The 57,671-nt window shown below is 47.2% G+C and carries 53 protein-coding genes and 2 tRNA genes (1 of these 55 running past the window's edge); 44 read left to right on the forward strand and 11 right to left on the reverse strand.

Annotated elements, in window-relative coordinates:
* Positions 1-214 precede the first annotated feature (214 nt).
* From OB236_RS00830 to OB236_RS00855, 6 genes are all read left to right on the forward strand, one after another.
* Complete coding sequence (locus OB236_RS00830; protein WP_317259305.1) at positions 215-712, forward strand: GNAT family N-acetyltransferase; 498 nt, start codon at positions 215-217, stop codon at positions 710-712.
* A gap of 56 nt (positions 713-768) precedes the next feature.
* Positions 769-1,557, forward strand: coding sequence for an SDR family oxidoreductase (locus OB236_RS00835; protein ID WP_262682238.1), 789 nt, complete (start codon positions 769-771; stop codon positions 1,555-1,557).
* Between the two features lie 259 nt (positions 1,558-1,816).
* Positions 1,817-2,386 carry a GNAT family N-acetyltransferase gene (locus tag OB236_RS00840; RefSeq protein ID WP_262682159.1) on the forward strand — a complete coding sequence of 190 codons (570 nt, stop codon included), beginning with the start codon at positions 1,817-1,819 and terminating at the stop codon, positions 2,384-2,386.
* A 47-nt stretch (positions 2,387-2,433) separates the two neighbouring features.
* The gene (locus OB236_RS00845; RefSeq protein WP_262682160.1) at positions 2,434-2,901 is read left to right on the forward strand and encodes a GNAT family N-acetyltransferase; all 468 of its coding nucleotides are present in this window, start codon (positions 2,434-2,436) and stop codon (positions 2,899-2,901) included.
* 172 nt (positions 2,902-3,073) lie between these two features.
* Positions 3,074-3,150 (forward strand) — tRNA-Arg (locus OB236_RS00850).
* Between the two features lie 7 nt (positions 3,151-3,157).
* A tRNA-Leu gene (locus OB236_RS00855) sits at positions 3,158-3,240 on the forward strand.
* A 143-nt stretch (positions 3,241-3,383) separates the two neighbouring features.
* Here OB236_RS00855 and OB236_RS00860 read toward each other — a convergent pair.
* A complete protein-coding gene (locus tag OB236_RS00860; protein WP_262682162.1) occupies positions 3,384-4,445 on the reverse strand; it encodes a Gfo/Idh/MocA family protein in 1,062 nt (353 codons plus the stop codon).
* Position 4,446: 1 nt separating this feature from the next.
* A complete protein-coding gene (locus tag OB236_RS00865; RefSeq protein ID WP_262682164.1) occupies positions 4,447-5,178 on the reverse strand; it encodes a ThuA domain-containing protein in 732 nt (243 codons plus the stop codon).
* Between the two features lie 216 nt (positions 5,179-5,394).
* On the opposite strand from OB236_RS00865, the gene OB236_RS00870 reads away from it, so the two are divergent.
* The 3 genes from OB236_RS00870 to OB236_RS00880 all read left to right on the forward strand — a co-directional run bounded on the left by OB236_RS00870 (position 5,395) and on the right by OB236_RS00880 (position 10,499).
* Positions 5,395-6,312 (forward strand): helix-turn-helix domain-containing protein, encoded by a 918-nt coding sequence (locus tag OB236_RS00870; protein ID WP_262682166.1) that lies wholly within the window; start codon positions 5,395-5,397, stop codon positions 6,310-6,312.
* Between the two features lie 263 nt (positions 6,313-6,575).
* Positions 6,576-8,132 carry a type 2 periplasmic-binding domain-containing protein gene (locus OB236_RS00875; protein ID WP_262682167.1) on the forward strand — a complete coding sequence of 519 codons (1,557 nt, stop codon included), beginning with the start codon at positions 6,576-6,578 and terminating at the stop codon, positions 8,130-8,132.
* Between the two features lie 27 nt (positions 8,133-8,159).
* The gene (locus OB236_RS00880) at positions 8,160-10,499 is read left to right on the forward strand and encodes a helix-turn-helix domain-containing protein (protein WP_262682168.1); all 2,340 of its coding nucleotides are present in this window, start codon (positions 8,160-8,162) and stop codon (positions 10,497-10,499) included.
* A gap of 132 nt (positions 10,500-10,631) precedes the next feature.
* On the opposite strand, the gene cyoD is transcribed toward OB236_RS00880, so the two are convergent.
* The 5 genes from cyoD to OB236_RS00905 all read right to left on the reverse strand — a co-directional run bounded on the left by cyoD (position 10,632) and on the right by OB236_RS00905 (position 15,129).
* Positions 10,632-10,955, reverse strand: a complete 324-nt coding sequence (cyoD, locus tag OB236_RS00885) for a cytochrome o ubiquinol oxidase subunit IV (protein ID WP_083689773.1) — start codon at positions 10,953-10,955, stop codon at positions 10,632-10,634.
* A complete protein-coding gene (gene cyoC, locus OB236_RS00890; protein WP_262682171.1) occupies positions 10,956-11,606 on the reverse strand; it encodes a cytochrome o ubiquinol oxidase subunit III in 651 nt (216 codons plus the stop codon).
* Positions 11,606-13,573 carry a cbb3-type cytochrome c oxidase subunit I gene (locus OB236_RS00895; RefSeq protein WP_262682172.1) on the reverse strand — a complete coding sequence of 656 codons (1,968 nt, stop codon included), beginning with the start codon at positions 13,571-13,573 and terminating at the stop codon, positions 11,606-11,608. Before OB236_RS00895 ends, cyoC begins: the two co-directional genes overlap by 1 nt.
* A gap of 24 nt (positions 13,574-13,597) precedes the next feature.
* The gene (gene cyoA / locus OB236_RS00900; protein WP_408638394.1) at positions 13,598-14,536 is read right to left on the reverse strand and encodes a ubiquinol oxidase subunit II; all 939 of its coding nucleotides are present in this window, start codon (positions 14,534-14,536) and stop codon (positions 13,598-13,600) included.
* 311 nt (positions 14,537-14,847) lie between these two features.
* Positions 14,848-15,129 carry a hypothetical protein gene (locus OB236_RS00905; RefSeq protein WP_076236254.1) on the reverse strand — a complete coding sequence of 94 codons (282 nt, stop codon included), beginning with the start codon at positions 15,127-15,129 and terminating at the stop codon, positions 14,848-14,850.
* A 263-nt stretch (positions 15,130-15,392) separates the two neighbouring features.
* On the opposite strand from OB236_RS00905, the gene OB236_RS00910 reads away from it, so the two are divergent.
* Positions 15,393-16,268 carry an SDR family oxidoreductase gene (locus OB236_RS00910; protein ID WP_262682174.1) on the forward strand — a complete coding sequence of 292 codons (876 nt, stop codon included), beginning with the start codon at positions 15,393-15,395 and terminating at the stop codon, positions 16,266-16,268.
* Positions 16,269-16,421: 153 nt separating this feature from the next.
* Complete coding sequence (locus tag OB236_RS00915) at positions 16,422-17,096, forward strand: TIGR00266 family protein (protein WP_262682175.1); 675 nt, start codon at positions 16,422-16,424, stop codon at positions 17,094-17,096.
* An 85-nt stretch (positions 17,097-17,181) separates the two neighbouring features.
* On the opposite strand, the gene OB236_RS00920 is transcribed toward OB236_RS00915, so the two are convergent.
* Together OB236_RS00920 and glpX are read right to left on the reverse strand one after the other, a co-directional pair.
* Positions 17,182-17,994 carry a sulfite exporter TauE/SafE family protein gene (locus OB236_RS00920; RefSeq protein ID WP_262682176.1) on the reverse strand — a complete coding sequence of 271 codons (813 nt, stop codon included), beginning with the start codon at positions 17,992-17,994 and terminating at the stop codon, positions 17,182-17,184.
* A 91-nt stretch (positions 17,995-18,085) separates the two neighbouring features.
* Positions 18,086-19,063, reverse strand: a complete 978-nt coding sequence (glpX, locus tag OB236_RS00925) for a class II fructose-bisphosphatase (protein WP_076236258.1) — start codon at positions 19,061-19,063, stop codon at positions 18,086-18,088.
* A 251-nt stretch (positions 19,064-19,314) separates the two neighbouring features.
* Here glpX and OB236_RS00930 point away from each other — a divergent pair, with 251 nt between their 5' ends.
* The 13 genes from OB236_RS00930 (at position 19,315) to OB236_RS00990 (ending at position 33,155) form a co-directional block, all read left to right on the forward strand.
* Complete coding sequence (locus OB236_RS00930) at positions 19,315-19,968, forward strand: helix-turn-helix transcriptional regulator (protein ID WP_262682178.1); 654 nt, start codon at positions 19,315-19,317, stop codon at positions 19,966-19,968.
* Between the two features lie 70 nt (positions 19,969-20,038).
* Positions 20,039-20,845, forward strand: coding sequence for a pyruvate, water dikinase regulatory protein (locus OB236_RS00935; RefSeq protein ID WP_076236260.1), 807 nt, complete (start codon positions 20,039-20,041; stop codon positions 20,843-20,845).
* 48 nt (positions 20,846-20,893) lie between these two features.
* Positions 20,894-21,508 (forward strand): PH domain-containing protein, encoded by a 615-nt coding sequence (locus OB236_RS00940; RefSeq protein ID WP_076236261.1) that lies wholly within the window; start codon positions 20,894-20,896, stop codon positions 21,506-21,508.
* 282 nt (positions 21,509-21,790) lie between these two features.
* Positions 21,791-22,522, forward strand: coding sequence for a response regulator transcription factor (locus OB236_RS00945; protein ID WP_262682180.1), 732 nt, complete (start codon positions 21,791-21,793; stop codon positions 22,520-22,522).
* Positions 22,519-23,580, forward strand: a complete 1,062-nt coding sequence (locus OB236_RS00950; RefSeq protein ID WP_262682181.1) for a sensor histidine kinase — start codon at positions 22,519-22,521, stop codon at positions 23,578-23,580. Before OB236_RS00945 ends, OB236_RS00950 begins: the two co-directional genes overlap by 4 nt.
* A gap of 143 nt (positions 23,581-23,723) precedes the next feature.
* Positions 23,724-25,061, forward strand: coding sequence for a molybdopterin-dependent oxidoreductase (locus OB236_RS00955; protein WP_262682183.1), 1,338 nt, complete (start codon positions 23,724-23,726; stop codon positions 25,059-25,061).
* Between the two features lie 153 nt (positions 25,062-25,214).
* Positions 25,215-25,862 carry an MOSC domain-containing protein gene (locus tag OB236_RS00960; RefSeq protein ID WP_262682184.1) on the forward strand — a complete coding sequence of 216 codons (648 nt, stop codon included), beginning with the start codon at positions 25,215-25,217 and terminating at the stop codon, positions 25,860-25,862.
* A 248-nt stretch (positions 25,863-26,110) separates the two neighbouring features.
* Positions 26,111-26,728 (forward strand): molybdenum cofactor guanylyltransferase, encoded by a 618-nt coding sequence (gene mobA, locus OB236_RS00965; RefSeq protein WP_262682240.1) that lies wholly within the window; start codon positions 26,111-26,113, stop codon positions 26,726-26,728.
* A 143-nt stretch (positions 26,729-26,871) separates the two neighbouring features.
* On the forward strand, positions 26,872-27,876 hold the full coding sequence (gene moaA / locus OB236_RS00970; RefSeq protein WP_262682185.1) for a GTP 3',8-cyclase MoaA: 1,005 nt from the start codon (positions 26,872-26,874) through the stop codon (positions 27,874-27,876).
* Positions 27,877-27,884: 8 nt separating this feature from the next.
* Positions 27,885-29,135 carry a molybdopterin molybdotransferase MoeA gene (locus tag OB236_RS00975; RefSeq protein ID WP_262682186.1) on the forward strand — a complete coding sequence of 417 codons (1,251 nt, stop codon included), beginning with the start codon at positions 27,885-27,887 and terminating at the stop codon, positions 29,133-29,135.
* A gap of 255 nt (positions 29,136-29,390) precedes the next feature.
* Positions 29,391-31,949 carry a LuxR C-terminal-related transcriptional regulator gene (locus OB236_RS00980; protein ID WP_262682188.1) on the forward strand — a complete coding sequence of 853 codons (2,559 nt, stop codon included), beginning with the start codon at positions 29,391-29,393 and terminating at the stop codon, positions 31,947-31,949.
* A gap of 202 nt (positions 31,950-32,151) precedes the next feature.
* A complete protein-coding gene (locus tag OB236_RS00985; protein ID WP_262682189.1) occupies positions 32,152-32,382 on the forward strand; it encodes a hypothetical protein in 231 nt (76 codons plus the stop codon).
* A 212-nt stretch (positions 32,383-32,594) separates the two neighbouring features.
* Complete coding sequence (locus OB236_RS00990) at positions 32,595-33,155, forward strand: S-layer homology domain-containing protein (protein ID WP_262682191.1); 561 nt, start codon at positions 32,595-32,597, stop codon at positions 33,153-33,155.
* 88 nt (positions 33,156-33,243) lie between these two features.
* On the opposite strand, the gene OB236_RS00995 is transcribed toward OB236_RS00990, so the two are convergent.
* A complete protein-coding gene (locus OB236_RS00995) occupies positions 33,244-34,401 on the reverse strand; it encodes an MFS transporter (protein ID WP_262682193.1) in 1,158 nt (385 codons plus the stop codon).
* A gap of 373 nt (positions 34,402-34,774) precedes the next feature.
* Between OB236_RS00995 and helD the strand changes: the two genes are divergently transcribed.
* The 16 genes from helD (at position 34,775) to OB236_RS01075 (ending at position 51,894) form a co-directional block, all read left to right on the forward strand.
* Positions 34,775-37,129, forward strand: a complete 2,355-nt coding sequence (helD, locus tag OB236_RS01000) for an RNA polymerase recycling motor HelD (protein WP_262682194.1) — start codon at positions 34,775-34,777, stop codon at positions 37,127-37,129.
* Positions 37,130-37,518: 389 nt separating this feature from the next.
* The gene (locus OB236_RS01005; RefSeq protein ID WP_076236269.1) at positions 37,519-38,100 is read left to right on the forward strand and encodes an RNA polymerase sigma factor; all 582 of its coding nucleotides are present in this window, start codon (positions 37,519-37,521) and stop codon (positions 38,098-38,100) included.
* Complete coding sequence (locus OB236_RS01010) at positions 38,093-39,058, forward strand: anti-sigma factor (protein WP_262682195.1); 966 nt, start codon at positions 38,093-38,095, stop codon at positions 39,056-39,058. Before OB236_RS01005 ends, OB236_RS01010 begins: the two co-directional genes overlap by 8 nt.
* Before the next feature lie 49 nt (positions 39,059-39,107).
* Positions 39,108-40,319 (forward strand): GNAT family N-acetyltransferase, encoded by a 1,212-nt coding sequence (locus OB236_RS01015; RefSeq protein WP_262682196.1) that lies wholly within the window; start codon positions 39,108-39,110, stop codon positions 40,317-40,319.
* 32 nt (positions 40,320-40,351) lie between these two features.
* A complete protein-coding gene (locus OB236_RS01020) occupies positions 40,352-41,053 on the forward strand; it encodes an adenosylcobinamide amidohydrolase (protein ID WP_262682197.1) in 702 nt (233 codons plus the stop codon).
* Between the two features lie 357 nt (positions 41,054-41,410).
* Complete coding sequence (locus tag OB236_RS01025; RefSeq protein WP_076236273.1) at positions 41,411-41,710, forward strand: LiaF transmembrane domain-containing protein; 300 nt, start codon at positions 41,411-41,413, stop codon at positions 41,708-41,710.
* Between the two features lie 39 nt (positions 41,711-41,749).
* On the forward strand, positions 41,750-42,439 hold the full coding sequence (locus tag OB236_RS01030; RefSeq protein ID WP_262682199.1) for a PspA/IM30 family protein: 690 nt from the start codon (positions 41,750-41,752) through the stop codon (positions 42,437-42,439).
* Positions 42,436-42,978, forward strand: a complete 543-nt coding sequence (locus OB236_RS01035) for a PspC domain-containing protein (protein WP_262682201.1) — start codon at positions 42,436-42,438, stop codon at positions 42,976-42,978. Before OB236_RS01030 ends, OB236_RS01035 begins: the two co-directional genes overlap by 4 nt.
* A 3-nt stretch (positions 42,979-42,981) precedes the next feature.
* Positions 42,982-43,686, forward strand: a complete 705-nt coding sequence (locus OB236_RS01040) for a PspA/IM30 family protein (protein ID WP_076236276.1) — start codon at positions 42,982-42,984, stop codon at positions 43,684-43,686.
* 183 nt (positions 43,687-43,869) lie between these two features.
* Positions 43,870-44,580 (forward strand): cell wall-active antibiotics response protein LiaF, encoded by a 711-nt coding sequence (gene liaF, locus OB236_RS01045; RefSeq protein ID WP_083689777.1) that lies wholly within the window; start codon positions 43,870-43,872, stop codon positions 44,578-44,580.
* A gap of 33 nt (positions 44,581-44,613) precedes the next feature.
* Positions 44,614-45,681: a sensor histidine kinase gene (locus OB236_RS01050; RefSeq protein ID WP_262682203.1), complete on the forward strand. Its 1,068-nt coding sequence runs from the start codon at positions 44,614-44,616 to the stop codon at positions 45,679-45,681.
* Complete coding sequence (locus OB236_RS01055; RefSeq protein WP_262682204.1) at positions 45,671-46,324, forward strand: response regulator transcription factor; 654 nt, start codon at positions 45,671-45,673, stop codon at positions 46,322-46,324. Before OB236_RS01050 ends, OB236_RS01055 begins: the two co-directional genes overlap by 11 nt.
* A 220-nt stretch (positions 46,325-46,544) precedes the next feature.
* Entirely contained in the window at positions 46,545-49,040 is a 2,496-nt protein-coding gene (locus OB236_RS01060; protein ID WP_262682205.1) for a WG repeat-containing protein, read from the forward strand.
* 137 nt (positions 49,041-49,177) lie between these two features.
* The gene (locus tag OB236_RS01065; protein ID WP_262682207.1) at positions 49,178-49,747 is read left to right on the forward strand and encodes an RNA polymerase sigma factor; all 570 of its coding nucleotides are present in this window, start codon (positions 49,178-49,180) and stop codon (positions 49,745-49,747) included.
* Positions 49,728-51,608 carry a DUF4179 domain-containing protein gene (locus OB236_RS01070; protein ID WP_262682209.1) on the forward strand — a complete coding sequence of 627 codons (1,881 nt, stop codon included), beginning with the start codon at positions 49,728-49,730 and terminating at the stop codon, positions 51,606-51,608. The genes OB236_RS01065 and OB236_RS01070 overlap by 20 nt, the downstream gene beginning before the upstream one ends.
* Complete coding sequence (locus OB236_RS01075; protein ID WP_262682211.1) at positions 51,598-51,894, forward strand: hypothetical protein; 297 nt, start codon at positions 51,598-51,600, stop codon at positions 51,892-51,894. Before OB236_RS01070 ends, OB236_RS01075 begins: the two co-directional genes overlap by 11 nt.
* Positions 51,895-52,007: 113 nt before the next feature.
* On the opposite strand, the gene fliD is transcribed toward OB236_RS01075, so the two are convergent.
* Complete coding sequence (gene fliD, locus OB236_RS01080) at positions 52,008-53,291, reverse strand: flagellar filament capping protein FliD (protein ID WP_262682213.1); 1,284 nt, start codon at positions 53,289-53,291, stop codon at positions 52,008-52,010.
* A 360-nt stretch (positions 53,292-53,651) separates the two neighbouring features.
* On the opposite strand from fliD, the gene OB236_RS01085 reads away from it, so the two are divergent.
* From OB236_RS01085 to OB236_RS01100, 4 genes are all read left to right on the forward strand, one after another.
* The gene (locus tag OB236_RS01085) at positions 53,652-54,131 is read left to right on the forward strand and encodes a GNAT family N-acetyltransferase (protein ID WP_262682214.1); all 480 of its coding nucleotides are present in this window, start codon (positions 53,652-53,654) and stop codon (positions 54,129-54,131) included.
* Positions 54,132-54,416: 285 nt separating this feature from the next.
* The gene (gene zwf, locus OB236_RS01090) at positions 54,417-55,940 is read left to right on the forward strand and encodes a glucose-6-phosphate dehydrogenase (protein ID WP_076236285.1); all 1,524 of its coding nucleotides are present in this window, start codon (positions 54,417-54,419) and stop codon (positions 55,938-55,940) included.
* A 160-nt stretch (positions 55,941-56,100) separates the two neighbouring features.
* Positions 56,101-57,168: a metallophosphoesterase family protein gene (locus tag OB236_RS01095; RefSeq protein WP_262682215.1), complete on the forward strand. Its 1,068-nt coding sequence runs from the start codon at positions 56,101-56,103 to the stop codon at positions 57,166-57,168.
* A gap of 46 nt (positions 57,169-57,214) precedes the next feature.
* Positions 57,215-57,671: the start of a peptide chain release factor 3 gene (locus OB236_RS01100; protein ID WP_408638395.1), read on the forward strand. It continues 1,121 nt past the right edge of the window; the window shows 457 of its 1,578 coding nt (coding positions 1-457); the start codon lies at positions 57,215-57,217; its stop codon lies off the right edge, out of view.

Below are 57,671 nucleotides of genomic sequence, written 5' to 3' on the forward strand. Positions count from 1 at the left end.
TTAAATTAAATGCTAATTACATACAGTGATAACCGATAAACCTTGTCTATCAAGGTTTTTTTTGTTTTTTGGACAAGCTCAGAAATAAGAAAACTATTATAATAGTAGAAACACGGATAGGAATTCTTAATTACATACAAAAAATCCATATTCAAGTACCCTTTCAATATGGATAATAATAGGAAGAAATAGCGGATAGCGAGGAGTTATGAAAATGATATTAGAAAAAGTGGCTTATGGACAAAAATCAGTACTGAGACAGCTAATGGAGCTGTATAAATATGATTTTAGCGAGTATGAGCTTGATGATGTTAACGAGCAGGGATATTACGATTATCCATATTTGGATCATTACTGGACTGAGGACGGCAGGTATGCTTTTTTTATACGAGTTGATGGGAAGTTGGCTGGTTTCGCTTTGGTAAGAGCACTTAGAGTGGATACAGAAGGGAATACGATCTATTCGATAGCAGAGTTCTTTGTGATGAAGAAATTTAGAAGAATGGGAATAGGAAGCGAGGTGGCGATCAGCTTGTTTGACATGTTTCCGGGGATATGGAGGGTGGGGCAAATAGAAAATAATGCTTCATCGCAGCTATTTTGGCGAAAGGTTATTTCCGAGTATACAGATTATAATTACGAAGAAGGCAGACGTGATGATGGCGAAGGTCCTTTGCAGACCTTTAAATCAAATAGGTCGAACGGAGCTTGAGGCTGCTTAAAGAATAAGGTATTCGGATGTGAAGGATGGAGGTTTCTATGGCCAATATGAATCAATTGAACAATTCACTTGATACAATAGCTGTCGTTACAGGAGCGACACGTTTGCAAGGAATAGGTGCTGCAATTTGCAGCGCACTGGCGCAGGCGGGAATAGATATCTTTTTTACAACGTGGCCAGGCTATGATCGTACAATGCCTTGGGGAGTCCATGAAAATGAAGCATTTCAAATCCAGCAGCAAGTAAAGAGCTATGGAGTTCGCTGCAAATTTATAGAAATTGATCTATCTGAAGCAGACTCGTTCAGCCAAGTTCTGAATACGGTGGAGCAGGAGCTTGGAGCGCCATCGATTCTTGTTAATAATGCAGCATATTCGACTCGTGATGGCTACGAGCAGCTGACTCCCTCGATACTGGATGCACACTATTTTGTGAATATGCGAACAGCCTCCTTATTAAGTGTGGAGTTCGCACGCAGATTTGACAAAGGTACAGGCGGGAGAATCATAAACCTGACCTCAGGACAATCTCTTGGAGCTATGGAACAGGAGCTTGCCTACGCGATGACAAAAGGTGCAATAGAGGTACTAACCAAGACGCTAGCTGCTGAAGTAGCGGATAAAGGAATCACAGTTAATGCAGTCAACCCTGGGCCAACCGATACCGGCTGGATGACAGACTCTATCAAAGCTGAACTGCTGTCTCGATTCCCGAGAGGACGAATCGGAACACCTGTGGATGTTGCACGGCTTATCGCCTTCTTGGCAAGTAATGAAGCAGAATGGATTACCGGGCAGGTTATGCACTCGGAGGGTGGATACAAGCGTGGAGGCTGACTGGAAGCGCTGAGAGGTGGATACGGGCGCCAGAGGCAAGCTATTGAGTACTACGGCGTAATACGTGGTGGTTACAAGAGCACGAGGCTAGCTGCAGCCCGTTTGGATTGTTATAAGTTGTTGATAGCCTTAACACAGTTTTAATTCCAAATTTATGAATAATATCCTATAATCGTATTAAGGGTGTATTGGAATGCTGCTTGATGAGACGCATTCCTTTTTGCGCTATAAACACTTTGGAGCGAAGGGAGATGTGTGCATGCAATTAGTTACAGAGCGATTGATAATAAGAGAATTTAAGCAAGAAGACTGGGAAGCCGTGCATCTGTACGCCTCAAGTCCTCTGGTTGCCACACATATGATCTGGGGGCCCAATACAGAGGAGGATACCAAGGAGTTTGTGAGCAGAGTCATTGAGCAGCAGCAGGTGCAGCTGAGAAAAGATTTTGAAATGGCTGTCGTCCTGAAGGCGACGAATCAGATTATTGGGGGATGCGGTATTCACCTATCTGAACCGAAGCAGGGCGAGATTGGTTATTGCTTCAATCCGGAATTTTGGCGACAAGGCTTCGCAGCTGAAGCTGCTACGGCTATGCTAGACTTTGGATTTCAAGTTCATGGGTTACACCGAATCTACGCGACTTGTCGTCCTGACAACATCGGTTCAGCCAAGGTCATGCAGAAAATCGGAATGACTTATGAAGGGCGTCTGCGAGAACATATGCAGCATAAAGGTAAATGGCACGATTCCTTACTTCACTCCATATTGGAGCAAGAATTTAATCGTGAGGACAGTTCGCCAGAACAGGATGATCCCGATTTGTCTTGAAAAACGGTTGTAGCTGTAAGTGAACTTATATGACGGAGTGATCATTCATGAACATTGAGGTAAAAGAAGCGGATATCGATCAAGCTGATCTGATCCTGAGCACGATGCAGCAAGCTTTTCAGGAGTACGCAGGTAAGTTGAATCCGCCATCAGGGGCGCTTTCCGAAACAGCGGACGATATTATTAAAATCATACAGCAGGGTGGCGGTGCGGTGATAGCCTGGTCGGGTCAGACCGCTGTTGGATCGGCCCGTTATAAATTTAAAGATTCACACATGTACATAGGAAGAGTGTCCGTCTCACCTGCCTACAGAGGGAATGGGATTTGTAAAAAGCTGCTGAGCTTTATAGAGGAACAGGCTAGAGCCAAAGGTATATTGGAAACCAGGGTGGAGGTACGCTTATCGATACCAGGGAATATTGAATTGTATCAGAAGCTGAAATATGAAATAATCGATCACAAGTATTACCCGGAGCAAACGGATAGCTGGTATGTGATGAGTAAAAGGGAATAGACATGTTCTTTTTCTGTGCTTTAGAACAGGGGATAATGGATGATATTTTAGAAAAAAAATAATATTTTAATATTTTGCTTGCATTCGTATTTTATTCGTGATATTATACTTCTTGCGCACATGAAGCAGCGCAGAAATAACTGCTGGAATGCAGAATATAATTATATACCGCGCGCCCTTAGCTCAGCTGGATAGAGCGTTTGACTACGAATCAAAAGGCCGGGAGTTCGAATCTCTCAGGGCGCGCCACACACTTGCCGGTGTGGCGGAATGGCAGACGCGACGGACTCAAAATCCGTTTCTTGAGAGGGAGTGGGGGTTCGAGTCCCTTCACCGGCATCACAAAGAAGCTAAGAATCAATTTCAATTGATTCTTAGCTTCTTCTCTGTTCACCGACATATAGGCATAGGATATCGTAATCAAGCATCAATCAAGACCATTCGAGTAATGGTCTTGATTGGCTATGTTCGATTTCATAAACCTACATTTTTTCAATTATGGAGCTGATCTGTACTTTTTCCCCACGCTTCGCGCTTTCGATCGCACCGAACACCATTGCCATACTGTTCAGGTTATCCGAGCAATCCGTCTCTGCCTTGCGACCTTCGATGAGCGAGGTGAACATTTCCTCGAAGCAGCCCTCATGCCCCTCACGGCCTTCCCAGACTGCGGAAGGGTGAACTTGCATGTGTTCGTTCATAAAGGCTCCTTGAGCCGGTTCTACGGGTACGACTTCGGCATAGGGCCTATTTGTACCATCCCATATCAAGGTTCCTTTGGAGCCGACAATTCGCCACGCACTTTCCCAGGAGGTTGGGGCGCCTTCAGCACTCCATGAGCCATTATAGGAAAACACAGTGCCGTCCGACATTTCAAATATGCAAACTGCCGAAGCATTGCCTTTGTACCAGGAATAAGGCGGATTAAATTCATGGCAGTACACGGATACCGGGTTGGCACCGAGCAGAAAGCGAGCCTGGTCAAAGGTATGGATTGCCATATCGAGAATGAGCGGGTTGTCCATCGCTTCGCGAAAGCCGCCAAAGTGCGGTCCAAGGAAAAAGTCGGCTTTCATAAAGCCGGGTTGTCCGATGACGTTCTGCTCGATCATTCCACGCGCCTCGCGGATTTGTTTATTGTACCTGCGGTTCTGCATAACGATGTAGTTTTTATTATGTTGATTCACGAAGTTCTTCATCTCAACTGCATCCTGCATGGAGGCGGCCATCGGCTTCTCTCCGATCACATTGCAGCCGAGCGCTGTTGCTGTCATAACGACGCTTTTGTGAACCTCGGGTATCGTAACGTCCATCACCAGATTGGCTCCGGTGGAGCGAATGGCTTCCTCAAGACTGGTAAATCTTCCGCAGGTAAGACCGAGCTCATTCGCCATCGCTTCCGCGGCAGCTGGATAAATATCGACCAAAGCGACAATTTCAACGTCTTCTCTCGAGAGCGCATATTTGACCCAACGTTTGCCCATGTTGCCACAGCCGACCTGGACGGCCCTGAAGGGCTTATTAGCTTGGACAGCTTCCGACATATTACTTACCTCCTTGGATCGTCTCCAGCGGCTTGCTGTTGCCATAGACAGGCACTGGACGAGTGGTTGGCGCTGCCCACGATACGGCGTTGCGGATGACGCGGCGAATTTGTTCGTTATAATAAGTAGGATAGGTTTCGTGACCGGGACGGAAATAAAAGATTTTGCCTTGTCCACGATGGAACGTGCAGCCGCTGCGGAATACTTCCCCGCCCTCGAACCAGCTTGTAAAGATCAACTCGTCCGGCTGTGGAATGTCAAAGTGCTCGCCGTACATTTCCTCCTGCTCAAGCTCAATGTATTCACCAATGCCTTCAACAATCGGATGTCCGGGGGATACGACCCACAGCCGTTCCTTCTCGTCAGCCTCTCGCCACTTCAAATTGCATGAGGTACCCATCAGCTTCATGAAAATTTTGGAGAAATGTCCGGAGTGCAGCACGATTAAACCCATACCTTCACGTACACGTTTATGAACGCGGTCGACGATGACGTCAGCCACTTCACGGTGCGCTTTATGCCCCCACCAGATCAGAACGTCTGTACCGTTCAGCTTCTCTTCGGTTAACCCATGCTCTTCTTCATCCAAGGTAGCATAGCTGATCTCAAAAGCATCGCCGAGGCCTTCACCGATCGCGTGATGGATGCCTTGGGGGTAGACAGCCCGCACCTTTTCGTTATTTTGTTCATGACGGAATTCATTCCAGACGGTAACGCGCAGCTTTGCACTCATATTGAATACCTCCATTATATAATCAGGATATGTGCTTTCTTCTCAGATTATAGGCAAACGCTTACACAAAAGATAGACTGAAAACTGCCCGTTCCTTCTCCAAAAATGACCTTTTTGATTTTATCGAAAGATCCTGTGCTATACTCGACATATATAGATCTCAATCTATAAGAGGAAACAATCTTCTTAAGTGAAACCGATGAGGTGCATTCGTTTATGACTATCACAATGGATACGCGGCATGATCCCGTCAGGGAGGAACTCGTTATATATCAAAATCCATCCCTTTTTTTGAAGGTATGGGAGGTACAATCCGACAATCAGACAGTGGGGATTCCCGAGGTATGGCCTTGGCATTATCACAAAGAGGTTGAATTTCTAGCCATAACAGAAGGCCGTGCAGGTATACAAACGAAGGATGATTATCGTATCCAGGACTATGGTGATATTATGCTGTTCGGCTCCTCACAGCTGCACCGAATTCATAAAGCACTGCCAACCCCGCTAAGGTTCATTGTGCTTCAGGTCGACTTGCTGCAGCATTTTGACCAAAGCTCGCTGCCTTACTTGCACTGCTTTTCTGAGCTGACCCAGCCGCTGAGTACATTGAATTATATATTCAGAGAGCATCCTGAGGCTTGTGAAGAGGCTTTCTCACTTGTGAACGAGATATATAGGGAATCCCAATCGCAGCAGCGTGGCTACGAGCTGGCAATCGGTGCTGCGATTAAAAAGCTGCTGCTGCTTTTGCTGCGCTATGACTCCCGGATGCTGCTGCAGGGTGATACGGAGTTGGAGGTGGTCCGTTTGCGGCCTGCACTTGATTATGTGGAGCGGAATTTAGGTGAAAAAATTACAGTCGAAGAGGTTTGCAGCCTGCTTAATTTGAGCTACGCCTATTTTATCCGCTATTTTCGCACAACGATGGGACTGTCTTTTATCGAATTCGTTAACTACAAACGCGTCAAAAAAGCCGAACGGCTGCTGGCGACCCGTGATCTGAGCATTACGGAAATTGCCTGTGAGGTAGGGATCCCGAGCACGGCTCAATTTTATAAACTATTCAAACGGCACAATCATTGCTCACCTGGCGAATTCAAGGCACGAATGAGTGGTAAAACAGTCGGGAGCTAGAGCAATCCCATGAATGAGTCAGATTCTGCTCGAAAGCAGTGTTGAAGTGGATGGAATATACCGGACTTTTCTTTCGTTAGCAGCAACTATCCCCGCTTTTCCTTATTAAGTACGGCGGTAGAGCAGGACATTTCTTTTTGAGAAGCGATGTAAAAGTATTGTCCGTATTCTGCCTTTCCGAAGCCGTATATAATTCGACTTGAGCGCTCTGGTAGCATGTAGGAGCTGCGCATCGATAATCACAATGGGGAGGATTTTAACGGATGAAGCACAAGAATAAAAGGATGTATATGACGTTGACACTGATGTTAGCGCTTGCGACAGCTGCGGGTTGTTCGGGTCAGACGGAGACGAATAAGGTGGCCGGGACGGACAAAGGTTCAGCGCCATCAGGACAAAGCAAGGATGCAGATAAACCGTTATCTATCAAAATGTTTGCTGGATTGTATAATGAAGTACCGAATATGAATGATGATTATTGGTCGGAATGGCAAAAACGGACCAACTCCAAGCTCAACGTGGAATGGGTACCCTCTGGTGATTTGAACACAAAGCTCGATTTGCTGCTCGCTTCTGGTGATCTGCCCGAGGTCGTTGCTGTTCCCGATTTCAAGAAGGCAACCCTGCTCAGTGCGATCAAAAATGGCGCGTTTTGGGACCTCACCCCGTTTCTCGGTGATTTAAGTAAATACCCGAATATGAAAAACAATCTGGTTAAGGATGCTTTTAAATACAGAACGATAGATGGCAAAATTTACTCGCTGCCGGGATCACGTTCAAGAGTAGACCCAGGAATCAAAATCCGTAAGGACTGGCTCGATCAGTTGAAAATTCCGGTACCTACTACACTGGATGAATATGCGGACGCATTGAAAAAAATCATCGATGCCGACATTGACGGCAACGGCAAGAAGGACACACTTGGCCTGATCGGCCATGGAGTGATCGTGAGTGATGGGGATGCCTCGTTTGCTGCTGGATTTGGCGCATCGCAGCCTACCTACGATGCTGCTGGAGGCTTGATCTATACCAGCTTGAATCCGCAGTACACGGAGATGATCGCGTGGTTTCAGAAGCTCTACAAGGAGGGCATATTGTCCAAGGAATTTGCCGTCATGAAAACGACCCAAGCCGAGGAACTATTCCAGACGGGCCGCGCCGCTTCCTATCCAAGAAGTATTTGGTGGGATAAGCAGTGGGAAACCGCAATGGAAAAAGCCGGACAAAAAAATCCGCAGATTTTGAATTTGGCGCTTAAAGGTCCTAAAGGCATGGCGGTTGATCTATCTATAGGCGGCGGTGGAGGCTTCTTGATATCCAAGCAGGTACCGGAAGCCAAGGTATGGCAGCTTCTTGATTATTTTGAGAAGACGGCATCAGAAAGTATCACCGATTTTGCCTATTACGGTACAGAGGGTGTACATTATACGGTAGTCGATGGACAAAAGGTATTGAACGAGAAGGGGATTAAGGAAGTCAATACAACAAGTAAAGGAGTCGGAGTGCTTACCTATCAGAAATGGGGTAAGGTCATCAGCGCATCCGGAAGCAAGGCCTACAATGACGCCAAGATCAAGGAAGTAGCCAACTTTGATGAAATTGGTCAAGTGGACCCGTTCCGATTCCTGGTGTCCGATTCCTGGATCAATGTGTGGTCCAAATATGAGAGCGAGTGGAAATCGATGGTAACCAAGGTGATTGTCGGCCAGATTAGTATGGATGAATACAAGCAGTATGTCGATAAAATTAATAATCTTCCAGAAACGAAGCAAGCGTATCAGGAATTCGCCAAAAATTATAAAAGCTATTTAGGCAAGTAACAACCTCTGTTTGCCGGGGAGGCGTCTATGAAATACTGGATACAAAGGGGGCTTGCGCTGCTTGGCACCATGCTCCCCGGAACAAACTATTTAAGTCGTCTGGTCTGGTTGGGATGTATTTCGGTTTCGCTGCCCATTTTCCTGCTGGGCAGCGCTTATTTGCACGTGTCCGAGAACAAGCTGACCCAGCAGTTTCAGGAGGACAGCTACGCCTCGCTATTGCAGCTGAAGGAACGTATGGAAAATGTATTAACGCAAATCGAATATCAATCGCTGCAGCTATCGATTCAGCCCTCGATCAAAGCTGTTCTCGGTCAGCCTGACTTTGCCGAACATTATGTAGAGCAGTCAGAGATACTGGAAACACTGCTGGTGCAAAAGAATTCCGGCAGCTTGATTCATGAGGTTGTTTTCTATCAAAGCGCGAGCGATATTGCAATATCCAGCGGGTACGGAGCTGCGACTTTGGAGAACTCCCCGCAGCGTGACAATATCTTAAAAGTGCTGTCTATGGAGAATAAATCGGAATGGGTATATCTGCCTTCTTCCGCTCAGGATGGCTGTATTTCTTACGTACGTCGGCTTCCGGTAACGAATTACGGCAAACCGCAGGGTATTATGATTTTCCAGGTCAGAGAGGCGGAAATACGCAAGCTGCTGTTTAATTCCGGCTCCAGCCTGCGTACCCAGGATCTATTAGTTATGGATGGCAAAAATCATATTATGCTGCACTCATCCAATCATTTCTTGCTGGGCAAGCCTGCAAATACACAGCCGCTGCTAAACCGGGTCCTATCGGATGATAGCGATACCGACCGTTTTATTCAAACCGATGATCAAGGTGAGCGTCTGCTGACCGTTTTTTATCGAACGGCTCTCGGAAGAACTTATGTTTCACTGATGCCGGAGCGCGAAATGACAAGCCAACTGACGTGGCTTCGTTTGTTTATCGCCCTATCCGTGTTGATTTTTTTGCTTCTCGGTGTAGTATTGACGATTGTATTCTCCAAGATGGCATATAGCCCCATCGACAAGCTCCTTAAATATGGCGAACAGCTGCGGAATGTAGGTACAACGAGGACTCCCGGCATCAAAGGCAATGAAATCGAATTTATCCGCTCCTGCTTGACTTATTTGAGAGATCAGGCGGAATCCTTGGACAGCTATGTGAAAAAGATTCAGCCGGATTTACGCGATCAATTTCTACTGAATGTGTTAGGCAATACATTGGCAATCCGCAAAGATGCTTTAGATTCATCTTGTCGTACGTACGGGATTCCACAGGAAGGTATCTATGTGGTACTGGTTGTGATGGCGGAAAATTTGTTCAAGGAAAAAAGGTTTTTGCCTAATGAAGGCGCGATCATTGTGTTTGCTATCAAAAATGTGATGCTCGAATTGCTGGAGCACTGCGCCCCGGCGCAAGGATTTGTAGTAGAGAAGGATGAGAAGGAAGCTGTCGGCATTGTGCATTTTAACAGCAGTACTGACAAGGACGTAATTACACAAACGATTCAAGGGTATGCGGATCAAATCTGTGAGGCTTTGCAGACGTACTTGTCATTCAAGGTTTCGATTGGGGTTGGAGGGCAGCGTGAGAGCGTCGCCCTGCTGTCAGAATCCTATAATGAAGCTAAGCTTGCTCTGCAATACCGGTTAATTAGCGAAAGTCAGCATGTGCTCTATTACAACCGCTTAGCCGTTCCTAACGATAAGCTGAAAATTTTTAATTATCCAAAAAGCTTCGAGCTGGATATGGTTGAATTCTTGCTTCAGGGTGAGCTGTCAGCAGCCGAACAGACCTTGGTGCAATTCTCGCTGCGGGTGAGGGCATCAGATTCATATAACACAGCGATGCAGTGCTACCTGGTTTTGTTATCTTCAATCATTCAGTCATTGGAGGAAATGGGCTACGGTGTATTGGATAGTCTCGGTGACAACTTATTCGAGCAGCTCAAAGCCAGACAAACGTACCAAGAGGTTCATGAATGGTTTGTGGAGATCTTGTTTCCGATGCACCGACATATTACGGAAGAAATCAGGAATAATACGACGAAGCTTGCCGTACAAAGGGTATGCGCACATATTGAGGCTAACGAGGGCTTGCCTTCGTTGATTGAGTGCGCGGAGCTGGTCAATATGAGTCCGTCTTATTTGAGCCGTCTGTTCAAGCAGGAAGCAGGCATCTCCTTTATTGAATATCTGATGAAATACAAGGTGGAAAAGGCACGAAAGCTCTTGGAGATAACAGACCATAGTATAACGGAAATTGCCTCAATGGTCGGTTATTCGGAAAGGAACCTGAACAGGGCTTTTCAGAGGCATGTGGCGATGTCTCCCAAGCAGTATCGATTGTCAACGCGATGAGGTATCGTGGAGGCAGTTTATCGGAATATGTGCAAGAAAAGGAAAACCCGAGAGAGACAGCCGATTTCTTGAGCTGTCCCTTACGGGTTTGTTGATGTTGCTTAGGTTACTTTCACGTACTATGGCAGCTTTTTAATGTGCAACCGCATTATATGTCATAATCCATATCGAGCCGGATACAATCGTCACCAGAATAACAAGACCGAGTATCAAAGCCATCAAGTTGTAGCGTGGTTTCTGCTCTTCCTTGATGTGCATGAAGAAGATCATCTGTATCGCGAACTGCAGAACAGCGATCAATAGAATAATGACAAGCGTTGCGGTAGTGTTAAGCATATGGTTCATAACAAGCACGAGCGGAATGATGGTCAGCACAATGGATAAAATAAACCCGATTGTATAGGATTTTAATGATCCGCCATGTGCTTGATGCGGCTCAGCATTGTGATTATCCATTTACATCACCCCCATTAAATAGACGACTGTGAACACGAAGATCCACACAATATCAAGGAAATGCCAATATAAGCTGATGATCGTAACCTTACGCTTTGTCACATCGGTGATACCGCGGCGGCTGAGCTGGATCATGATGCCTATCATCCATACGAGTCCAAGCGATACGTGAAGACCATGCGTACCGACGAGCGTGAAGAAAGCAGATAGGAATGCGCTGGTGGAGATAGTCGCGCCCTCGTGCACCATGGTAATAAACTCGGATACTTCGAGCGTAATGAAGGATGCGCCAAGCAGTACTGTGACAGCCAGCCAACCGATCAAGGCCTTTTTATTGCCCTGATTCATGGCAAGAACGGCCAAGCCGCTGGTAAAGCTGCTCGTTAACAGGATGAAGGTCTCAGCGATGACACCAGGCATTTCGAATAGCTCATGAGCTGTAGGACCGCCGTTCGTATTCAATCTTAGCACCACATAGGTGGCAAATAAGGTGCCGAATAAAATACAATCCGTAATCAGAAACAGCCAGAAGCCGAAGGTCTTCATGGATTCCTGATCAGCATGACCATCATGATGCTGGTGGTCATGCTCGTGAGCGTGCCCATGTCCGCCGCTGTGTGCGGAGGACTTGTTGGTAATTGTCTGTGCCATTAATGGGACCCCCTTAATGCAGCTTCCGTTCGTTTAATCTCATCGACTGGAATATAGTAGTCGGTGTTGTAAGTGAAGGAGCGAACCAGCAAGCAGACAACGACGCCGATAAGTCCAGGAATAGCCATCCACATCCAGCTCCAGACAAACCCGAAGCCTGCAACGAACCAGCAGACCGACATGATGAATGGGATTGCAGAGTTTCTTGGCATATGAATCGGTTCGATCTCCGGTGCAGGAGTGGCAATACCGGCTGCGCGTTTATTTTTCTCTTCCAGCCATGGATCCAGAGTATCTGCCCGCGGAATGGTTGCAAAGTTATATAGCGGCGCCGGTGACGGAATGGACCATTCGAGCGTACGTCCGCCCCATGGATCGCCTGTTGTATCTTTTTGCATAAACTTGATACTGTGGGCAATTTGCCATACCTGGAAAATGAACGCAATCCCCATCAAGAAGCCGCCGACGGTGGAGATGACATTAAGCGGTTGCCAGCCCATATCAAAGTCATAGGCATTAAAGCGGCGTGTCATGCCCATCAAACCAAGTGCGTATTGCGGCATAAAGCAGACGTAGAACCCGATATTCCAGAACCAGAAGGCCCATTTACCGAGACCCTCATGCAGCTTGAAGCCGAACATCTTCGGCCACCAGTAGTATAACCCGGCAAAATATCCGAATACGACACCACCGATCAGCACCTGGTGGAAATGCGCAATCAGGAAGTAGCTGTTATGAAATTGAAAGTCAGCTGGTGCAACAGAGAGCAGCACGCCTGTCATCCCACCTACAATGAAGCAAGGGATGAAAGCTGCGGTCCACATCATCGGCGTAGAGAATGTGATTTTTCCTCGGAACAGCGTGAACAGCCAATTGAACACTTTAACACCGGTTGGTATGGCGATAATCATGGTCGTTATGGCAAAGAATATATTCACATTGGCACCGGAGCCCATCGTGAAGAAGTGATGCGCCCAAGTAAAGAAGGACATAATACTAATGGAAAACATCGCAAATACCATTGATTTATAGCCGAACAGCTTTTTCTTGGCAAACGTTGAAACAATTTCCGAGAATATACCGAATGCGGGCAGTATAACAATGTAAACCTCAGGGTGACCCCACATCCAGATTAAGTTGATGTACATCATCGGATTACCGCCGCCATCCAGCGTAAAGAAGTGAGCGCCGAGGAAGCGGTCCAAGAACAGCAAGGCAAGCGTAACGGTCAAGATCGGAAAGGCAAAAATAATAATAATGCAGGTTGTAAATACAGACCATGTGTACATGGGCATTTTCATTAACGTCATGCCGGGAGCGCGCATTCTCAGGATCGTTACGATAAAGTTAATGCCTGTCGCCAAGCTCCCGATCCCAGAGATTTGTATGCCCCATATATAAAAGTCTTGACCTACACTCGGACTACCCGATAGCTCCGAGAGCGGCGGATAAGCCAGCCAGCCTGCATCGGGGGAACCCCCTATAATGAAGGACAGGTTGAACAGCATCGCGCCAAAGAAGAAGAGCCAAAAGCTAAGCGAGTTCAGGAACGGAAAAGCGACATCGCGAGCACCGATTTGCAACGGTATCGCAATATTGAATAGACCGAACATGAGCGGCATTGCCATGAATAAAATCATAATGACGCCGTGCGTTGTGAAAATCTGGTTATAATGCTCAGCCTGCAGAAACTCAAGCTGCGGGAGTGCAAGCTGGGTACGCATGAGCAATGCGTCAACACCACCGCGGAACAACATCAGTAGCGAAGCGATGATATACATAATCCCTACTTTTTTATGGTCAACTGTAGTTAGCCATTCGGTCCAAAGCCACTTCCATTTTTTGAAAATCGTCAAGGCCAATACGATAGCCACCATTGAGATGGCGATGGAGACTTGAGCTCCAAGAATTAGCGGATCGCCCGTGACGAAAAATGTGGATGAAAATTGTTTGATTGAATCCAGCATGGTAGGTCTCCTTTCATTTCGTCGTTAATGACCCGAATGTCCAGTAGGGGTAGTTGCAGCTGCAGGAGCTGCCTTGCCTTGCGTAGTGCTGGTATCAATAGCCTTTGGCTGTTGTGAGCCGCCATGATGGTGGGCACTTCCGCCAACCGCATATTGCGTTACGATCCGCTCAAACAAGCCGGCAGGGAAGGAAGAGAAATATTGCACGTTAGCAGGTCCCGGTTCAGCAAGCTTGGTATAGCCGTCCATCGTAAGGGCAGGGGAAGCGTTTTTCGTTTTTTTCACCCAAGCGTCAAAAGCATCCTGGGAGGTAGCATCAACCTTGAACGTCATTTGGGCAAAATCACGACCGTTGAAGTTAGCGCCGCTGCCAAAATATTGACCAGGCTCGTCTGCTTGCAGGAACAGTGTCATGGCCATGCCGGACATCGTGTAGATTTGGCCGCCAAGCTGAGGAATCCAGAAAGAATTCATCGCCGTTGCCGAGGTCAATTCAAACTTGACCGGGACGCCTTGCGGTATTTGTAAATAATTCACAGTAGCTATGCCTTGCTCCGGATATTGAAACAGCCATTTCCAGTCCATTGATGTAACCTGTACCGTGATCGGCTTTTTATCGGATACGAGCGGTTTGGAGGGTTCAAGGGCATACGTGTATTTAGCGGTTACTAAACCCAAAATAATGATAATAATAATCGGTATACCCCACCAAATGATCTCCAGTTTGGTACTGTGCGCCCAGTCGGGTGCGTAGGCTGCTTTACTGCCCGCCCTTTCCCGGTATCGCCATAAGATGAATCCGCTCAACAGCAATACGGGAACGATAACGACAGAGCACAGCAGAGTTGAAATCCAGATCAAATCCTTTTGTGCCGCGCCGACAGGGCCTTTAGGATCGAGCACAATAAATTGTTCGCTGCATCCCGTGAGCAGGACGATCGACAAAATAAACAACAGTGGCATTAGAATGCGTAGGTTCGGCCTCAAGCTTTTCATCTCCTTTTTCAACTCTGAATCTCAATTCATTAAATCACTATCTATAACTTAGCAGAAATGAAAGCAGATAACTGCAGACTTAACAATACCGTCAATAATTTGTCTTTTCTTCGTAATACAAATGTCACCTGTTCGACATCTGTGGCGATTTGACCCTCATTATACAGCAAAAAAACCGCCTCGTTATCACGATGTGATTTCGAAGCGGTCGTTACAGCTTATGTGTACCCAACAAAACGCAACCTACGCAATCAATCCAGAAAACGAAGTTCGTTACCTTAGAATGGCTGCTTATTGTTATCGAGATGACGTTTGTGAACAAGTCCCATCGCGGTTCCGATAACGTAAATATGCACACTGCCTACAATAAAGCCAAGTCCGACCATAAGCCCGGTATTACGGTCATTGAATTGGTTCAAATTCATGAGGCAAAGAAGAACGCCGACGCCTAATGCAACCCAAGCGATCCAGGTCATTAAGGTGACCAGACGAGGGATTTCGTTATTCGAATGGGTCTTGTCAAGATCCGCATGATGTACTGAAGCTGTTTTGGTTGTCATAATGAACACCCCTAATCGTGTAAGTGCTTTCCTACATATAGTATACTACACTTTTTGGTATTTGTTCAAACATTATTCGCAATTCGATCAATAATTGGACATAAGTTGAGGTCCGTTTCAATAAAGTTGACTTGACATCGTTAATAATGAATGAAATATATAGTAAACCTAATTAAGACGAAATCTGACATATATGCTTTGTTATACTGACTGGGTAGTCTGGGAAGTTATGATGATGAATTCAATAGGAGGCTGTGTTTACAATGAAGGCTTTAAAGGGAAAGGTAGCTGTAGTGGCAGGTGGTACACGAGGCGCAGGTCGCGGGATTGCTGAGATGCTGGGGGAAGCAGGCGCTACTGTTTATGTGACAGGACGCAGTACAAGAGGGAATCTATCCGATATGGGAAGGCAGGAGACCATCGAGGAAACGGCAGAATTAGTTACGGCACATGGTGGTGTCGGGATTGCAGTAAGGGTAGACCACACGGTTGAGGCTGACGTAAAGGCGCTTTTTGAGCAGGTGCATTCGGAGCAGAATGGAGTACTCGATATCCTTGTTAATGATATATGGGGCGGCGAGCAACTGACGGAATGGGGGAAGCCATTCTGGGAGCATTCATTAAATAAGGGATTGCAAATGCAAATTCCTGCGGTTCATGCCCATATGGTGACAAGCTATTATGCTGCTCCTTTAATGGTTGCCAGGAACAAGGGGCTGATCATTGAAATCACCGATGGCTTTGATTATAGATATCGTGGAAATTTGTATTACAGTCTGGCGAAGATATCGGCGATCCATCTCGCACAGTCCATGGCGGCGGAGCTTAGTGAGCACCGTGTAGCTGCAGTTTCATTAACACCCGGTTTTTTGCGTTCGGAGGCGATGCTGGATTATTTTGGTGTGACGGAAGCGAATTGGCGTGATGCGGCGAAGACAGATCCACATTTTCTGATATCGGAAACACCTTATTTTGTAGGAAGGGCAGTTGCAGCATTGGCAGCAGATTCGAATGTGCTTGAAAAGTCAGGACAGATTCTGACCTCTTGGGACCTTTCAGATGTATATGGCTTTACGGATAGGGATGGATCACGTCCTCATTGGGGACGATATGCCGAGGAACAGGGCTTTTATAAATGACTTAATCATGGGATGACCCGAGCCGTGGCTTCGGGTTATTTGGATTGTATAAACCGACACCATTCGGCATAAGTTGTTATTGCAAGGGCGAAATGTATTATAATAGAAGAAGATTTTTACATTAGCTCATAGAATGGGAGGAATATATAAGCTATGAAGTACGAAATTCTGTATCAGGGTGCGTTTCCGTTGGTGAAAATTGAATTGGAAAAAGGAGAAAATGTAAAAGCAGAATCGGGGGCCATGGTATCCATGACACCTGATATTGAACTTAAAGGTACGGTGGACGGTGGATTGATGCGAGGACTTGGCAGAATGCTGAGCGGCGAAAAATTCTTTTTCCAGGAATTATCAGCTACACAGGGCAGAGGTGAGGTGCTCTTGGCGCCCGCGGCGGTTGGTGATGTACAAGCTATTGAGCTTGATGGATCCTATAAGCTGTACGTACAGAAGGATGGTTTTCTGGCCGGTACCAATGGCATTCAGGTTAACACGAAGATGCAGAATCTGATGAAAGGATTTTTATCCGGGGAAGGCTTTTTCATTGTTGAGATTAGCGGCAGCGGCACCGTATTCTTATCGTCCTACGGCGCTATCCATGCGGTTAATCTTGGACCTGGAGAAGAAAGGATTATCGATAACGGACATTTGGTTGCTTGGCCTGATTATATGAATTATACGATTGAAAAGGCATCCAAGGGATGGATATCCAGTATAACGAGCGGTGAGGCTGCTGTGTGCCGCTTTCGGGGTGAAGGCGTAGTGCTGATTCAGACCCGGAATCCGGCAGGCTTTGCTTCATGGATCAAGACATTTCTGCCTAAATAATCATGACACAGAAAAAGCAGTACCTCTGAGACCAAGTATTCAGAGATACTGCTTTTCTTATTTTATCCTCATCAATCACAGTCAGCTACTTCCAGGCCTCGCTAATCATGCGGATAGCAACAACAAAAAAAGTGATACGAAGCACCCACATCAACTTCTTGCTGCTCAACGCGTTGGCGATTTTGGCACCGAGCCATCCCCCAACCAGAGCACTCGGCGCAAGTCCCAGAACCATCCAGCCGTCGACTTCTCCCAAGCTTAGATGAGTGACGGTACCCATAATGGACGACAAAAAGATTACAAACATCGAGGTAGCCGTTGCCACATGCGGCGGATAACGAAATAAAATCATCATCGCCGGTACGAACAAGGAGCCACCGCCAATGCCGAACAAGCCGGAAATGATGCCAACAAGCAGTCCGATCGAAAGTGCGGGCAGCACTCCGTATCCATACGAGTGCACGAGTCCTTCTGCATCTGTGTACGTTCTTTGGATGGGCCATTTCAGACTTAGCGGCTTCAAACGGTCTTTAATGATCAGCAGGATCGCCATCACCAGCATGAAAATACCAAAGGCAAGCTGAAACGACTTGGCATCGACAAATTGAGTCATATAAGAGCCCAGCATCGCGCCCGGTCCGCACGTCAAGAAATAGAGCCAGCCACTGCGAAAGTCCACTTTACGCTGCTTATGGAAAGCCCACGTAGAGGAAAATGCCGTAAAAATCAGCACAGCCAAGGACGTCCCGACTGCTGTTGATACTGAAATTTCCTGTCCAACGAAATAAGGACCGAGGTAAATGAGAGCGGGAACAATGACGATGCCGCCCCCCAGACCGACGAGACTGCCAAGCGTCGCAGCTAGCAGTCCCACAACCGTATAAAATAAAAAGCTCATGCTTGTACCTTCCTTCGTAAATCAGCCATGTATGATCAGTATTTATCATAGTATCATACCTATAAGGAAGGTCAATGCATCAGCGCAGCCGTTATTTCAAATAAAGTCCACCGATCAGCGGTTTATTGGGCAAATAATGCACAGTACGGATAAAACGGACAGTTTTGGTTTTGGCTCTCATGACGATCGAGTGTGTCTCTGCGCGTTGATTGCCCATATACTGCACACCGCCAAGGAATTCTCCAGGTGTGATCCCGGTAGCCGCAAAAAATACATCCTCGCTTCCAACCATATCGTCCATGCTCAGCAGCTTGAAAGGATCGCCAATTCCCATACGTCGGCAGCGTTCCAACTCCTCATCATTGGCAGGCATCAAACGTCCCTGAAGCTCACCGTCAAGGCAGCGAAGCGCGGCGGCAGCTAATACACCCTCGGGTGCACCACCGGAACCGACATATAAATCGATACCGGATTCACTTAAGCAAGGAGCCATTGCGCCCGCCACATCTCCATCGCTTAACAATTTAATGCGCACACCGACGCGGCGGAGAGTTTGGATTTTATCTTGATGACGTTCGCGATCCAAAATCATTACCGTCAGATTACTGAGCGGCTTATCCAGGTATTGAGCAGCTTTCAACAGAGTGGTTTCCAATGGATCATCCAGATGCAGCTTGCCCGCCAATAATGGGCCTACAGCCAGCTTATCCATATACATATCAGGAGCGTGCAGGAGGCAGCCTTTATTGGCCATTGCAATAACAGACAACGCATTATTCAAGCCCTTGGCCACGGATTCAGTTCCTTCCAAGGGATCCACGGCGATATCGACTTCGGGACCTTGTCCGTTTCCTACCTTCTCGCCAATATAGAGCATAGGAGCCTCATCCATTTCACCTTCACCAATAACGACGGTACCTTGTACAGAAACAGAGTCGAACATCGCCCTCATAGCCGTAGTTGCAGCCCCGTCAGCTTCATTTTTGTTGCCACGTCCCATCCATTGTGCGGCTGATAATGCGGCCAATTCGGTAACCCTTACTATTTCCATCGCTAGCTCTCGTTCCATTCCTATTCCCCCAAACTCATATTTGAATAAATAAGTTGCAATATATCGTGGTTTCAGATTAATTATTACACATTATATATACATAATGTAACTGATAAATGTGAAAAAAACCATTTTTTTTGATAAAATCTTTATTATTAGCAGATAAATATTGTTTATAGGACGTATTTGTGTAAATCATTTCTGATTTTTGGTATACTTTATATCATATAGAAGGTTCCAGAAGTATAAAGTTCCGGGACAGGGAGGTCATGATTATCGAATTGTCAGCCCGTCAATTACATATTGTTGAACTGGTCAAGCAGCATTCGCCTATTACCGGAGAGCAGATTGCAGAGATGCTCGGGTTAAGTCGTCCGACGCTTCGTTCAGATTTGGCCCTGCTGGTGATGCTCGGGTTGGTCGATGCCAAGCCGAAGGTCGGCTATACGCCGGGTTCATCCATTTCCGCTGAGAATCAAGTGTCTCGTAGATTGCAATCCTTGAAAATAAAAGATATTCAGGCCGTACCTGTCGTAGTCAGAGAATCGGCATTGATTCATGATGCGGTTGTTGCGCTTTTCATGGAAAATGTCGGCAGTCTGATTGTAGTTGATGAAGAAAGCTGTTTATCTGGTATTATTTCACGTAAGGACTTGTTGAAATTCACACTTGGCAATCCTTCGGCTTCCACGATGCCTGTCAGTATGGTTATGACCAGGGAGCCCAATGTGATTCATGTACAGCCTGAAGACAATGTACTTGAAGCGGCGCGTAGGATGATCCATCATCAGGTGGACGGTTTGCCGGTAGTTGTACCCATCAAGCAGGATAACGCTCAGGGTCGTAATCGCTGGGAGGTCGTTGGCCGCATTACCAATACCATGATGACACAGCTGCTGGTAGAGCTTGCCTCGGAGTCTTGATAGTACGGTGAATTCACCGAATATCTAGAAGTAGCCGGTACAGTATGATGTGAGCAAAGGAGAACAGTGGATGACGGACGATCGGCATTATGAGATAACCATTTGCTCGGATTCGGTAGGTGAAACGGCCGAGGCGGTTGTAAAAGCGACTATGCGCCAATTCGATGCCCATCAGGTCACAACAAAACGGATTGGACATATCAAGCATGAGGATGAAATACGTGTAATCATGGAGGCTGCCGCCAAACGGGGAGGCTTTGTAGCTTATACGCTTGTGCAGCCGGAGCTGCGTGAAATGATGAAGGAAGAAGCCATCCGTCTGGGAGTCAGAGCCATCGATATTATGGGACCGATGATGGAGGCGTTCATCGACACATTTAATGATTCGCCGAAGCGCAAGCCTGGGCTGCAGCATGAGATGGATGATGATTACTTTCGCCGTGTCGAGGCTATAGAATTTACTGTTAAATGCGATGATGGACGAGATACGAGCTCATTGCTAAAGGCAGATATTATATTGATTGGCGTATCACGAACCTCCAAGACACCACTCAGTATTTTTTTGGCACATAAGGGCCATAAGGTGACCAATTTACCGCTGGTTCCTGAGGTCAAGCCGCCGAAGGAACTGTTCATGCTCCACGGCAGGCGAATTATCGGATTAATCATGGATCCGGATAAGCTGCTCAAGATTCGTACCGAGCGACTAAAGGCTGTAGGGCTGCCTGATGGCGCCAAATATGCTGCGCTCGATCGTATTGTTGAGGAACTGGAGTATGCCCAAGTCATCATGAAGCAGCTTGGCTGTCCGGTCATTAATGTAACCGACAAGGCGATTGAGGAAACGGCAGGCATTATTCTGGGGTATATGTCTTAGGACTGCAATAAATATCGAATAACCAGTTTGGAGAGGAATGATACTTTTATGTTCAAAAAAATTGCTGCTGATGCGTTAGGGTTAAGCGATATTGGAAGCGTAATTAAACCAGCGGATTACGATAAGGTAGATGCTGACGATTACGTCATGAATGAGGACAACGAAAAAATTTATTTTCTGATCAAATCCAAGGCTGATGAGTACTGCTTCACCAATTTGGGGCTTATCCATCTGGATGGTACAAGTGCACTAAGCAAAAAACGGACGCTTCGTCGCTTTAATTACAGCCATCATCCCATTACGAACGTAGCTCTTGAAACAGCGGGAACTGTTGATCTCGATGTGGAAATTAAATTCACGATTGGCGCAGCGGTTTATTCCATTGATGTTCACAAGAAGCATATTGCCGAAGTCAAGGATTTGTATAAATCACTGCTCAAAATTGCGGAAATCTCCTATGATAACGAAACGACGCTGCAGTATGCAAAAGAAAGCGTTCATCTCGCATCAGCGACATTAAATCGTTCGGTCAAAGAGGGCGGTAATATCGTCGAGCAATTTAAGGAAATTACGGAGTCTGCTTTCTTCTGGATGGTGGAAACCCACAAGCAGTACAAGGTCAAGGATTATGGTCATATTTTCGAGCGTTATATTAATCAGTAATTTAGCTGAAATGATGAAGATAGATCAGATCACCAATCGAGCTCTGCACTCATATACGATTTTAATTTAGATAACATGAATAAAGCCCTGTCGAGCTCACAAAGTCGGCGGGGCTTTTGCCGTCTTTACAGGTTATGAAAGAAATGAGAGGTGATCAGGAGATTGTTAAGGAATACGTAATATTTGCAGGTGAAGGTTATGTTAAAATACAGTCATAGTATGTTTAGCTGGAACTGGCTTGTGTCTCATTGCTGTCACCCAAAAAGGAGGGCGTACGAGTCTATGGTGAAAATATTGGTCGCTGATGATGAGGAAAATATAACCGATGTGTGCGCCCGATACCTGCAGCGTGAGGGGTTTGACGTCGTATGCGCCAAGGATGGCGATGAAGCGCTACATATATGGGAAAGCGAGTCACCGGATTTTATCGTGCTGGACGTGATGATGCCGAAGAAAACGGGCTGGCAAGTATGTGAGGAAATCCGTAGCAGGAGCGATGTGCCGATTCTGATGCTTACAGCCAGAGGTGAAGAGCTGGACCGGCTCATGGGACTTACGATGGGCGCGGATGATTATATGACAAAGCCGTTCAGCCCCCGGGAGCTGGTGCTGCGTGTGAAAGCGATTCTAAGGCGTCTGAGGCCGATAGAACCAGCCAACGTCACAGCAGTCTCTTCTCCGGCTGGCAAATCAGGCTCGATCATTCATCGAATGGGTCTGGAAATCGATAGTTTGCGAAGGACAGTCAGGGTAGGCGGTAAGGAAGCGGAGCTAACTGTTAAGGAATTCGAGCTGCTTTGGTTGTTTGCCAACCATCCCGATCAGGTGTTTTCTCGCAATCAATTATTGAATACGATTTGGGACATTGATTATTTTGGAGATACGACAACGGTGACAGTTCATATCCGAAGGCTGCGGGAGAAGATTGAACAGAACCCTTCTACCCCTAAATACATCAAAACCGTTTGGGGTATCGGTTATAAGTTTGACGGAAAAGGGGGCGAGCCGGTATGAACCGGTTTATGGGCTCGGTGGGCCTGCGCACCTATTTGCTGTTAACGAGTCTGGTCAGTATTGCTGCCATCTTGATCAGCTTGTTTGTCAGCTACAGGAAGATGTTCTTGACGCTGGATGAGTTGATATGGCTTACTCTTGTAACTGTTGGCGCAGGAATCCTTTCCTTGATTGTACATCTGATCATGACGCGACCAATTGAGCGGGCCATTGATATGATCAGCAAGGAATCTCAGCAGATCGCGCAGGGAGATTTTCGTGGGGAGCTGCCGCTGATTGGACCTGTGGAGTTTCAGGCGATGGCCGTTCATTTTAATGAAATGAGCCGTCAATTGAATGAAAGCTTCCAGCAGCTGCGGTCCTCGGAGGCTTCGCGGCGAGAGCTTGTGGCCAATGTGTCCCATGATTTGCGTACGCCGCTGGCTTCGATTCAATCGTTTGTTGAGGCTCTGCAGGATGATTTAATAGAGGACCCTGATACGTATAAACGTTATCTGAGTACGATTCGTCTGGAAACCCAACGTCTGAGTGGTTTAATCAATGATTTATTTGATCTGTCGCGCAGGGAGGCAGGTGCGGAAAGCTTTGAGCCTGAGGCGTATCATCTGGATAATCTGATTGTCGAAACCTTGCAAAGCCATCTGCTGCAAATTGAGGATAAAGGAATCGAAGTGGAAGGACACATTCCTGAGGGGCTGCCGCCCGTTTCGATTATGCCTAATGAGATTAAACGGGTCGTTTCCAATTTGCTCCACAATGCGCTGCGTCATTCTCCTGAAGGGGGAAAGATTCGAATTTACGCGCAAATGCCAAAGGATGGGTTCGTATTGGTTACAGTGGAGGATCAAGGTGAGGGCATTGCCGAAGAGGAGCAGGTTCGGCTGTTTGAGCGCTTTTATCGGACGGATCATTCACGCAGCCGGGCGAGCGGAGGCTCAGGGCTTGGTCTGGCGATTACCAAATCGATCGTGGAAATTCACGGTGGCCAGGTTGGAGTAAGCAGTCAGCTTGGGAAAGGTAGTGAATTCTGGTTTACGGTACCTGTGGTCCAACGATAAGTAGATTGGTTTTGTGAGCATAATTTTCGTAATTTAGAAGATTGCATACAACCAAGAGCCCTGTTCTTTACGTATTCCTAATTAAAGACGACGAATCAGAAGGTTGCCAAATGAATGGTGTAAACAGGAAAGGCGGTGCGGAAATGGATAAATGGAGAGATTGGCTAAAGGAATCTTACGGCAAAAAATTATCAAGGCTGCACGCATGGAACGCTTGGGTCGTACTTTTGCTGGCTGTTACGGGTGTGGTGCTCTATGTCCCGACGATTCGTGGTGATTTGGGCGCACTTCGTGTAGTTCTGAAGCAGGCTCATATCGTGCTCGGTATCGCATCCATTGTTCTCATTGCCTTGTACCTGCCGTTGATTCCCAAGCATTGGAAGCAGCTCAAAACGAGATTAAAGCAGCGGTGGAATTTAGTGGTTGTGCTGTTTTTACTCATAGGTTGGGGGATTACAGGACTTATTCTGTGGCAGTTCCACAACCTGCCTCCGGTGTGGAGTAATGTTTCGCTGGTGCTGCATGACTTGTTCACTTGGGTCGGAATCCCATACGCCTTGTATCATTCCATTTCACGAAGCCGTTGGCTCAAAACGATGCGATCTGAGGAACAGAAGGCAGCCAGACAATTGTTGAAGGATAAACGGGAAACTGCGGGTGTGGCGGCAGCAGAAACGGGATCTGGTTCAGGAGAGATAGTGGCAGCAAGTGCTATGAGTCCACAAAAATTTGTGGAATTTTTGAAAAATGCACCGATCTCGCGGGCGACTTTTTTGCGTACCGTTATCGGGCTTCTGCTAGTATTCGGTGTAGGTCCTTATTTTTACCGTTGGATGAAGAGTGTTTCGGATACCGGGGGCGCTGAGCTGGACCAGATTTACGCGTCCGATGCCAATCAAATGCAGCCAAAGCCTATTGCACTTGCCGAATCGAGTCCTCCTATCGGAGGAGGTCTGAAAGGTGAGTTTCGTGTATATACGGTTACGGACATCCCGGCCTTTTCGAGCGATAGCTGGCAGTTTTCGATATCGGGTCTGGTGGATAAACCAATAACCTGGAACTGGGAACAGTTTATGCAGCTCAAGCGTAAGGTACAGGTGAGTGATTTTCATTGTGTGACCGGCTGGTCGGTGTATAAGGTAACCTGGGAAGGGATTCCGCTGTCGGAGCTGCTTCAGATGGCTGGAGTGAAGGGCGCAGCACGTTTTGCCAAAATGTATTCGGGCGACAAGGTATATACGGATTGTTTGTCATTGGAGCAGGTTAAAATGGAAGATGTCATGGTTGCGGTATTAATGGACGGTAAACCGATTCCGAATCAATTGGGAGGTCCTGTCCGGCTGATCGTCCCGAAAATGTATGCTTACAAATCGGTCAAATGGCTGCAGGCTGTCGAATTGATCGAAGAAGAGCATATCGGTTATTGGGAGGTTCGCGGCTACGATAATGATGCTTGGGTACCGGGGAGCAAGCTGTCTTAGACAGTTCGGCTCCTTTTGCCGTATGAGCTGCGATGTGGGATAGACGTTGTATCTAACCATTTCGGTAATTTCGTATAGCCTCCTCTGACTTTTTATTTTATAGTAGAAAGAAAAGAACTCGCGCAGGACAGCTGACAGGCGAGCGGGAGGCTTATGGACATGAAGCTGGTTTCATTAAATATCAGTATGCCGGTTACGGTCGATTATCAGGGGAAGCCTGTACAAACCGGAATTTTCAAAAATCCCGTAGATCAGGAGCTGCTGCTCTCCACGACCCAGCTGGAGGGAGATGGGCAGGCAGATCTGGTGAACCACGGTGGGGCCGATAAAGCGGTCTGCGTATATTGCGCCGAGCATTATATTTATTGGCAGGAAAAGCTACAACGGAAGCTTCCATATGGAGCGTTTGGAGAAAATTTTACAATCGAGGGATTGCTTGAATCTGATATCCATATCGGGGATACGTATGAAATTGGTACAGCTGTCGTCCAGCTTAGCCAGCCCCGGCAGCCGTGCTTTAAGCTTGCTGTTAAGCATGGAATCAAGGATCTCCCTGTACAGGTTCAGGAAACAGGCTATACCGGTTATTACTTTCGCGTCCTGCAAGAGGGACGTGTCTCAGCAGGGCAAACATTCCGTCTGGTCGAGAGACAGCCGCTTGCTATCACGGTTACTACTGCCAACCGTCTCAAATATGTCGACAAATCCGATACCACCGCTATTCGCCAATTACTATCTGTCGGTGCCCTGTCCGACAGCTGGCGAGCTTCTTTCGAAAAACGCTTAGAGAACCCCGAATAGGGTTGGTTGATTAATGAATTTAATAATCGAAACTAAGCGTGTCCCGTAAGGGACGAAAAGCGCCCCGAACACACACAGTCAATCAACTAACGAGTCAACCGCACCAAAGTAAGCGTGTCCCGTGAGGGACGAAAAGCGTGTATAAAAAACTAAAAAGTATGCGCCTCCGGAGAGGGAGTCCAGAGGGCAGCGCCCTCCCCAGCCCTCCCTTCCAGGGAGGGCTGGGGAGGGTACTGCACTTGGGGAGGGTGGCGAACTTGATCTCTGGAGTCATTTTAGCCGGTGGCAGCAACCGTCGGATGGGCGGCAGCATGAAAGCGCTCCTGCAGCTGGATGGCAAGCGATTCATCGAGCGGCAGCTGGAAGAGCTGAGCAAGCTGTGCAGTGAGATTATCATAGTAGCCAATCAACCGGAACTATTCGAGCCGTTTTTGTCCAATCAGCAAGTGGATGTACGGATCATAAGGGATCTGAACCCGGGAAAAGGTCCGCTTGCGGGTCTGCAGGCTGCAATGGCTAAGGCAAGGTATGATGAGTTATGGGTAGTTGCTTGTGATATGCCCTTTGCTTCGGCAGCCGCTGCTCAGCTGCTGCTGGAACTGAGGCGTGACAGGAATCGGGCGGAGTGCGAGATTGCGCTGCCGCTGATTGCGGGCAGATTGCAGCCGCTGCACGCGATCTATCATCGGTCCTGTAAGTCGATAATCGATCAGCTGCTGGATGAAGAGTGCTACCGGATGATGGCGTTAATTAAGCTTGCGAGCAGTGCGGTTGGTGAAGAGTCCTTGTTCGTGCAGCAAGAGATCCCGTTGAATTTTATTGTCAATGTCAATGAACCCGCTGACTTGGAAAAATTGCAGCTATAAGCAAGATAGATTGCGGGAACTTATGCATGATTTACTTTTTGATTGTAAAATGTGCGATAATAACGAGTAAGTATTTTTCGGAAATTAAACCCTTCCATATATATCAAGTCCATTCTACAATCTAAGGAAATGGGGTGAATGAATTGGCGGATATACTCCAGGATCGTTTTGGCCGTGTTCATGATTATTTGCGCATTTCCGTTACGGACCGCTGTAATCTGCGCTGTGTCTATTGTATGCCTGAGGAGGGCATGGAATTTGAGCCTGAGGACAAAATGCTCAGCTTTGATGAAATTTATGAGGTTGTGCGGGTTCTCGCTGGTCTTGGTGTGCGCAAGCTTAGAATTACGGGTGGAGAACCCATGGTCCGGAAAAATCTGGAGCAGCTAATCGCTCGCCTATCCGCGATTCCCGGAATTGAAGATATTGCTTTGACAACGAATGGTATATATTTCGCACAAAGAGCGGATAAACTGCGTGCAGCAGGATTAACGCGTATTAATATTAGCCTGGATTCACTACGTGCTGACCGATTCTCCTTAATTACAAGAGGCGGTGATATCCACCGCGTCATGGCTAGTATTGAAGCCGCTTATCGTGTAGGTCTGTATCCGATCAAGCTGAATGTAGTCCTGATGAAGGGCTTGAATGATGATGAAATTGATGATTTCCTGATGATGACTATGACCCGCGATGTACAGGTGCGGTTTATTGAATATATGCCGATAGGACATGATGATTCGAATTGGAAAAGCAAGTACGTTCCTTTAACGACTGTGATGGATAGATGTGTGGAAAGAGGATGGACGGCTTTACCCTCTGGTGAAGTGTATGGCAACGGGCCTTCGCAAAATTATCGAATTGACGGTGCGCTCGGGTCGTTTGGTTTAATTCATCCGATCAGTGACCACTTTTGCGAAACGTGCAACCGACTGCGGTTGACGGCGGATGGTAACATTAAGCCTTGTCTCTACTGGTCCGATGAGTTTAACGTGCGCTCCCGTATCGGCGACGATCTGGCATTGGCAGAGCTGTTTCTGAAGGCGCTTGATGTGAAGCCGGAGAGTCACGAAATGGCAAAAGCTCTGTTAAGTGAACAGCAAAGCCATAGTCCTACTTTACGCAGAATGTCGCAGATCGGAGGGTAATGGACACGGTGACAGGATATCGATTTCAGCGTAAGTTGGTCCAGGTGGAGGATGCGCAGCAAGTGGTTCTCCATTATGTGCGTCTGCAGGAGACGGAGGAAGTAGGGCTTGCCGAGAGTTTTGGACGGCGGTTAGCAGTTACGGTGACGGCCAACCATCCGGTTCCGCATTTTCGCCGATCCGGTGTAGATGGCTATGCGCTGCGCGCGGCGGATAGTATCGGATCGACCCCGGGTCAGCCCGTTAAATTAGCTGTTACCGAAATGATCCCTTGCGGAACGATGCCGTCTCTTCCCGTAGGGAAAGGACAAGCTGCGCGAATCATGACAGGTGCTGTCGTTCCTGAAGGTGCGGATGCGGTCATTATGATAGAAATGACGGACATTCTTGCTGATCAAGAGGTATGTATTCATAAGCAAATGGCCGAAGGTGATAATATAACCCCGATTGGACAAGAAGTAGTGCCAGGTGAGGTACTGCTGCAGCCGGGCAGAATCATTCGTTCGGGTGAGGCGGCAGTGCTGGCTACTTTTGGGTTTGATCGGGTACGTGTGTTTCGGAAGCCGCGTGTGGCGATATTTTCTACAGGCTCGGAGCTGCTGGAGGTTGGGCTGCCTCTAGAGCCGGGGAAAATTCGCAACAGCAACAGCTATATGCTGGCTGCCCAGGTGACGGAGACTGGCGGGGAGCCCGTCATAATGAGTGTTTTACCAGACGAGCCGGCAGAGGTGGAAAGGGCGCTGCTGGAGGCATTGGAGGATGTGGATCTGATCATCACGACAGGTGGCGTATCCGTAGGAGATAAGGATGTCCTGGTAGATGTATTCGAGCGTTGGGATGGTCAGTTGCTCTTTAACAAAATAGCCATGCGTCCGGGGAGTCCGACCTCAGTCGGATTTTGGAGAGGTAAGCTGCTGTTCGCTTTATCGGGAAATCCCGGTGCCAGCTTTGTAGGCTTTGAATTGTTCGTCCGTCCTTACATAAAAGGAATTCTGGGGTGCTCAGAACGGACGCATGCAGAGACAAAAGGATACTTGCAAGACGACTACGCCAAAGGCTCCGCCTATCCACGATATGTACGAGGTACGATGAAGTTGCAGGAAGGTCGGGTATGTGTCGAGCCTGCTGGCAAGGATAAATCGAGTATTATGAGATCAATCAAGGACGCCGACTGTCTGATTCATATACCTGCAGGCGGGCGTGGAGCCGAACGGGAAGAGCTGGTTAGGGTGCTTTTACTTAACGAAACCCATATATAAGTAAGAGTTTATATAATGTGAATATATTCCAAATGAAATCATTTGTGTTATTGAATATACTCAACCCCCATGCAGAGCGAACCCGCTCTGCATGGGGGTTTTGGTGTTTAATTTTCTAACGGAATGGGTTCTGGCTCGTACAGAGGACGATTTGAAAGAGCTGCCTCAATGCTCAAATTAGGCGCGTACTTGTCTTGTCTGATATACTATTCATAGATTGAACTTTAAAGTTCAATTCCGTACGGAGGGATTTAATTGATTGTAAGTACGAAGCTTCATATCCCCCACGTGCGTAAGGTCTTGGTGTCTAGGCCGAGGCTGATGCGCAAGCTTAATGAGGGGCTACAAGTCAAGCTAACGCTTGTTTCCGCGCAAGCTGGTTACGGGAAAACAACCATGTTAAGTGAATGGGTAAAGCAATGCGGCGCGCTTGTAGCGTGGGTTTCGCTGGATAAGCAGGACAATGACTGGGGTCAGTTCTGGAGTTGCGTCACAGCTTCCATTACGGAGAGAGTCTCAGGCTTTGGTCAAACGATAGAGCCTCTTCTTGAAAAAGGACCTTTGCTATCATTAAAGCCTGCAATTACGGCATTACTAAATGAGCTGAATCGATTAACCGATGAGTTGGTCATTATTCTCGACGATTATCATGTCATTGAAGTTCCTGACATTCACCATTCCATGATCTATCTACTTGAGCATTTACCTCCCCATATTCATCTGTTTATTGCAAGTCGCAGTGATTTGGCGATACCTACTGCGCGGCTTCTGGCAAAAGGTGAACTAAATCAAATCATGATGCATGATTTGCGGTTTCAACTGGATGAGGGGCATGCCTTTTTCAGTGACACGACCGATTTGTTACTAACCAAAGAACAAGTGACGGTGTTGTTCCATCAGACTGAAGGTTGGATCAGCGGCCTGCAGTTGGCGGCAATTTCTCTGAAGGGCAGCATGAATATAGGCGAGACCCTCCAACAATTCAGCGGCCACCAGCATCATATAGCTGATTATTTGCTGGAAGAAGTGTTCCTTCATCAATCGGAGTCTATGCGCGCTTTTTTATTGGAAACATCAATATTGAATCGGATGAATGGTTCCTTGTGCCAGGCTGCTACGGGTCAAGTGAACAGTCAAGAGCTTCTGGAGAGATTAGAGAAGCTGAACTTGTTTGTCATCCCTCTGGACAATCACAGGAATTGGTATCGCTATCATCAGTTACTTTCCGATTTTTTGCAGCAAATGCTGTTTAGAACCGATCCGGACAAATGGATGCAAGCGCATATTCGTGCGGCGAATTGGCTGGAGAAGCATGGTTTTGACGAAGAAGCGGTGGAGCATTATGTAGAGGGAAAACAAACCGAGGATGCTGTTCGGTTGATTGAGAAAAAGCTGCCTACGTTCGTGCAATCCAAAAGTGTGCTGCTGATCCGATGGGTATCTGTTTTGCCGGAAAACTCCTTTGTGGAGAAGCCGATGATCGAACTGTTCTATATATCCGTATTGCTGGGCGTAGGGGAATGGAAGGCAGCTTTCAGTAGAGTGGAGAAAGCCGCAAGCCGCTTTCAAGCGCAGGAAGGGAACTGGCCTGATGCAGAATGGAAGCAGGCTATGGGCAATATTTACTTTTTTTTGGCGGTTACTTCTTATCTTCAGAAGGATTTGGAGCGAACGTCGGACTACTTCGAATTGGTAGAACAATATATGCCGGAAGGTAGCTTTTTTCAGACGGTGGGGCGTAACCGATATCAAGGCCATGATTCGTTCGATGATCAGTTGGCGCTTATTAACGATTTACATGCAGCGGATGTCTTCCTGTTGAAGTGGATTGCAATCTGGAAAGACAAGCGAGAATATCCGTTCATCGGATTCTTGTATGCCTCTTATAGCAAATTGCTGTATGAGTGGAATCGGTTGGATGAGGCTGAGTTTTATGTAAATGAGGCACTTGGACGAGAGGACATACAGCCATTTGCGCGGATTTTGATGCAAAATGCCATTAGTGCTTCGCGGATTCAGCAAGCCAAAGGCAATCTAAACCGGGCATCCGAGCTGTTGGAACAGTTGAAGTCGCAGATTGACTCACCCGATGTTGAATTATTTAGGTTGAAAATCGCAGCGGAACAAGCTTGTCTATCCGTGAAGAAAGGCTCGCAACAAGATGCGCTTGATTGGTTGCAAAGGTGTGGTCTGGCGCATACGGACGAGGTTTCGCTGAATCGTATGGAAGAGCATTTGGCGTTGGCTAGAGTACTTGCAGTGTGCGAACGGATGGATGAAGCGCTGTATCTGTTAGAGCGATTGGAGCATTTGTTAGCCAGGGAAGATCGTCTCCGGGATCGAATCAAGGTGTTGATTATGCAAGGTGTGGCGCTTTATAGGTTAGGTCAGAAAGAGGCTGCACTCGTTCAGTTGGAGACAGCCTTACTCTTAGCAGAACCAGAGGGGTACATTCGCAGCTTTATGGACGAAGGCGCTGTGATGACAGAGTTGTTATCCGCTTATATGAAGGTGCAGCTAGACGCTCGCATCAAAAGTTCCCCCTCCGTTTCATTAGCGTACGTAGGGCAGCTGCTTCAAGCTCTACATGTCACTTCGAAAGAGGAACTCTCTCTTAAAGAGATACTAACCGAGCGGGAAGCCAGGATATTCATATTGATCACCCATGGAAAGTCGAACAAGGAAATCGCCAATCGTCTGAATATCTCGGGTGAAACGGTAAAGTCGCATATTAAAAACATATACAGAAAGCTTGGTGTCAACAATCGAGCGCAAGCGTTGGAGCGTGCCAAAGAAATAATGACACTGGCATGAAGGGAATCCTTGGTATCCCCCATTTCTTCTGTGTGCTACCTCTCTTTCTGTATTCTTCTCCCCCGTATTTCGGGGGATTTTTTTTGGCCAAATTAGCCTTAAAGTTAGAAAAGGAGCGACATAAGTTGACATCAAGCAACGGGAGTTTCGACTTTTACTGCGAACTTTCATCAAGTTCAGTAGATATTGAGGGGAAAGAAACATGACGACCATCAGGAATCAAATTAAAGGAAAGCGGGATAAGACGAAATGGTACATGCTGAGCTTGGCGCTATTCATTTTAATAGGTGCAGGGTTGTTTGCCAACCCGGTACAAGCAACAGAACAATGGAGTCAATATGGTAAGCCAGAAGCGGTTTCAAGTGAAGAACCAGGAGGATTTTCCAATCCTGGCGGTGTGGCGATAGACAGCAGCGGAAATGTGTTACGCTGACCTCCACGGATGGAAAACTAACGCTTCCGGTTGGTAAAAAAGGTAATGTCAGCTTGGAAAATGGGATTACGATCGTTATTCCTGCCGATGCAACGGACAAAGTCTGCTCATGAATCAACGCGTTCTAGTCAGTCCGATCTTTGAGCTTATGAAAAACTTCCCGGACAATTTCAATAAACCGGTAACGCTAATCTTAGCTTTTGATCCTGTAATTGTACAGATCAATCAAAGGGTATAACCTTACGGATATTACTGGGCATTGGGCCGAGTCCAACATAAAGCAAGCGGTAAGCGGTGCTATCGTGACGGGATATCCGGACGGAACGTTTAAGCTGAATCACACCGTGACGAGAGCAGAATTTGCCGTGATGCTGATGAACACAATGAAGCTGCCAGGAGAAGGAACGAAGCTGAGCTTCGTAGATACAGCGAAGATCGGAACCTGGGCGCAGAAAGCGGTCGCGCAGGCAGTACAAGCAGGGATTATCAATGGCTATGAGGACAAAAGCTTCCGTCCAGATGCAGAAATAACACGTGCGGAGATGGCAGTCATACTTGCGAATGCTCTGGGTCAGCATAGTGAATCCAATGTCGCAACAGGCTTTGCAGATTACAAGAGCATTCCAGCGTGGGCGAAGGACGGTATTGCTTACGTGAAGAAAGCAGGCATTATGCAAGGGAAAGGTGCTAACGAGTTCGCTCCTCAAGACCACGCTACAAGGGCAGAGGCTGTAACCGTTCTGCTCAATATGCTGGCAACAAAGAGCAAGTAAGGTACAAATCATCGCTAAACAAGCTTAGAAGGTGCATGTGGACTTTCTAGGCTTGTTTTTTGATTCAATCCGGATTCATTGAATAATTTTATTGTGCTTGTTTCTGCTCTTCAAAGTCTTCCTCCGTAGTCTGCTTGGTCAAAAAAGCACCGCCGATCAGAAAAGCACCGCTGACGTAGAAGACGGAAACGACACCTGCCCATGTACCGAGCAGCCCGAACATCATGGGAGCTATCAGCTGCGACAGGCGGTTAATGGCAAGACGCAGACCCAGCACCTCTCCGGTTCGATCCTTTGGCGAAGCATTATAGGTAGTCGTCATGGATAGAGGCTGCCCACAACCGAGCCCAGCCCCCATAAACGCGCTGAGCACCCCAAATAAGATTGCATTACTGGACAAGGGTACTAACAGGAAGGACAATCCTGCGACCAATATTGAGCCGAGCAGCACACGACCACGTCCAAACTTGCCGCTCAATCGGGTTAACGAAAAGCGGACGATAACCATGGTTAATCCTTGTATCGTAATAATCCAGCCAATATCTGTGGCTGACAAGCCCATTTGACTAGCGAACAGCGGAAAGTAGGCGACAAATATATCTCTTGAATAGAGTACGAGAGCACTGGAAGCGAGCGCCTTACGCAGCAGGGGAATTTTGAGCAATTGAAACGAGGAGCCTGTTTTCTCTGTACCGGCTTTTTTCTTGCGTTCTGCATGAGGAATCAGGAAAGATAAGCAAATAGGTAAGACCCCGATGCAGGCCGCAACGAAGTAAGCGAAAGGATAGGATACCAGCTCGGCCAAATATCCGCCCAGAACAGGGCCGATCAAGCCACCTGAGGCGATAGCCGTGCTGTATAAGCCGAATTGATGATCGCGGTTTTCTTTGGTGGATATGTTTCCGATTACATTTTGCAGAGAAATGACGCCAAAAATTTGGGATACTCCGATAATCGCCTGAGATACATAAAGCGACCAGAGGTGAGGAAACAGGAAAGGTAAAGCGACACCGACGGTCAGGCCGATCATGCCAAATATGACGGGTAGACGATCTCCGATGAAGTCCGTTATTTTTCCAATATGAATCGCCAATACGAATGGGAAAAAAGCGAATGCTGCTGTCAGCATGCCGATCTGCCAGGTGCTGGCTCCTAACTGCAAGGCATATAGGGACATGATGGGCCGAGTGCTGAACAGCATGACTTGAAAGCTGAGTGCGATAAGGATGACAATCCGAAGGGACATGACTAAATACCTGCCTTCATTAGGAATCATACGGGATAAGGTGAATGATAGAAACGTTAGTAATTATTAGCGACATTAAAGACTTCGCTATCCCAAGAGGACGGCGAAGCCTTTGGTGTCATGCATGGGGATAGAAATGACCTTCTAAGCTCATCATTACATAGATTCAGTTGTAAACAAGGAGACAGAAACGACAAACAACCTCCTATATTGATTTTGGAGGCAGGAAATGTTAGAATAAGAAATAGTCTGAAATTAAAATAATCCGAACATGAATATCTTTATCTGAGTATAACATAAATACTAATGCATTGTCAATGATATTCCTGAATAACCTTACCTAACTCACTATTTTTGAAAGAGGGCGGCTTGAATGAGCATGACAGAACAGCAATGGAATGAGGAGCAACAGCGTGTTAATAACGTTGTTGGCTTGATGGAACAGCAAATCGGGCAGCTGGAAGGAGAGGTCGGTGAGGTTAGGGGCGAGGTTGTAGATATCCGTGCTCATTTCTGGGATGATGTCACGGTCAATATGGGTACGGCCGAGGATGCAGCCGAGACCTTATCCAACCTTAAACAGCAGGTTGAGATGCTGTCGGAACGGGAACGCACCCACCGTCTGGCTTATTCTGCGCTGAAGAAGCTGAATCGTATGGTCAAGTCGCCGTACTTTGGCCGAATTGATTTCAAGGAAACGGGCACGCAACAAACAGAGAAGATTTATCTCGGTATTGCGTCCTTTATGGACGAGAAGGACGATACCTTTCTCGTCTATGATTGGCGTGCGCCAGTCTCCAGCCTTTATTACGACTACCCGCCGGGCCCGTCCGCCTATGAAACTCCCGGAGGCTCCATTGAAGGAGAGATGCTGCTCAAAAGGCAGTATGTCATACGTGAAGGCGATATTCGGCTGATGTTCGATACCGGTGTTACAATCGGTGACGAGCTGCTTCAGCAGGTGCTGAGCCGCAGCTCAGATGCGCAAATGAAGAGCATTGTCGCCACGATCCAAAAGGAGCAAAATCAGATCATCCGTAATGATCGCAGCCGTATGCTGATTGTTCAGGGGGCCGCAGGCAGCGGCAAAACGTCATCGGCGCTACAGCGGGTGGCTTATCTGTTATACAAAAATCGCGAAACGCTGCAGGCTGATCAGATGCTGCTGTTCTCCCCGAACCCGATGTTCAACAGCTATGTATCGACCGTGCTACCTGAGCTTGGCGAGGAAAATATGCTGCAAACGACATTCCAGCAATATTTAGAAAGCCGAATCGGCCGTGACTTTCAGCTCGAGGATCCTTTTATCCAGATCGAATACGTATTAAGTGCGCCAGAGGATGTGGAGTATGCGGCCAGAAACAGCGGTATCCGCTACAAGTCGTCCGTGGACTATTTGATGGTCATGGATGCGTATAAAACCTGGCTGGAGCAGCAGGGGATGAACTTTATTTCCATTCGTTTTAAAGGTCGTGAGGTTGTATCCTCGCGCCGAATCAAGGAACGATTTTACAGCTTTGATTCCTCCATTCGTTTGGCTAACCGGGTAGTGCTGCTGCGCGATTGGCTGCTGAAGGAAATCAGTGCATTTGAGAAGCTGGAGCGGAGTATGCCTTGGGTGGAAGAAGAGATTGAGCTACTCGATGTCGATGATTACCGGCGCGCCTATAAAGAGCAGCAGCGTATTCAGAAGGACAAAGGCACGACGTTCGATGACTTTGATGTGGAAAAAAGCTATCTGGCCCGCATGGTTGTCCACGAGCGGTTAAAGCCGCTGCGGCGGCGTGTTAAGCAGCTGCGCTTTGTGAATGTACGAGCGCTGTATCGGCAGTTATTTGATAAGGAAGGACTGCTGGCGAGCTTGTCGGGAGAAGCCGGTGTACCGGAGTATTGGCCTGAAATCAGTCGTCAGACGATTCAGCGGCTGGAGCAGTCAGAGCTTGCTTATGAGGATGTAACACCATATCTGTATTTGCTGGAGCTCGTTCAGGGCTTTCAGACGAATACGAGCATCCGGCATGTCATTATCGATGAAGCTCAAGACTATTCGCCGTTCCAGCTTCATTTTCTCAAACGATTGTTCCCTCGCTGCCGTATGACCGCTTTAGGTGATGTGAATCAGGGGATTTATGCCCATGCTTCTTCTTTGGGCGAGCATGATCCGATTGCCCGGTTATACGGTGCCGAACAAACCGAATTGATTCGGTTAATGCGCAGCTACCGTTCTACACGTGAGATTGTTGAATTCACAAGAGGGATGGTGCCCGGCGGTGAAGATATCGTGCCCTTTAATCGTAGCGGAGAGAAACCGAAGGTTATTGTGGCTTCGGGGCTGGAATTGCTGCATGACCGTATGAAAGCTGATTTGCAGGCGCTTATTGCAGACCAATATGAATCGATAGCCGTGATTTGCAAAACAGCGAACGAGAGTGCAGAAGTATATGAAGCGATGCGTGAACATCTCCCGCTGCGTCTGATCACGAAGCAAACGCCGTCTTTTGAAAAAGGTGTGCTCATTATTCCTTCTTATTTAGCCAAGGGTGTGGAGTTTGATGCGGTTATTATTTATAATGGCTCCCGTGAGCGGTATAGTCGTGAGAATGAGCGCAAGCTGTTCTATACGGCATGCACCCGTGCGATGCACCTGCTGTATATATATTCCTTAGGTCAGCCCAGTCCGTTTATTACTTCGCAGGCAGATAATACTTATCTGTGTACGAATGGCTAGGTGATATATCATAGTCTTATGATTGGTATTGTCTTTGCTGTTTACGATGGTTCTTGAACAGAATTCTAACAATGCGTCAGGGTGTTTTTCGAATTAGTGGAAAGCACCCTTTTGGCGTATGATTATTTCGGTTACCCATAAGGTATTGCGTTGCGGAATGGATGCGAAATGTTCGTCATTATAGCTGACATATCATGGAATTCATTCTTGAACTGGGTTACAATGGCACGAGAGAGAACATCGTCGATTTTTCCTTATACCTGTTGCATACCTGCTAAGGCTCATGGGGATTTCTTCTGCGTGCAGAAAAATTTGGTCATGTGAATCCAGAGAGAGTTTATTTGCGAATAGAAGTATAAGAGGGAGAGTCGCCTGAAAGGAGATCCTTCATGAACGGTTTAATGCCCGACCAAGAGCTAATGAAGCGAATTTCAGCTAAAGATGAAGAGGCTTTAAAGCAGCTGTATGATCATTATGAAAAACCAATCTATTCATTCGCCTATCGTATGGTAAGAGATGCTATGATGTCCGAGGAAATTGTACAGGAGCTGTTTCTGCGGATCTGGCAAACAGCCGAGCGCTTTGATGGCGCACAGGGCAAGCTGACGAGCTGGATGTTCACGTTGACACGCAATATTACGATTGATCTATTGAGGAAAAAAAGAAGCCGTACACCGCATTCTATGGCTGAGCCTGATCAGCTGCAATTTGTTGCGGATGAACGGATGAATACAGAGTTGAATGTAGAAAAGAAGTGGGTCGGTGAGCAGGTGAAGGCCGCTTTGGATGATTTGAACGAGGATCAGAAAAAAGTCGTCGAATGGATTTACTATCAGGGATATACGCATCAGGAGGTATCGGATATGTACGCCATCCCTTTGGGGACCGTTAAAAGTCGTGTTCGGTTAGCCATGAAACAGCTTCAGCGGCGTCTATCCGATGGGGGAAGGAGGGAGTTCAGCAATGAGTAACCAACGAACAGATCTGATGTGTGAGCTGGTAGAGCTGTACGCTTTGGATGGCTTAACGAAAGAGGAAGCAGCACAGTTCAAGAAGCATCTGAAAACTTGTGCCGTATGTCGTAATCAATTAATTGAGCAGCAGCTAGTTGTTGATTTACTGCCAACTGCTTCAGAACCGATAGAAGTTCCGCAAGGGATGCGCGAACGAGTTCTGGATCATGTATTTAATAGTACGGCAGCTAGCCATCCGGCTCGGGATGTGGTGATTCGGTCTGTCTCTGAGCTGGACGCGATATCTGGTTCGGGAACCGCTTTGAAAACCATACGGGCAAGCCGTTCAACTCAGGCCGCTGAAGAACAGCAAGCGATGGACGATTCGTCCAGGGTTACGGAGCTCAGCCGCATATCCAGTCAAGGCAAAGCAGACCAAAGGCTTCGTTACTGGAGGCTGGCCAGCCTCGGGCTCTCAGCAGCTGTAATCGGACTCGGGCTGTATGCCTATTCACTTAAAGGCAGTATGGGTGGGCTGCAGGCGGATTTGGTTGCCATACAAGAGACGGTCAACGGGCTGCAAACCGAACTGGTTGGACTGAACAGCAAGCTGGCTGCTGCGAGTAAGCCTGCAGCGGGTATGCAGGTTAATAAAATCGTCACTTTGAATCCAGCAGCGGAAAATATTGTATCCAAAGGTCTAGCCTCCATTGTCATCGATAGTAAAGGAACACACCTGATCGTACAGGCCGATGATTTACCTGAAGTGAAGCAGCAGGAGGCTTTTCAGGTCTGGCTCATTAAAGATAATCAGCCCGTGAGCGCAGGAACGTTCTCCCCTCAAGAGGGCAAAGGCGTCGTATATTTTACTTTTGAACCGAAGGACTACGATACGGTCGCGATTACTCTCGAACCGGATGCCAACGGTGAAAAGCCGAGAGGATCCATCGTGCTTGCAGGTGGTTTAAAAAGCTAGTCTTCACTAGTATAATAAATGTAAGGTTATGGAATGGGAGGAAATAAGGATGAGTACATTGGACATTCGTCAAATCCATAAGGAGCATGCTGCGGATAGTATCGCTTTATCCGAGTTCGCTTTTCAGATGGTGCTAACACCGCAGCAGCGGGAGGAACGATTTGCGTTCTTCAATGAACAGGAATCATGGGGTGCTTATGTGGATGGCAAGCTGGCAGCCCGCTTGTCGATTCTTGAGCTGCATACGTGGCTTCATGGCAAGCGCTTTGAAATGGGGGGGATTGCTGGAGTAGCAACATGGCCTGAATATCGCCGCGGCGGCCTGGTTACGGGGCTGCTGCATAACGCACTGCGTGTCATGAAGGAGCAAGGGCAAATCTTATCTTTCCTGCATCCGTTCCAATTCGCCTTTTATCGTAAATTTGGTTGGGAAACCTACACAGATTATATGAAGTATGAGATCCCTACTGCCATGCTGCCGAAGCTTCCTCTGCAGACGGGTAGCATCGTTCGTGTGGATGAGCAGATCCCTTTATTAAACGGGATTTATCGCAGTTATGCAGTTCGTTACAACGGTACGCTGGATCGGGATGAGCAGTGGTGGAAGCGACGCATTTTTGCATCCAAAAAAGGAACAGCAGCCGTTTATCGAGACGTTGCTGGCGTACCGGGTGGGTATGTATTTTATGATGTTAAGGATAACATTTGCAAAATTCATGAGATGATCGCTTTGAATTATGAAGCGGAGCAGGCATTGTGGAAGTTCATAGCAGATCATGATTCCATGATGGATAAGGTTACGCTGCAGGCACCTGCTGATAATCGTCTATCGTTTTTACTGGACAATCCACGGATCAAGCAGGAGCTGGTGCCTTATTTTATGGCACGAATTGTTGATGTCGTTAGTTTTCTGGAGCAGTTTCCGTTTGCGGTGGCAGATGATCTGTTGGGAACGGGAATGAGAGAAAGTGAGCTGACGCTGCACATCCGTGATCGCCATGCTGAATGGAATGACGGCAGCTTTACAATTAAGATAGATGCCTTTGGCACAGCCAAGGTGGAGAAGCTTCAAGCAGGGCAAAACGACTTGAACGAGCTGGCTGTGGAATGTGATATCTCGACGCTTTCTGCGATGTTCATGGGCTATCAGCGTCCCGAGTTTCTGCATAGCATTAACCGGTTGCAGGGCTCTGAGGAGTCGATAAGGAGACTCGAAGCCTTGATACCGCGTCGTCAGACTTATTTGCCTGATTTCTTTTAAACTGGAGCTGGTTACGAAGCGGAGTGATTCTTATGGCACAACCCTTTGAAGGAACGACAGCCTCATATCATTCGACAATCTGGCCTGGGCTTTCCATTCAATTAAAAGAACAACATATCGTTGTTCATTCGCAATCGGGGTTTATCACGCTGGGAAGTGCCTTATGGGGTGGCGGTTTGGGAAACTCATCTCATTTTGTTAATTTACACGTCTCCAAAGATTTTGATTGTAGTATGCCCGAAAAAACTCTGGAAAGTCTCATCCTTAAATTTGGTTATCCATTAAATAAAACAGTAGGACTGATGACAGCGGCTCATTTACACCGCACATCTGTTCAAGAGGAGATCGGTGACCAGTATGGCCTCGTTGTGTGTACAACCAGCGGTGTGGGGAATGCGGCCAGGGCGGGCGTGCAACGGACGGTGTATTCATCTTATCGACCGGGAACGATCAACATCTTGATGTTTATACAAGGCTCAATGACTGCTTCAGCTATGATTGAGGGCATTATGGCGGCTACGGAAGCCAAAGCGGCAGCACTTCAAGATATGTCGATTATGGACCCGGAGACAGAGCTGATCGCTACCGGAACGACCTCTGATGCTATAGTGATTGCCTGTGATTCTCGTTACTTTCAAGGTGGCGTTCACCAGCATGCCGGGACAGCAACGGATATCGGCAATGCGATTGGCCGCTTGGTGCACCGTTCGGTGATTGAATCTGTCACATCGTAATGCTTTTTGGATTTGATCTGAATGTTAAAGCAAGCAAAAAGCGCAAGCTGCCGGGAATGGCGGATTGCGCTTTTTCTTAAGAGAATTTATATGTTTTCAGCAAAGCTGAACGATTCTTATCTCACAAAAAAAGCTACATTTAAAATACGGATGTATCATCGTCGAATAAGCTCCGATTAGGAGCTTTTCTTATGGTCCTTTAAGCGTATATCCATAGATGTCGCCTGAGGTCGCATAGGTGCCCCGACTTTGGTCCAGTATGAAAAACCGCCGTAGGTCCGTTTTGAAAAGGGGTTGTGTGGTCTAGAATAAAGACATGAGCAAGGGACATCACAACGAAAGGCGGTGAATACATAAATGAGGTTGAATCGAAACAGCGGTTTGGCGTTAGCGCTTATAGCATTTGGTGTCATGATTCTGCTTAGCAAAATGGGATTGCACATGGGGCACATCATGAGTTACTTATTCCCGGTTGCGTTGATTGGACTAGGTTATCTGGGACTTCGGAATGATCGTACGATTATCGGTCTGATCCTGATTGCCATCGGTTCGCTAGTGCTAATCGTGAAGCTGTCCGGTGTGATTGCCATAATAGTTGCCATAGGGTTAATCGTATATGGAATATCTAGCTTGAAAAGAAAATCACGCGCTTATTAAGACTTATAGTCAGATTCCAAGATGAAGGTGGTTAAGAGTATGGGTTTAGGCAAACGATTCAGAGATATTACGGTTGCTACGTTCAATGAAATGCTTGAAAATTCAGAAGATCCGGTTCGCCTGATTGATAAATATTTGAACTCACAGGCCGAGCAAATTCGAGACTCGGAGCGCCTCCTGCAGCAGTGCTTGTCACACGCCTCCGGGCTGAGACAGCAGTATATGACGGCTGCGCAATTAATGGAGCGCCGCGAGCAGCAAGCGCTGATGGCATTGAAGGCTGGTGAGGATGAAGTGGCCCGCATAGCTCTTCAGGAAAAGCTGCAGCAGGAGGAACGCAGTGTGCAGTACAAGACGCTGTATGACCAAAGCAAGCTTGGCATTGTCGAGCTGGAAAGCCAGCTTCAGCAGTTCAAAGCAGATTACGAGGAAATTGCTTCCAAACGCAGCTATTACATTGCACGATTGGAGAGCCTGCGCCTGCAGCAGCGGATGAACGAACGGCTGCGCGGTATGGGTGGCGGAATTGGCGCTGAGCAGCCGCGGATGTTCGATCGGTTAGAGGAGCGGGTCTCCGATATGGAATCGGCAGCGCGTGCATTGCGTGAAGTGAGAAGCCATGGACGTGAGGTGCTGCAAGCCGTAGGAACGGCAGCCTCGCAAGCGCTGGATCAGGAGATGGCTAAACTCAAGGTTAAATTGCAGGAGGAGGGCTGGATGCGATCATGAGTAGACTATTTCGTTCACGTTCGGACCGATATGTAACTGGTCTGTCCGGTGGATTGGCAGAAACTTTAGGAATCGATTCGACCTGGATTCGTTTGATTCTGGTGTTCACCACATTCTTTTCCGGTGGAGTCGTAATCGTCTTGTATTTCCTTGCTGCATTGGTCATTCCGAAGGAGCCGCGTGACCATGGACCGTTTGGTCCGGGATACGGATTCGAAGGTGCAGGGGCACCGAATTGGAATGGGCAAGCTGGACCTGGATGGGGACAACAGCCATGGGGTCAGGAATGGAATGGAAAAAAACATGGCTGTGGCTATCGCAAGCATAAACGCAATGAATATCGTCAGTACAACAACCAATTCGGAGCAAATGGAGCTGGCTATCCAGGCTCCCAAGCGAATGGACAAGGTCAAGCCGGTGACAATCTGGATGACTTGATGAAGGATATTGAGAAAAAAGCAATGTGGAAAGAAATCGAAGAGCTTCGTGCCAAAGTAGCGCAATACGAAAAAAACCAACAAACTAAAGGGGACGTGTAAACCATGGGAGTATTTTCAAGAATTAAGGACATGACGAAAGCATCGCTGCATGAAATTTTGGATAAAGTTGAAGATCCGATTATTATGTTAAACCAGTATTTGCGTGATATGGAGGAAGAAATTGCACAAGCGGAAGTAACGGTAGCCCGCCAGATTGCCAACGAGCGTAAGCTGAAGGAACGTTATGAAGAAGCGATTCGCTTGACTGATCAGCGTGAAGAGCAAGCTAAGGAAGCCTTGAAGAATGGTCAGGAATTGGCTGCTCGTCAGGCTCTGGAGCAGAAGCTGTACTACGAAGGCAAAATTACCGAGTATGCCGACTCACATGAGCAGGCCAAGCTACAGGCTGCGGAGCTCGTTCAACAGCTTCACGAGATGAAGGATGCGTTCTATCAAATGCGCAACAAGCGCAGTGAGCTTGTATCCCGTGCCCAACTCGCGAGAGCACAGCGGCAGATGGCTCAAGTCACAGCGCACAATGTCATCGAAGGCGGTCATGCAGCCAAAGGCTTCAGACGTATGGAAGACAAGATTGTAACCCTTGAAGTGGAAGCTGAAATTGCTCGCAAGCCTTACGTGGGCAGCAGTGCATACTCCGGTGGAGTTGGCTACACACCTGCGAGCAGCGTAGATGCGGCTAAGCAAAAGAAAGTCGATGATCAGCTGCAGCTGTTAAAGGAAAAAATGGGTACTGAAAAGTCTCAGTAATTTCTTCTCATTATCCTCTTTGAGTGGATACCGAATTATGATATGCTTGGTAAGGCAAAAAGCCATAGGGCCATTTCAAAGCCGCTATGGCTTTTCCGCCTATATGAGGATCAGAGTAAATGCATGTGCATAGGTGTCATATACTACCACCCAGAATCAGCATAAGAAAGGAGGCAGCATAGGATGAAGAAATTTGACCGTAAATGGAAGGGAAGCGATCGCGGAGACGGCACCGGTCATGACCGGAAGGGCAACCGCAACGACCGCAATGTAGCGCTGGTATTGATCGGCGTCGGCATATTTTTGCTTTCCAATAATCATTGGGGCTTTTTCACCGTGCTTGCCATTGTGCTGATCTTTGTCGGTATTCATAAGGTGAGAAAGTCATCACCCCGCAAGGGCTACATTTTGATGGGCATCGGGCTCGTTATTTTATTAGGCGGTAATTTCTCATTGCTGCTTGCCATTATATTAATATCTTTGGGATTTTTCTATATTCGTTCGAGGCAGCTGCATCGTGCCGAAAGTTATGTGAAGAAAAGTTTGATCGAGAGTGTGCGTTGGGGGAAAGAGCCATGGGTATTGCGCAACAGCTCCATCTGGCATGTCATTGGTGAAGCGAAGATTGATTTGACCTATGCGATCCCTGAACAAAAAGAAGTCACGCTTGTTCTGCAGGGAGTCATCGCAGATCTGGACATTATCGTGCCGGAGGATATGGGGCTGTCAGTCACCTCGTCCGTGATTTTCGGGGAAGCTGTGATTGGACCTAATAAAGAATCAGGCATTTTAAATAAAACCGTGTGGCAAACAGCCAACTTTGAAACGGCGGATACGCAGGTGAAGCTGATGATTTCCTATATTATCGCTGATATTGATATCAAGATTGTATAGAGGAATTGTCCGAATGCTGGGAGGACATGATTAATGGAAAGGCACAATAAACGGCTGACCAATATGATGTGGCGAAGCATGGGTGAGTCGATTGGGCTCAGCCTTGTTTTGTTTGGCGTTATTGTGTATTTCCTGATTCATTATGGATATCTCAAAGAGTTCACTTCTTGGAGTGAAGGGATTCAGATGAGCCTGACCCTGATTCTCATCGTTGTTACCATCGGCGGTGTATATGGCATCTGGTACAGTGGCAAGATGAAATCACGACTGGAGCAGCTTGGCGAGGTCATGCTCGCACTGGAAAAGGGAAATCTGACACGCACCGTTCCCCCGCTTGGTGAGGATGAAATTGGACGGCTCGGAGAGCAGCTTAACGAGATTACGAAAAAATGGGAAGAACAGGTCAGCTCGCTGCAGCGGCTTTCCAATAACAATGCGCAGCTTGCGCAAAAGGCCAAATATTCGGCAATTGTAGAAGAGCGGCAGCGGTTGGCGAGAGAGCTGCATGATGCGGTCAGTCAACAGCTGTTCGCAATCTCGATGACGGCAACGGCCGTTGGACGCACACTGGATAAGGATTTTGACAAAGCTCAGCGACAAATATATTTGATTGAGGAAATGGCATCAGTCGCACAATCGGAAATGCGTGCGCTGCTGCTGCATCTGCGGCCCGTTCATTTGGAAGGCAAACGGCTGGCAGAGGGCTTGGTCGAGCTGCTGGATGAGCTAGCGGCCAAGGTGCCAATGGAAATCGTGGGAGAGCTGACGGACGATATCTATCTGCCTAAGGGTATAGAGGATCACCTGTTCCGTATTGTTCAGGAAGCGATGTCGAATGCACTGCGGCATTCCAAGGCGACACGTCTGGAGGTAAGGCTCACGCAGTCATCGGCAGAAAGCATTCGTTTGCTTATCCGTGATAACGGAATCGGCTTTGATCTGGATGTGAAGAAGCATGCTTCTTATGGCATTATGACCATGAAAGAGCGTGTGAACGAAATCGGCGGTTCCTTGAATCTGATTACGGCACCCGGTAAGGGCACGCGGATTGATATTCGGGTTCCGATAATAGCGGAAGGAGTGGAAGAGCTTGGAGAATGAGGAACAGGCAATAAAAGTATTGCTGGTCGATGATCACGAGATGGTACGAATCGGTCTTGCTGCCGTGTTAAGCACGGAGGACGACATTGAGGTGGTTGGTGAAGCCAGCAATGGTGCGGAAGGGATTCGTCTGGCACAAGAGTATAAGCCGGATGTGGTTCTGATGGATCTTGTCATGGAAGGTATGGATGGAATTGAAACCACGAAGCAGCTGCTCAAGCTGTATCCCGATTGTAAGGTTGTTGTACTGACAAGCTTTTTGGATGATGAGAAAATGTATCCTGTTATTGAAGCGGGCGCTTTCAGCTATTTATTGAAAACATCACGCGCGGCAGAGGTGGCACAGGCGATACGTGCTGCGGTCAAGGGACAATCTATTCTTGAATCTCAGGTTGCTTCGAAAATTATGAACCGCTTCCGGCAACCGAAGCCTGTCGCCCCGGCCCACGATGAACTGACGGAACGCGAGATGGAGGTACTCCGGCTTATTGCATCCGGGCGGTCGAATCAGGACGTTGCAGACGAGCTGTTTATCGGGATCAAAACGGTTAAATTCCATGTGACGAACATCTTGGCCAAGCTGGGTGTCGAGGATCGTACACAAGCAGCCATCTACGCATTCAAGAATGGACTTGCCGAATAAGCATTGTCTCAAATCCTCGAAAATACGGAACAGCTTCTGCTCCCCTACATACATGCTCCAAGAAATCAATGAATGGTCAACAACGTAGGACTGCTCTTGTATCAAGAGCTATGAACAAGCTGATTGTCGCAGGAATGCAGCCATTGACAATCAGTTCGACATGCACCGATTTGGCTAGATGCCCATATGCTATAGGCGACTAACCATATGAGGTGCTGAGATGATGATGAATGAAACACAGACAAATCAGCTGATCCGGGCGTATGCCGCCCAAGCTGCGCAATCGCTGACTATAGACCCGAACTCTCCTCGTCCCGTATCTATTGCGGTCGATCTGGATGGGGATGGGATCCCCGAAATAGCCTACGCTTACAAGATAAACGGTGAGAATGGAGTAACCATATTCAAGCAGCTTGGAAATGAATGGAGACCCATTGCCTATTTGAAAGGCCCTGGCTATGAGGTGAGCCTGCTTACTGCTGCACCAGTGACCAGCCGTGACCGCAGCAATTTGATTGTCGGCTGGCAGATCGGCTCGATTTGGTCAAAGCTGTCTGTTTATGAATGGACAGCTCAAGGCTTCAAGGATGTAGCTCCAACTGATATGGACTACAGCTATGTGGAAATCGAGGATATGCCGGGACGGTATGGCCGGGATGGGTTGAGTGAAATTGCGCTGTGGATCCACGATACGGGCGAAGCGTACAAGGTTGAGGTGCTTAGATGGCACAATGGCGAGTTCACGAGTGCATGGGATGTGTATCCTTATTACTTTCAAAGGGTAGTCCGCTACTATGAGGCATTAACTAACAAGCATCCCGATTATGCGTTCTATTGGTACTATTTGGCGGATGCACAGTATAAAGCCGATATGCCTGAAGCCGCGGCTGTATCACTGGATAAAGCAATCAGCTTGAAGCCTTCTTACCCTACTCCAGACATGCTGTTGGATCTGCAGAAGCTAATTCAGCTTGAGCAGGTTAAGCAGGCGGGTGATACGCGTGCAACCTCATTGTTTCCCGCCTCATTGCAAACGATCGATGGTACAGAGTGGGGTTATATCAACGATAGGGGCGAATGGGTCATCAAACCCCAGTATGAGTATGCTGCACAATTTCAGAGCAATGGTTATGCGGTTGTTCAGGTAAACGGCCATAGCGGGATGATTGACCTTACGGGCAGGCAGGTTGTCCCCCCTGTATGGGATTCCATCAGTTCCTATTCTGAAGGACGCGCTATTGTTATCGACAAACAGGGCTTTAAGGTCATGGATGAGAACGGTCAAATTGTTACAGACAAAGCCTACAGCTATATTGCTCCCTACCGTAATGAGCGAGCTGTATTCGCCAATGTGAACACGGTTAACCCAGACAGCCAACGCTATGGTTATCTGGATTTGCAGGGTCACGAGGTCATAGCTCCGCAGTATGAGGATGCAGGAGATTTTCATGAAGGCAAGGCCGTTGTTAAGCTGAAGAAGAAGTCATATAGCTTGATCGACAGGGATGGAGCACGCCTCTCATCGTATCCTTATGCGTATGTGGGTGCATTGGGAGATGGACTGCTGCCTTTTCAGAAGGAATCCTCAGGTAAATTTGGATACATCAATGAACGCGGCAAAATCATTATTTCACCACAGTATAGAACTGCCTTGCCTTTTGAGGATAAGAGGGCAATCGTGGATATTTCCGAGGACTACACTTCACAATACGGCCTAATCGATCGTGATGCCAACTTTGAAATTAAGCCTGAATATAACACGATTCGTACGCTGGGGGAACAAAGGGTTGCGATCGGGCAAGCCATTGATCCCAAACGGCCATATATCGGCTCCAAATATGCCATTGCCGATCTGTTTGGCAAGCGGCTCACGGAGTTTGTATATACGGATATATCCGAGTTCAAGGACGGGCTTGCTTCCGTCACGGATGGTGACCATACTTATTTTATCGATCCAAGCGGCAAACCCGCAGAGGGCTTTCCACGTTTGGAGGGAAGTGGTACCCTGGTCTGGATGAAGCCGCTCATTCAAGTGAATATCGATCAAAGGATGTCGTACGTGGACCGCAGGGGGCATATCGTATGGCAGCAAAATACGGTGATCCCGCTGCGTTCCCCGTATCGTGTCAGGGAGCTTAAGTATAAACCGAATAAAGATTATCTGGTGTACTATCCACAGATAGAAGGAATGAGTTCCCAGATCGCACAAACACAAGTTAACGAGAAACTGAAGCAGCTATCACAAGTGAAGCCGGTACCTGCTGATACTCAGCTTGATTACAGTTATAGTGGTGATTTTAACGTCTCATTTTTTAAGAAAAATTTACTGCAGCTTCAGCTGAATGGTTACAATTTTCCGTTCGGCGCGGCGCATGGGATGCCTACAAAGCTGTATACACCTATTAACTTGATGAATGGACGGATCTATGAGCTGAAGGATCTGTTTAAGCCAGACAGTGATTACGTCTCGGTGCTTAGTGACATTGTAGGACAGCAAATTAAGCAGGACCCGCAATATTCGTATGTATTCCCGGATACTTACAAGGGGATCAAGGCGAATCAGCCGTTCTATGTTTCGGAGCATGCGCTGCATCTGTATTTTTATCCCTACGATATTGCTCCCTATGTGGCGGGTTTTCCGACATTCAAAATTCCTTTTTCTAGCATCATGAATCTGATTGCAGTCAACGGCGAGTTTTGGCGGGCTTTTCACTAAATAAAAAGGATAAGGAAAGGGATATGGACGCAGCTCCTTGCCTAATGGCAGGCGGGCTGTATTTTTTTTGTAAAAAATGAAAGGAAATACGCGTGAGCTGCGTCTATATAGTGTAGAGAATGTTGTGGAGGTCGATTATGGATGATCAGTTGAACGACGAAGCGCTGATCAAAGAAGTGCTTCAAGGTGGCAAGGAAGCTTTCGCGTTCCTTGTAAACCGGTATAAAGACCGAGTGTATGGGCTGCTTAGAGATATGGGTGCGCAGCAGCAGGATGCACAGGATTTGACTCAGGAGGCATTCATCAAAGCGTATCGCAGCTTATCCTCCCACCACATTGAACGCAGCTTTGCTTCATGGTTGTATACGATCGCTGCCAATTTACTGAGAGATTCATGGAGGCGCAGACAGGCTGATATTTCCTACGGACATAACCTGAATGCGCATGAACATATGGAGTGCCCTGAGGCTATGTATTTGCAAATGGAGAAAAGACTGGAAATTCATGATATGCTGCTGGGTTTATCCCCACAACACCGAATGGTGCTGCTGCTTAGATACACAAATGATCTGAGTTACGAGGAAATTGGGATCATTCTGGACATACCCGTCAGTAAGGTGCAGAACGATCTGCATCGTGCCAAGAAAAAAATGAAGCAGTTGCTGAAGGACAAGGAGGTGCACGTCCATGAGATGTTGGAGCGTTGAGGAAGCAGATCTATATCTGGCCAGCTGTAATGTACATAAAAGCACTCATAAAGCTTGTTTACAAGGTAGTGGATTCAAGGGTGCACCCGTGTTCCTCGAAGAAATTCAGCAGCATCTAAACAGCTGTGCGACCTGCCGAATGCGGTTGGAAGAATGTCGGATGGAGCAGTCGCAATGGACAGATCAGCTGTTTCCCCGAGAGGATGCGCTGCCAGGTTCATTTACAGCAGATCTGATGGCCAAATTAGATGATGTGGCACTGACGACGGTATACTCAGAGAGTAGGCCACGAACCGCTTTTGTCCGCACGGAAGCTGAATCAGCAACACAGCTGGAATTGTTGCTGGATGATCAGGAGTCACATTCCGATCCGCTGTCGATATCCATGACGAGCACCACTCTGAGCATGCAAAAGCAACACTCCGATCAGCCATCGATATCTGTACGGAACAGTCAGGACTCGCAGTTCAGCCAAGCGCGTCTTCCACGGTGGAGCCGTTGGCTTTCCATTCGCAATCAGAAATGGGCATTCACGACGGCTGCATTGATCCTTCTTATATCCAGTACTCTGGCAGTCATGGCGTCCCCGTCCTTAGCGGAATATGTCCGTTCCTTATTTGCGCCTGATGTTGTCGATTACGGGCTCTTAAAGTCTCAGGAGCTTGGTTTGGTCAATAATCCCAATATTAAGGTCAAGGATCAAGGATACACGATGGAGATCAACGAGGTGGTAGCGGATTCGACAAGAGTCGTTATGGCGTTAAAGCTGACAGGACCCGATGGTATGCCCAATCATAATATGCTGGAGCTAAGCGGCCCCAATGAGATACAGATAACGGACCGTAATGGGAATAAGCTCGGAGAACTGTATGATATCGGCATGACCTCACAAATGTATGTACTTGTAGCCCATTTTCCGCAGGAAATACAAGCTGATGAATTGATGATCCAGGCAACCATTTCCAGGTTGGGTAGTGACATACAACGAATCCCTTATATTCAGGGAAAATGGAGCTTTGCGTTTAATGTGAACCTGAAGCAGGCTAAGGCTTTGACTACGGTACAGCCTTTGAACCAATCGTATACAACGGAGAACGGTATGACTATCCATATGAAACGGCTGGTACGGACTCCAAGCGGGGTCAGGCTTGATCTGGATACCGAGCTATCGGCGGCTGCCGCAGAGCGTTCACCAGCAAGACTGAGGGAAAGAGAGCAGCTGATGTTCCATTTTGAAGACGAGAGCGGGGAAGAGATTCACAGTGTGATGAGCACGAAATTTCCGCATAAGGACAGTTTATTGACCGCATCCAAAATAAAGGATCCCGCAGCTCATATCATGCATTGGTCTTATTCGTTCAAATATTTACCCGCAGAAAGCTATGTACGGTTCGTATGGGACGGTTACATACTCCCGGAAATAACGGAGGAAAGACTAGACTTTGTTCCTGATGATTTGTCTGCGCAGCCTGCAATTTTCCATCATGAGGGGGACGAGCTGCGTTTGACAGGCTTTGAAATGGATGATGCACCTGACCCAAGGGAGAACAGAAAAGAAGCGGTATTACGGGTTCAAGGCATATTCAAAAACAATTTTACTGGCGATGAGTGGGTGGTCAAGGATGCAGACGGTATCGAGTATCCGGTTCATTACCGCGGAGGCTCATCAGCTTTTGATGGCGTTGTGACATTAGGGAATGAGTTTCCTGGTAAGGACTATGCGTTTCGAATTCCTGCGCTTCAGCGGAGTCCGGAAAAGCTGACCTTAATACGCAAGGTGATAGACAGAAAGTATCCAGAACCACCCGTCTCAGGTTGGTCTTTTACCATAAATGAAGGAGGCAGAGCCAATGGCCGCTAGTTCCAGACCTTCCATACTCGACACGGTAATTCCGTTGACAGCTCATGAAAAGGTAACGATACTGCGTGCCTATGAGTGCAGCTGCTATCAAGTTACATGGTTTATGCTGCGGGATGAGAAGCAGGCTATCCATGCCGCCAAGCATATTTTATTGAAATTATATACACATGAAGAATGGTTTTATATGGAGGATGCCGCCCGACTCGCTGAAGTTAGACATGCGGCGTTGAGCTATTCGTTGGAATGCCGGAAAAAAGCGATTGTTAATGCCCTTCCCAAGACGTAATTGAATCTGTTATGGCTTAGTGTGTGCGGAAAACCACAAAGAAGGCTTAACACCACATTCATCATGGTGTCGAGCCTTCTTTGTATGCATCCAGAATGCCAGATATCTTAAGACTAGATATAATCATTCATTAAGATACCGGACAGGGGTAATGGAAGATAAGTATTAACAGGAGTTCCATCCCGCTGATTCAACTGATAATTATTGAAGGATTGAAATAAAGCCTGCCCTTGATCCAGCAATTCAAACGAAGGCGGGTCGAGTAATGTCTTGGCTGCTACATTCAGTGCTGCAGCAAGTCCGCCGAAGCCTCGTAAACTGAATTCCAGCAGATCAAATCTGGATATAGCCTGCTGCTCCAATACGGACAAGTCCACTTTCAGTGAACCATCAGCGTTCAGCTGGATTCCGATCATCTCAAGTGGCAGCGATGTCAGCTTGCCCATTACCGATTCGGAAGCTTCACTCGTGAGCAATCCACCTGATTGGGTAAGCAATAAATGAAGAGAATTGTATCGGTCAACGAGAGCTTGAACCTGTCGTTTAATTCCTATCAAATCCGGATATATGTTGATTTGTACAGGTTCTTCCGATGCAGCCAATAACGTAATGGAGACATTGCCCTGATCCCATACAATCTGATTGGAGGCTGACACCACTGGAGTATCGCTGTTAATGCGGTAGACAGCATCTTCCGCCTGCTGTGTTACATTAGCAATCCCGCTGATCGTCGATGCATTCCCATATATATCCATAATCGAAAAAGCATGTGCTGCTCCTGTGTGAAGGCTGTTGATTTTCAATTGTACAGTATCTTTAAGATCGTCCCAGGCAATGGAAGCTTGGAGATCTGATTTGGTGCTGTTGATAGCGCTGCGAATTTTTTGGAGCGCTTGCTGATTCGTATCTGTTGATAAAATGTATATGGAGAAAGAGGTCGTTTGATTTTCAGTGACAAGCTTCATCTGATTAGAGCCCGCTGTCATGAGCGTTGGTGAAGTACGCTGTAGAACGATTCCGTCATTCAGCTGTGCTTTCGCAATTTGATCGGATTGAATGATGTACGAGCCGATTTGGGCACCCTTTTGAACTACGGCGGTTAAAACAGAGGGATGACTAACCTCAACCGTTCGATGATCCAAGGACGAATCTGAACCCAGCATGGCTTCCCCGGCTTGTTTCAACTGCTCTGCTGAGGTCAATAAGCCAGCTACCGCCATTGCGGTTGCACGGGCATGCTGTCCAAAGGCATACCGTTGAAACACAACCTCCGCACTGGCTTTCGATGAGACCAAGGGACGATACTGCCAGCCGCCCTCCTGCCACGCATGATCTTCCTCACGCCATATGTCATTTGTTCGATATATACGATTGACTTCGGAAATTTTGGAAATCATAGCTCATACACCTCACGATCATGGATGTTATATGTATAATTATACAATATTGACGAGTTTTCGCAAATTATTATTGACAGCTGGATGAAAGATCAATTATGATATAAAATTAACTTCAAGAACAATCTAATTTAACTTATTATCATTTAATAAACTCCAGATACAGCAGTTGAAACAGGATATTGTAAATTTAATTAAGGGGTACAAGCTATGGACTGGATTCAGATCGCCGTCATTATCATTGTAGTTGTTATCAGCGTATTGTTTTTGGGCTTTGTCGGCAAAAAGTACTTGAAATAATAGCAGACGATAAGCGCACTTCATAAGATAAAGTACAATTATCTATGGAGGCGATGGTCATTGATCTGCAAACATCTACCCCTGCATGACAAAGCGATCCTGGGGCTGGTTAAGAGCTTACTGCTGCCGTATGCCAGAATAACCCAACCGGATGTAAAATTGGACCTAAAGGCACTTCGGAAGCGATTACGTGGCTGTGCAACCTACGTTTATATCCGTGGGGGACGTAAGGTGTGCGGATTTATTGCTATCCGACAGGACAAGAATGTGATGTATGTCGATATGCTGGCTGTCGATAGAACGATCCAAGGGCATGGGATTGGGTCGGCCTTACTCAAACATGCAGAACGATATGGGCAGCAGAAGGGGAAGCAGGAAATTTACCTGTGGGTGGATGATACGAATACACAGGCGCAGCGTTTTTATACAGCCAAAGGCTACGAGTCGATTCATTATGATGCAAGTATCCGTTGTTATATGCTCAGAAAATCATTACATGTACTTCAAGCCCAGGAGAGCCAATGGTCAATGGGGTACTAGTAGCAGGAAAAGTTTTCGATAAAATAACGAATGAAAATGACCGTTGGACAACAAAATAAATCATGTGCACATTACATTTACAAGCCTTTCCAAGGCTTCGCATCACGTGGCGGGGTCTTTTTGGTGAGCTATGATGTCCCCTTACATATTTTATGTAGAAGCTTATAAAAATTTGTTATAGCTGGGATGTTGAATCCTGCGTTATATTTGGTTATGCTTAGTAAGTTGAGATGAATGACAGGAAATAATAGCAACGAAAAATACATAAGAGAGAATGATGATAAAATGACCGATACGGTAATTTTGCTTTTTGGAGCAACTGGAGATTTGGCACGCCGCAAGCTATATCCTGCGATATACAGCCTTTACCGTGAACGTAAGCTTGGCGACCGCTTTGCCGTAATCGGTTTGGCACGCAGACCGCGGACGAATGAGCAATTCCGTGAAGATGTACATGAATCGATCAAGGAATTTGCACGCTATAATGTGACGAAGGACGAACAGTGGGAATCCTTTGCCGAGCATTTTGAGTATATGTCGTTGGATACGAATAATGTCGAGGCTTTTAAAGAACTGAACGTTATGACTAACCGACTGGATGCCAAGTTTGACATAGGCGGCAACAGGCTCTTCTTCCTGGCGCTTTCCCCTGAGCTGTTTGGCAACGTATCGTACAATTTGAAGGAAGGCGGATTACTGGAAACATCCGGTTGGGCACGTCTTGTTATCGAGAAGCCATTCGGTTATGACCTGCCATCTGCTGAAAAGCTGAATGGCCAGATCCGTGAAGTGTTTGAAGAGAAGGATGTCTATCGGATCGATCATTACCTCGGCAAGGAAATGGTGCAAAACATTAATGTGGTACGGTTTGCCAACGCATTCTTCGAGCCGCTATGGAACAATAAATATATTGCAAACATTCAAATTACGCTAAGTGAGACGGTTGGTGTTGAAAGCCGTGGCGGTTATTATGATCACTCCGGGGCACTGCGTGACATGGGGCAGAACCATATGCTGCAGACGCTGGCTATGATAGCGATGGAACCACCTAGCCGGCTGTCTCCGGAAGATATCCGTGATGAGAAGGTAAAGGTATTCCGCTCACTTCGCGGCTTCCAAACCGCATCAGAGGTACGCTCCAATACAGTCCGTGGTCAATATTCAGCAGGTACCATGAAGGGTTCTCAAGTATCCGGCTATCGTCAGGAGGATTCGGTTAATCCTGAATCGACGACGGAAACCTTCTTCGCGGCAAGAGTATTTGTTGATAACTTCCGTTGGGCAGGCGTACCGTTCTATATTCGTACAGGCAAAAGGCTGCCGGTCAAAACGACTGAGGTCGTGGTTGAATTCAAAAATGTTCCTAATAATGTGTATTTGTCCAAAAAACATAAGCTTGAACCTAACCTGCTCGTATTCCGAGTCAATCCGATGGAAGGCATCTATTTCAAAATGAATGCCAAACAACCGGGCTCGGAAGGCTCCATTCTGCCGATATCGATGGATTTTTGCCAAAGCTGCCAGGTAGGCTTGAATACACCGGAAGCTTACGAGCGTCTGCTGTACGATGCTGCACGCGGCGATTCCACTTATTTCACCCGTTGGGACGAGGTAGCATTGGCCTGGAAATATGTCGATAAAATTGCTTCTGCATGGGCGGAGCGTACGGACAATTTGATGCTGTATCCAGCTGGAACGTGGGGCCCGGATCAAGCTCAGCAGCTGCTCTCAGAAGACGGCTTCAAGTGGTGGCCAGTAAATGGACAAGATGAAGGCGAAGTGGCTTGGGAAACAGCTTTAAGAAAATAAGCTCAGCACAGGTTGAATCATTCGCTTCTGCAGAAGGGTCCGTACTTTATCGGGTACGGGCCTTTTTTTGCTTACATACCGTCAAAAAGTGTACAGATACCTGTTATTCAAGATATAATATAAAGACATCATTTTGGAGACCATCAGGAGGTTAATAAATATGTCGCGTCGGGCTTTTATACGTTGGATGCTCGGGCTTTTTGTGATGATTGGTGCAGCAACAACGGGCCTTATTTATTTGCTTCAGCGCTCCGTTAATTCACAGAGCGTCGTTAAGCATGCTGCTGAGCAGCCCCTGGCTGCACCGAAGCCCGAGACACCAGAGTCGAAGCCAGCGCCGATTAATGATAAAGAACCGCTGCTGTCGTTCATGATATTAAGCGATCTTCACGTATCTGTCTACGATCCGGATACGATTAAACATTTGAAGGAAGCGTTTGATGATATCAAGCAGTTCGAGTCACCTGTGGAGACCGTGCTGCTGACGGGAGACTTGACAGATTTTGGCGATCCGGATGGCTATAGGGAGCTGCAAAAGGTAATATCTGCTTACAAGCTGCCTCCGCTTCATGCTAATATGGGGAATCACGATTATTACGATATTTGGATTGACAAGAAGGGTGCCTTCAATAAAGATACGGTGCCCAATGGCAAAACAGACTGGCAGGCACGCGAGCGGTTTCAGAAATTTTTTGGCTTGCAGAAGCCTTACCATGCCGTTGAGATCAACGGGTTATCGATCCTGATGCTATCACAGGAAGCATATGTTCAAGAGAAGCCTGAGGTTGGTGAGGGTGCCTGGTATTCCGATGAGCAGCTGGACTGGCTGAAGACGGAGTTAGCCAAGCACAAGGATGGCAAACCGGTATTTGTCATGGTCCATCAGCCGTTGCCACCCATCGGCTCTGATGGCGGCAGCCATACGTTAATCCGTGCCAAGCTATTTCGCGAAATTTTAAAGCCGCATCCGAATGTGTTTGTGTTCTGCGGCCATCGTCATCAGGATTTTCAGAACGGCACCGAGCATTATGTGAAGGAGACTTTCCATTTTTTTCACAATTCCTCAGTGGGCCGTGTATTAAACCGCAATTTTCAGAATGAAGGTAAGAATAAATCCCAAGGGCTTTATGTGCAGGTATATAAGGATCATGTGACGGTTCGAGGACGTGAGTTCAGTAATCGTACCTGGCTCAAAGAAGCGGATTGGAATTTAAAGCTGACTAAGTAAACAAATATTTAGTGATATGAAGGAAGGAACAATACAATCCATGAGTATGAACATGCCACAGAAGATGCAAGAAGAAGTTGAGAAACGCCGCACCTTTGCGATTATTTCTCACCCGGATGCGGGTAAAACGACATTAACGGAGAAGCTGCTGCTGTTTGGAGGAGCGATTCGCTTGGCCGGTACGGTCAAAGGCCGCAAGGCAAGCAAGCACGCCACCTCGGACTGGATGGAAATTGAGAAGCAAAGAGGGATTTCTGTTACATCGAGCGTGATGCAGTTCGATTATGACGGACATCGCGTCAATATTCTGGATACACCGGGTCACCAGGATTTCTCCGAAGACACGTACCGGACATTAACCGCGGCTGACAGTGCCGTGATGCTGATCGATTCTGCCAAAGGGGTCGAGCTGCAAACGAAGAAGCTGTTTCAAGTATGTCGTAAACGGGGAATCCCGATCTTTACATTCATTAATAAGATGGACCGCGAGGGACAAAACCCTT

The sequence above is a fragment of the Paenibacillus baimaensis genome (assembly GCF_025567575.1).

Bases quoted from the DNA above. Each gene is read 5' to 3' on its own strand.
- OB236_RS00830 (WP_317259305.1), top strand. From the start codon at position 215: ATGATATTAGAAAAAGTGGCTTATGGACAAAAATCAGTACTGAGACAG.
- OB236_RS00835 (WP_262682238.1), top strand. From the start codon at position 769: ATGAATCAATTGAACAATTCACTTGATACAATAGCTGTCGTTACAGGA.
- OB236_RS00840 (WP_262682159.1), top strand. From the start codon at position 1,817: ATGCAATTAGTTACAGAGCGATTGATAATAAGAGAATTTAAGCAAGAA.
- OB236_RS00845 (WP_262682160.1), top strand. From the start codon at position 2,434: ATGAACATTGAGGTAAAAGAAGCGGATATCGATCAAGCTGATCTGATC.
- OB236_RS00860 (WP_262682162.1), bottom strand. From the start codon at position 4,445: ATGTCGGAAGCTGTCCAAGCTAATAAGCCCTTCAGGGCCGTCCAGGTC.
- OB236_RS00865 (WP_262682164.1), bottom strand. From the start codon at position 5,178: ATGAGTGCAAAGCTGCGCGTTACCGTCTGGAATGAATTCCGTCATGAA.
- OB236_RS00870 (WP_262682166.1), top strand. From the start codon at position 5,395: ATGACTATCACAATGGATACGCGGCATGATCCCGTCAGGGAGGAACTC.
- OB236_RS00875 (WP_262682167.1), top strand. From the start codon at position 6,576: ATGAAGCACAAGAATAAAAGGATGTATATGACGTTGACACTGATGTTA.
- OB236_RS00880 (WP_262682168.1), top strand. From the start codon at position 8,160: ATGAAATACTGGATACAAAGGGGGCTTGCGCTGCTTGGCACCATGCTC.
- cyoD (WP_083689773.1), bottom strand. From the start codon at position 10,955: ATGGATAATCACAATGCTGAGCCGCATCAAGCACATGGCGGATCATTA.
- cyoC (WP_262682171.1), bottom strand. From the start codon at position 11,606: ATGGCACAGACAATTACCAACAAGTCCTCCGCACACAGCGGCGGACAT.
- OB236_RS00895 (WP_262682172.1), bottom strand. From the start codon at position 13,573: ATGCTGGATTCAATCAAACAATTTTCATCCACATTTTTCGTCACGGGC.
- cyoA (WP_408638394.1), bottom strand. From the start codon at position 14,536: ATGCCACTGTTGTTTATTTTGTCGATCGTCCTGCTCACGGGATGCAGC.
- OB236_RS00905 (WP_076236254.1), bottom strand. From the start codon at position 15,129: ATGACAACCAAAACAGCTTCAGTACATCATGCGGATCTTGACAAGACC.
- OB236_RS00910 (WP_262682174.1), top strand. From the start codon at position 15,393: ATGAAGGCTTTAAAGGGAAAGGTAGCTGTAGTGGCAGGTGGTACACGA.
- OB236_RS00915 (WP_262682175.1), top strand. From the start codon at position 16,422: ATGAAGTACGAAATTCTGTATCAGGGTGCGTTTCCGTTGGTGAAAATT.
- OB236_RS00920 (WP_262682176.1), bottom strand. From the start codon at position 17,994: ATGAGCTTTTTATTTTATACGGTTGTGGGACTGCTAGCTGCGACGCTT.
- glpX (WP_076236258.1), bottom strand. From the start codon at position 19,063: ATGGAACGAGAGCTAGCGATGGAAATAGTAAGGGTTACCGAATTGGCC.
- OB236_RS00930 (WP_262682178.1), top strand. From the start codon at position 19,315: ATGATTATCGAATTGTCAGCCCGTCAATTACATATTGTTGAACTGGTC.
- OB236_RS00935 (WP_076236260.1), top strand. From the start codon at position 20,039: ATGACGGACGATCGGCATTATGAGATAACCATTTGCTCGGATTCGGTA.
- OB236_RS00940 (WP_076236261.1), top strand. From the start codon at position 20,894: ATGTTCAAAAAAATTGCTGCTGATGCGTTAGGGTTAAGCGATATTGGA.
- OB236_RS00945 (WP_262682180.1), top strand. From the start codon at position 21,791: ATGGTGAAAATATTGGTCGCTGATGATGAGGAAAATATAACCGATGTG.
- OB236_RS00950 (WP_262682181.1), top strand. From the start codon at position 22,519: ATGAACCGGTTTATGGGCTCGGTGGGCCTGCGCACCTATTTGCTGTTA.
- OB236_RS00955 (WP_262682183.1), top strand. From the start codon at position 23,724: ATGGATAAATGGAGAGATTGGCTAAAGGAATCTTACGGCAAAAAATTA.
- OB236_RS00960 (WP_262682184.1), top strand. From the start codon at position 25,215: ATGGACATGAAGCTGGTTTCATTAAATATCAGTATGCCGGTTACGGTC.
- OB236_RS00985 (WP_262682189.1), top strand. From the start codon at position 32,152: ATGACGACCATCAGGAATCAAATTAAAGGAAAGCGGGATAAGACGAAA.
- OB236_RS00995 (WP_262682193.1), bottom strand. From the start codon at position 34,401: ATGTCCCTTCGGATTGTCATCCTTATCGCACTCAGCTTTCAAGTCATG.
- helD (WP_262682194.1), top strand. From the start codon at position 34,775: ATGAGCATGACAGAACAGCAATGGAATGAGGAGCAACAGCGTGTTAAT.
- OB236_RS01005 (WP_076236269.1), top strand. From the start codon at position 37,519: ATGAACGGTTTAATGCCCGACCAAGAGCTAATGAAGCGAATTTCAGCT.
- OB236_RS01010 (WP_262682195.1), top strand. From the start codon at position 38,093: ATGAGTAACCAACGAACAGATCTGATGTGTGAGCTGGTAGAGCTGTAC.
- OB236_RS01015 (WP_262682196.1), top strand. From the start codon at position 39,108: ATGAGTACATTGGACATTCGTCAAATCCATAAGGAGCATGCTGCGGAT.
- OB236_RS01020 (WP_262682197.1), top strand. From the start codon at position 40,352: ATGGCACAACCCTTTGAAGGAACGACAGCCTCATATCATTCGACAATC.
- OB236_RS01025 (WP_076236273.1), top strand. From the start codon at position 41,411: ATGAGGTTGAATCGAAACAGCGGTTTGGCGTTAGCGCTTATAGCATTT.
- OB236_RS01030 (WP_262682199.1), top strand. From the start codon at position 41,750: ATGGGTTTAGGCAAACGATTCAGAGATATTACGGTTGCTACGTTCAAT.
- OB236_RS01035 (WP_262682201.1), top strand. From the start codon at position 42,436: ATGAGTAGACTATTTCGTTCACGTTCGGACCGATATGTAACTGGTCTG.
- OB236_RS01040 (WP_076236276.1), top strand. From the start codon at position 42,982: ATGGGAGTATTTTCAAGAATTAAGGACATGACGAAAGCATCGCTGCAT.
- liaF (WP_083689777.1), top strand. From the start codon at position 43,870: ATGAAGAAATTTGACCGTAAATGGAAGGGAAGCGATCGCGGAGACGGC.
- OB236_RS01050 (WP_262682203.1), top strand. From the start codon at position 44,614: ATGGAAAGGCACAATAAACGGCTGACCAATATGATGTGGCGAAGCATG.
- OB236_RS01060 (WP_262682205.1), top strand. From the start codon at position 46,545: ATGATGATGAATGAAACACAGACAAATCAGCTGATCCGGGCGTATGCC.
- OB236_RS01065 (WP_262682207.1), top strand. From the start codon at position 49,178: ATGGATGATCAGTTGAACGACGAAGCGCTGATCAAAGAAGTGCTTCAA.
- OB236_RS01070 (WP_262682209.1), top strand. From the start codon at position 49,728: ATGAGATGTTGGAGCGTTGAGGAAGCAGATCTATATCTGGCCAGCTGT.
- OB236_RS01075 (WP_262682211.1), top strand. From the start codon at position 51,598: ATGGCCGCTAGTTCCAGACCTTCCATACTCGACACGGTAATTCCGTTG.
- fliD (WP_262682213.1), bottom strand. From the start codon at position 53,291: ATGATTTCCAAAATTTCCGAAGTCAATCGTATATATCGAACAAATGAC.
- zwf (WP_076236285.1), top strand. From the start codon at position 54,417: ATGACCGATACGGTAATTTTGCTTTTTGGAGCAACTGGAGATTTGGCA.
- OB236_RS01095 (WP_262682215.1), top strand. From the start codon at position 56,101: ATGTCGCGTCGGGCTTTTATACGTTGGATGCTCGGGCTTTTTGTGATG.